At 48.6% G+C, this 53,719-nt stretch carries 52 protein-coding genes and 1 pseudogene; 38 read left to right on the top strand and 15 right to left on the bottom strand.

The window, feature by feature from the left end; genetic code table 11:
- Positions 1-75 precede the first annotated feature (75 nt).
- Positions 76-693, bottom strand: coding sequence for a TetR/AcrR family transcriptional regulator (locus DHL47_RS10010; protein WP_209551765.1), 618 nt, complete (start codon positions 691-693; stop codon positions 76-78).
- A gap of 592 nt (positions 694-1,285) precedes the next feature.
- On the opposite strand from DHL47_RS10010, the gene DHL47_RS10005 reads away from it, so the two are divergent.
- From DHL47_RS10005 to DHL47_RS09955, 11 genes and pseudogenes are all read left to right on the top strand, one after another.
- On the top strand, positions 1,286-1,987 hold the full coding sequence (locus DHL47_RS10005; protein WP_128837007.1) for an ABC transporter ATP-binding protein: 702 nt from the start codon (positions 1,286-1,288) through the stop codon (positions 1,985-1,987).
- A gap of 15 nt (positions 1,988-2,002) precedes the next feature.
- Positions 2,003-5,437: an FtsX-like permease family protein gene (locus DHL47_RS10000; protein ID WP_209551764.1), complete on the top strand. Its 3,435-nt coding sequence runs from the start codon at positions 2,003-2,005 to the stop codon at positions 5,435-5,437.
- Positions 5,438-5,526: 89 nt separating this feature from the next.
- Entirely contained in the window at positions 5,527-6,369 is an 843-nt protein-coding gene (locus DHL47_RS09995) for a metallophosphoesterase family protein (protein ID WP_209551763.1), read from the top strand.
- Positions 6,370-6,432: 63 nt separating this feature from the next.
- Positions 6,433-6,882, top strand: coding sequence for an Rrf2 family transcriptional regulator (locus DHL47_RS09990; RefSeq protein WP_209551762.1), 450 nt, complete (start codon positions 6,433-6,435; stop codon positions 6,880-6,882).
- A 513-nt stretch (positions 6,883-7,395) separates the two neighbouring features.
- Positions 7,396-8,025, top strand: a complete 630-nt coding sequence (locus tag DHL47_RS09985; protein ID WP_209551761.1) for an NAD(P)-dependent oxidoreductase — start codon at positions 7,396-7,398, stop codon at positions 8,023-8,025.
- Positions 8,026-8,265: 240 nt separating this feature from the next.
- The gene (locus tag DHL47_RS09980; protein ID WP_209551760.1) at positions 8,266-9,120 is read left to right on the top strand and encodes a VOC family protein; all 855 of its coding nucleotides are present in this window, start codon (positions 8,266-8,268) and stop codon (positions 9,118-9,120) included.
- A gap of 618 nt (positions 9,121-9,738) precedes the next feature.
- Positions 9,739-9,930, top strand: a complete 192-nt coding sequence (locus DHL47_RS09975; RefSeq protein ID WP_209551759.1) for a DNA glycosylase family protein — start codon at positions 9,739-9,741, stop codon at positions 9,928-9,930.
- Between the two features lie 344 nt (positions 9,931-10,274).
- A complete protein-coding gene (locus DHL47_RS09970) occupies positions 10,275-10,769 on the top strand; it encodes a methylated-DNA--[protein]-cysteine S-methyltransferase (protein WP_209551758.1) in 495 nt (164 codons plus the stop codon).
- On the top strand, positions 10,766-10,924 hold the full coding sequence (locus DHL47_RS13580) for a hypothetical protein (protein WP_209551757.1): 159 nt from the start codon (positions 10,766-10,768) through the stop codon (positions 10,922-10,924). The genes DHL47_RS09970 and DHL47_RS13580 overlap by 4 nt, the downstream gene beginning before the upstream one ends.
- Positions 10,891-11,172 carry an AraC family transcriptional regulator gene (locus DHL47_RS13575; RefSeq protein WP_338060113.1) on the top strand — a complete coding sequence of 94 codons (282 nt, stop codon included), beginning with the start codon at positions 10,891-10,893 and terminating at the stop codon, positions 11,170-11,172. The genes DHL47_RS13580 and DHL47_RS13575 overlap by 34 nt, the downstream gene beginning before the upstream one ends.
- Positions 11,135-11,731: pseudogene (locus tag DHL47_RS09955) on the top strand (oxidoreductase); the annotation flags it as partial. The gene DHL47_RS13575 and the pseudogene DHL47_RS09955, both read left to right, overlap by 38 nt.
- 177 nt (positions 11,732-11,908) lie before the next feature.
- Here DHL47_RS09955 and DHL47_RS09950 read toward each other — a convergent pair.
- The 6 genes from DHL47_RS09950 to DHL47_RS09925 form a co-directional block, all read right to left on the bottom strand.
- Positions 11,909-12,601: an alpha/beta hydrolase-fold protein gene (locus DHL47_RS09950; protein ID WP_209551755.1), complete on the bottom strand. Its 693-nt coding sequence runs from the start codon at positions 12,599-12,601 to the stop codon at positions 11,909-11,911.
- The gene (locus DHL47_RS09945) at positions 12,582-13,604 is read right to left on the bottom strand and encodes an ABC transporter substrate-binding protein (RefSeq protein WP_209551754.1); all 1,023 of its coding nucleotides are present in this window, start codon (positions 13,602-13,604) and stop codon (positions 12,582-12,584) included. Before DHL47_RS09945 ends, DHL47_RS09950 begins: the two co-directional genes overlap by 20 nt.
- A gap of 56 nt (positions 13,605-13,660) precedes the next feature.
- Complete coding sequence (locus DHL47_RS09940) at positions 13,661-14,416, bottom strand: ABC transporter ATP-binding protein (RefSeq protein WP_209551753.1); 756 nt, start codon at positions 14,414-14,416, stop codon at positions 13,661-13,663.
- 1 nt (position 14,417) lies between these two features.
- On the bottom strand, positions 14,418-15,464 hold the full coding sequence (locus DHL47_RS09935) for a FecCD family ABC transporter permease (RefSeq protein WP_209551752.1): 1,047 nt from the start codon (positions 15,462-15,464) through the stop codon (positions 14,418-14,420).
- Positions 15,465-15,639: 175 nt separating this feature from the next.
- A complete protein-coding gene (locus DHL47_RS09930; protein WP_209551751.1) occupies positions 15,640-15,972 on the bottom strand; it encodes a hypothetical protein in 333 nt (110 codons plus the stop codon).
- A gap of 41 nt (positions 15,973-16,013) precedes the next feature.
- Positions 16,014-17,096, bottom strand: coding sequence for a M24 family metallopeptidase (locus DHL47_RS09925; protein WP_209551750.1), 1,083 nt, complete (start codon positions 17,094-17,096; stop codon positions 16,014-16,016).
- Between the two features lie 161 nt (positions 17,097-17,257).
- On the opposite strand from DHL47_RS09925, the gene ccpA reads away from it, so the two are divergent.
- The 5 genes from ccpA to thrS all read left to right on the top strand — a co-directional run bounded on the left by ccpA (position 17,258) and on the right by thrS (position 23,645).
- Positions 17,258-18,262, top strand: coding sequence for a catabolite control protein A (gene ccpA, locus DHL47_RS09920; RefSeq protein WP_128836988.1), 1,005 nt, complete (start codon positions 17,258-17,260; stop codon positions 18,260-18,262).
- A gap of 89 nt (positions 18,263-18,351) precedes the next feature.
- Positions 18,352-19,350 (top strand): LTA glycolipid anchor biosynthesis glycosyltransferase, IagA/BgsA family, encoded by a 999-nt coding sequence (locus DHL47_RS09915; RefSeq protein ID WP_128836987.1) that lies wholly within the window; start codon positions 18,352-18,354, stop codon positions 19,348-19,350.
- A 1-nt stretch (position 19,351) separates the two neighbouring features.
- Positions 19,352-20,674 carry a glycosyltransferase family 4 protein gene (locus tag DHL47_RS09910; protein WP_128836986.1) on the top strand — a complete coding sequence of 441 codons (1,323 nt, stop codon included), beginning with the start codon at positions 19,352-19,354 and terminating at the stop codon, positions 20,672-20,674.
- A gap of 402 nt (positions 20,675-21,076) precedes the next feature.
- Positions 21,077-21,709, top strand: coding sequence for a nucleoside/nucleotide kinase family protein (locus DHL47_RS09905; protein WP_128836985.1), 633 nt, complete (start codon positions 21,077-21,079; stop codon positions 21,707-21,709).
- The gene (thrS, locus tag DHL47_RS09900) at positions 21,702-23,645 is read left to right on the top strand and encodes a threonine--tRNA ligase (RefSeq protein WP_209551749.1); all 1,944 of its coding nucleotides are present in this window, start codon (positions 21,702-21,704) and stop codon (positions 23,643-23,645) included. Before DHL47_RS09905 ends, thrS begins: the two co-directional genes overlap by 8 nt.
- Before the next feature lie 327 nt (positions 23,646-23,972).
- Here the strand turns inward: thrS and DHL47_RS09895 are convergent, their stop codons facing one another.
- The 4 genes from DHL47_RS09895 to DHL47_RS09880 all read right to left on the bottom strand — a co-directional run bounded on the left by DHL47_RS09895 (position 23,973) and on the right by DHL47_RS09880 (position 27,163).
- Positions 23,973-24,632, bottom strand: a complete 660-nt coding sequence (locus DHL47_RS09895; RefSeq protein ID WP_128836983.1) for an amino acid ABC transporter permease — start codon at positions 24,630-24,632, stop codon at positions 23,973-23,975.
- A gap of 10 nt (positions 24,633-24,642) precedes the next feature.
- Positions 24,643-25,323 carry an amino acid ABC transporter permease gene (locus DHL47_RS09890; protein WP_209551748.1) on the bottom strand — a complete coding sequence of 227 codons (681 nt, stop codon included), beginning with the start codon at positions 25,321-25,323 and terminating at the stop codon, positions 24,643-24,645.
- Between the two features lie 14 nt (positions 25,324-25,337).
- Positions 25,338-26,141 carry a transporter substrate-binding domain-containing protein gene (locus DHL47_RS09885; RefSeq protein ID WP_209551747.1) on the bottom strand — a complete coding sequence of 268 codons (804 nt, stop codon included), beginning with the start codon at positions 26,139-26,141 and terminating at the stop codon, positions 25,338-25,340.
- 260 nt (positions 26,142-26,401) lie between these two features.
- Positions 26,402-27,163, bottom strand: coding sequence for an amino acid ABC transporter ATP-binding protein (locus DHL47_RS09880; RefSeq protein ID WP_209551746.1), 762 nt, complete (start codon positions 27,161-27,163; stop codon positions 26,402-26,404).
- Between the two features lie 295 nt (positions 27,164-27,458).
- Here DHL47_RS09880 and yycF point away from each other — a divergent pair, with 295 nt between their 5' ends.
- The 3 genes from yycF to DHL47_RS09865 are packed head-to-tail and all read left to right on the top strand — an operon-like array spanning position 27,459 to position 30,309.
- The gene (yycF, locus tag DHL47_RS09875) at positions 27,459-28,160 is read left to right on the top strand and encodes a response regulator YycF (protein WP_128836981.1); all 702 of its coding nucleotides are present in this window, start codon (positions 27,459-27,461) and stop codon (positions 28,158-28,160) included.
- Positions 28,153-29,499, top strand: a complete 1,347-nt coding sequence (vicK, locus tag DHL47_RS09870; RefSeq protein ID WP_128836980.1) for a cell wall metabolism sensor histidine kinase VicK — start codon at positions 28,153-28,155, stop codon at positions 29,497-29,499. Before yycF ends, vicK begins: the two co-directional genes overlap by 8 nt.
- A 9-nt stretch (positions 29,500-29,508) precedes the next feature.
- Positions 29,509-30,309, top strand: coding sequence for an MBL fold metallo-hydrolase (locus DHL47_RS09865; protein ID WP_128836979.1), 801 nt, complete (start codon positions 29,509-29,511; stop codon positions 30,307-30,309).
- A 580-nt stretch (positions 30,310-30,889) separates the two neighbouring features.
- Here the strand turns inward: DHL47_RS09865 and DHL47_RS09860 are convergent.
- Entirely contained in the window at positions 30,890-31,693 is an 804-nt protein-coding gene (locus DHL47_RS09860; protein ID WP_209551745.1) for a peptidylprolyl isomerase, read from the bottom strand.
- Positions 31,694-31,746: 53 nt separating this feature from the next.
- Entirely contained in the window at positions 31,747-32,166 is a 420-nt protein-coding gene (locus tag DHL47_RS09855; RefSeq protein WP_209551744.1) for an NUDIX domain-containing protein, read from the bottom strand.
- A gap of 330 nt (positions 32,167-32,496) precedes the next feature.
- Here DHL47_RS09855 and DHL47_RS09850 point away from each other — a divergent pair, with 330 nt between their 5' ends.
- From DHL47_RS09850 to DHL47_RS09820, 7 genes are all read left to right on the top strand, one after another.
- On the top strand, positions 32,497-32,886 hold the full coding sequence (locus DHL47_RS09850) for a VOC family protein (RefSeq protein WP_128836976.1): 390 nt from the start codon (positions 32,497-32,499) through the stop codon (positions 32,884-32,886).
- Positions 32,873-33,412: a hypothetical protein gene (locus DHL47_RS09845; RefSeq protein WP_209551743.1), complete on the top strand. Its 540-nt coding sequence runs from the start codon at positions 32,873-32,875 to the stop codon at positions 33,410-33,412. The genes DHL47_RS09850 and DHL47_RS09845 overlap by 14 nt, the downstream gene beginning before the upstream one ends.
- A 99-nt stretch (positions 33,413-33,511) precedes the next feature.
- Complete coding sequence (locus tag DHL47_RS09840; RefSeq protein ID WP_128836974.1) at positions 33,512-33,727, top strand: PspC domain-containing protein; 216 nt, start codon at positions 33,512-33,514, stop codon at positions 33,725-33,727.
- A gap of 458 nt (positions 33,728-34,185) precedes the next feature.
- Positions 34,186-36,498: a DNA translocase FtsK gene (locus tag DHL47_RS09835; RefSeq protein WP_209551742.1), complete on the top strand. Its 2,313-nt coding sequence runs from the start codon at positions 34,186-34,188 to the stop codon at positions 36,496-36,498.
- A gap of 172 nt (positions 36,499-36,670) precedes the next feature.
- Positions 36,671-37,057, top strand: a complete 387-nt coding sequence (gloA2, locus tag DHL47_RS09830; RefSeq protein WP_209551741.1) for an SMU1112c/YaeR family gloxylase I-like metalloprotein — start codon at positions 36,671-36,673, stop codon at positions 37,055-37,057.
- A 169-nt stretch (positions 37,058-37,226) separates the two neighbouring features.
- Entirely contained in the window at positions 37,227-39,572 is a 2,346-nt protein-coding gene (locus DHL47_RS09825) for an HAD-IC family P-type ATPase (protein WP_209551740.1), read from the top strand.
- Positions 39,573-39,684: 112 nt separating this feature from the next.
- The gene (locus DHL47_RS09820) at positions 39,685-40,941 is read left to right on the top strand and encodes an ISL3 family transposase (RefSeq protein ID WP_209551739.1); all 1,257 of its coding nucleotides are present in this window, start codon (positions 39,685-39,687) and stop codon (positions 40,939-40,941) included.
- A 270-nt stretch (positions 40,942-41,211) separates the two neighbouring features.
- Here the strand turns inward: DHL47_RS09820 and DHL47_RS09815 are convergent, their stop codons facing one another.
- The gene (locus DHL47_RS09815; protein ID WP_209551738.1) at positions 41,212-41,568 is read right to left on the bottom strand and encodes a DUF3397 family protein; all 357 of its coding nucleotides are present in this window, start codon (positions 41,566-41,568) and stop codon (positions 41,212-41,214) included.
- A 151-nt stretch (positions 41,569-41,719) separates the two neighbouring features.
- On the opposite strand from DHL47_RS09815, the gene rplK reads away from it, so the two are divergent.
- The 9 genes from rplK to DHL47_RS09770 all read left to right on the top strand — a co-directional run bounded on the left by rplK (position 41,720) and on the right by DHL47_RS09770 (position 50,098).
- Positions 41,720-42,145 carry a 50S ribosomal protein L11 gene (gene rplK, locus DHL47_RS09810; protein WP_128836969.1) on the top strand — a complete coding sequence of 142 codons (426 nt, stop codon included), beginning with the start codon at positions 41,720-41,722 and terminating at the stop codon, positions 42,143-42,145.
- Between the two features lie 194 nt (positions 42,146-42,339).
- Positions 42,340-43,029: a 50S ribosomal protein L1 gene (gene rplA, locus DHL47_RS09805; RefSeq protein ID WP_128836968.1), complete on the top strand. Its 690-nt coding sequence runs from the start codon at positions 42,340-42,342 to the stop codon at positions 43,027-43,029.
- 202 nt (positions 43,030-43,231) lie between these two features.
- Entirely contained in the window at positions 43,232-44,677 is a 1,446-nt protein-coding gene (locus tag DHL47_RS09800; RefSeq protein WP_209551737.1) for an APC family permease, read from the top strand.
- A gap of 156 nt (positions 44,678-44,833) precedes the next feature.
- Positions 44,834-46,048 carry a glycosyltransferase gene (locus DHL47_RS09795; protein WP_209551736.1) on the top strand — a complete coding sequence of 405 codons (1,215 nt, stop codon included), beginning with the start codon at positions 44,834-44,836 and terminating at the stop codon, positions 46,046-46,048.
- Between the two features lie 182 nt (positions 46,049-46,230).
- Positions 46,231-46,956 carry a UMP kinase gene (pyrH, locus tag DHL47_RS09790; RefSeq protein ID WP_209551735.1) on the top strand — a complete coding sequence of 242 codons (726 nt, stop codon included), beginning with the start codon at positions 46,231-46,233 and terminating at the stop codon, positions 46,954-46,956.
- Positions 46,957-46,975: 19 nt separating this feature from the next.
- Positions 46,976-47,533, top strand: a complete 558-nt coding sequence (gene frr / locus DHL47_RS09785; protein WP_128836967.1) for a ribosome recycling factor — start codon at positions 46,976-46,978, stop codon at positions 47,531-47,533.
- 102 nt (positions 47,534-47,635) lie between these two features.
- Positions 47,636-48,490, top strand: coding sequence for an RNA-binding virulence regulatory protein CvfB (gene cvfB, locus DHL47_RS09780; RefSeq protein WP_209551734.1), 855 nt, complete (start codon positions 47,636-47,638; stop codon positions 48,488-48,490).
- A gap of 11 nt (positions 48,491-48,501) precedes the next feature.
- Positions 48,502-48,717: a YozE family protein gene (locus DHL47_RS09775; protein WP_128836965.1), complete on the top strand. Its 216-nt coding sequence runs from the start codon at positions 48,502-48,504 to the stop codon at positions 48,715-48,717.
- Positions 48,718-49,108: 391 nt separating this feature from the next.
- The gene (locus DHL47_RS09770; RefSeq protein ID WP_209551733.1) at positions 49,109-50,098 is read left to right on the top strand and encodes a PhoH family protein; all 990 of its coding nucleotides are present in this window, start codon (positions 49,109-49,111) and stop codon (positions 50,096-50,098) included.
- A 45-nt stretch (positions 50,099-50,143) separates the two neighbouring features.
- Here the strand turns inward: DHL47_RS09770 and ald are convergent, their stop codons facing one another.
- Complete coding sequence (ald, locus tag DHL47_RS09765) at positions 50,144-51,256, bottom strand: alanine dehydrogenase (protein ID WP_209551732.1); 1,113 nt, start codon at positions 51,254-51,256, stop codon at positions 50,144-50,146.
- 129 nt (positions 51,257-51,385) lie between these two features.
- On the opposite strand from ald, the gene DHL47_RS09760 reads away from it, so the two are divergent.
- From DHL47_RS09760 to DHL47_RS09750, 3 genes are all read left to right on the top strand, one after another.
- Positions 51,386-51,955, top strand: a complete 570-nt coding sequence (locus tag DHL47_RS09760; protein WP_128836963.1) for a GNAT family N-acetyltransferase — start codon at positions 51,386-51,388, stop codon at positions 51,953-51,955.
- A 180-nt stretch (positions 51,956-52,135) separates the two neighbouring features.
- On the top strand, positions 52,136-52,669 hold the full coding sequence (locus tag DHL47_RS09755; RefSeq protein WP_128836962.1) for an isoprenylcysteine carboxyl methyltransferase family protein: 534 nt from the start codon (positions 52,136-52,138) through the stop codon (positions 52,667-52,669).
- A gap of 150 nt (positions 52,670-52,819) precedes the next feature.
- The gene (locus DHL47_RS09750; RefSeq protein ID WP_209551731.1) at positions 52,820-53,575 is read left to right on the top strand and encodes a DeoR/GlpR family DNA-binding transcription regulator; all 756 of its coding nucleotides are present in this window, start codon (positions 52,820-52,822) and stop codon (positions 53,573-53,575) included.
- Positions 53,576-53,719 lie beyond the last annotated feature (144 nt).

Genomic DNA, 53,719 nt, shown 5'->3' with positions numbered 1-53,719 from the left:
TTTATACGGTATCTTCCAAAAGATCCATCCCTCTGTGGGTGAGGGCGCAGCCATCATGGGAGTCTGTCTCAGCCTCTATCCACAACCTTTATCAGTCCCCCTTAACTCTTTGCGCTGTGGCAGCAGCGGTCGGCTCTGCGGCATCAGTCGCAGCTGCATGTTTTCTAAGTGGGAAATCGTCAGGAGAATTTCTGTAATGACTTTCGGATTCTCCTTGGCTCCAGTTTGAATCCAATTTGTGATAATGCATTCATTGCTGGCAAGAAAAACTTCCAAAGCATAGTTTTCTGGGATTTGATAGATTTTGCTAATCCATGCATGCGCATTTGGAATGACTTCCAGAAGCTGTTTAATAAATTCTTTAATGCTGAATTGGAAATCCAGAGACTGATTTTTGGCAATCGCCCAGATAAAGTCATAGTTTTCTTTGAGGTAGACAAGGGTCGCTTCGATATTGTCTCGGATAGGCAGTTCGTCATTAAAAATGCTCATCAGCTGGGAAAAAGTATCCTGCTTGAGCTGCTCCATCATATCGAATTTGTCAATATAATGCAGATAAAAAGTCCCGCGGTTAATCCCCGCTTTTCGGGTCAGTTTGCTGATCGAAATATCTTCAAATTTTTCAGTCAGGAGGAGCTGGGTCAAGGCCTCTTTAATATCCTGCTTGGTAGATGTCTGTCTTGTTTGTGTCATGTTTGCACCTCTTTTATGACTCTATTATAGACGATATTCTCAGTATCGTCAACACGATGTTCATTTTATGCTGGTTTGATTTGCTTTTACGCCGCTGGCTCAGCATGCGCTATCAGCCCCTCCGACTGTTAGCGATGGCAGATAAGAGTCTATGGCAGCAGTACCCAACTTCCTATCTTTCTATCGTTTGATTTTCATTGAGTATAAGACTTGCTGACAAGATCGGAGACTCTGTCTGACCGATTGCTGTCCCGCTCTCATCAGCCGTAAAGCCAGTACAGCTGGCACTTTCTGACGGATGAAGCTGCTGAGAGAAAGCAGTCAAGCCCTGCTTTGAGCGTCCGGTTTCCAGTCTGATTTCGATTTTCACAGTGTATTCACTTAAAATTTGAATCGTTTTTTCTTAAATCAACACATTGTTGAAAATTGACTATTGTTTTTTTGTTTTTCTAAGTTTATAATAAAGCATGTAATAAATCAACACGTTGTTTATTTAATGTTTGCTGAAGATCAAAATCAGGCCAGGCAGTGAAAGCAGTATGGCTTTGCTCTTCCAGAAACACCAAAAACAGATCATGAAAGAGGAAATGAGATGGCTTATATCGAAATGAAGCATAGCTACAAACGCTATCAGACAGGAGAAACAGAAATTATCGCTAACAATGACATCAACTTTGAAATTGAAAAAGGGGAGTTGGTCATTATCCTTGGCTCCTCCGGTGCAGGAAAGTCGACCGTGCTCAATATCCTGGGCGGCATGGACACCAATGACGAGGGGGAGGTCATTATTGACGGCGTGAACATTGCTGACTACAATGCTAAGCAGCTGACCAAGTACCGCCGCGAAGATGTGGGATTCGTCTTTCAGTTTTACAATTTGGTCTCCAACCTGACTGCTAAGGAAAATGTTGAGTTGGCTTCAGAAATCGTGGCTGATGCCCTTGATCCCGTCGAAACCCTGCAGAGTGTCGGTCTGGGCAAACGGCTCAATAACTTTCCAGCCCAGCTTTCCGGCGGAGAGCAGCAGCGGGTAGCCATCGCACGGGCAGTAGCTAAGAATCCTAAGATTTTGCTCTGTGATGAGCCGACCGGAGCGCTTGACTACAATACAGGCAAGCAGGTGCTGCAGATCCTGCAGGATATGTCCCGCAAGCAAGGAGCGACGGTTATCATCGTGACCCACAATGGGGCCTTAGCGCCCATTGCTGATCGGGTCATCCGCATGCACGATGCCCGGGTCAAAAGCATGGACATCAATGAGCAGCCGCAAGACATCGCAGCATTAGAATATTAGAGAGAAGGAAAGAGTATGTCCTATAAAACCTACTGGAAAGATATTCGCCAATCCTTTCGTCAGTCAAAAGGCCGGGTCATTTCGATTGCTTCCCTCATGGCTCTAGGCTCTTTTGCTCTGGTGGGGCTAAAGGTGACCGGTCCCAATATTCGGACGACCGGTGAGCATTATTTCAGGGACTATCAGGCAGCTGATCTGGCCGTTATCAGTGATTATGGCCTCAGTTCGTCAGACCAGCAGCTGCTGGACAGTCTTGACGGCAAGGCTCAGGTCGAGTACAGCTATATGAAAGACGCAGTTATTAAGGATACAAGCAGATCTGTGCGCATCCTGTCTGCCAGTCAGCAGGTCTCCAAGCCTGATCTGGTGGAGGGAAAGCTGCCCAGCAAGGACAATGAAATCGCCCTGACGGCTGCTTATCGCAAAGACTATCAGCTTGGTCAGGAGATTTCATTTACCGAAAAGGCCGGTCTTAATGGAAAGACTGTCCTCCGCAGCCCTACCTTTAAAATTGTGGGTTTTGTCAACTCGGTCGACATGATTTCCAATGTCAATCTAGGCAAATCAACTGCCGGTACTGGAGAATTGGACGGTTACGGTGTCGTTGCTCCGTCAGCTTTTGACTCCGATGTTTATATGGTCGCCCGCATCCGCTACAAGGATCTGAGCACACTCAGCCCTTACAGCCAGACTTACATTGATAAGGTCTATGAAGATAAGAAAGCGGTCGAAGCATTGCTGGCCGGTCAGCCGCAGCTTCGTCTGAACAGCCTGAAAACGGATGCCAACAGCCAAATCCAAGAAGGCGAAAACAAGATTGCCGATGTTAAAAGGCAGCTGAGCGATGCCAGTCAGCAGCTGCAGGACGGGCAGGGGCAAATCAGTCAGGGCGAAAGTCAGCTGGCTCAAGGGCAGGAGCAAATCGCCTCTGCTGAAAATCAGCTGGCTTCTGGTGCCAGTCAGCTGGCTGATGGTCAGAATCAGCTGGCCAGCAGCTGGAGCCAGCTGCAGAGCGGCCGTGCACAGTTAGACAGCGGCTGGGCTGAATTAAACACTAAAAAAGCGGAACTGGACAGCGCCCGCACCGAGCTTGATGCTGCTTGGACGGCCCTGTCCGGCAAGAAGGCAGAGCTCGACAGTGCGGCTGCTCAGTTGGAAGCCGGCCGCAGCCAACTGACTCAGGCTCAGGCGGATATTGATGCCAACACAGCCAAGCTAACAGCTCTCCAAGCTCAGCTGGAAGCTGCAGCCAGCGAAGAGGAAAAAGCGCAGATCAGCCAGCTAATTGCCCAGCTGGAGGCCGGTCTTGCCGCAGCCCGCAGCAGCTACGAAGCAGGAGCCGCCGCTTTGGCCGCTCAAACAGCTAACTATGAGGCAGGCCTCGCAGCCTACCAGCAAGCTTTTGACACGCTCAATGGCAAGGAGGCCGCCTATCAATCCGGCCTTGATCAGTATCAGGCTGCTCTGGCTGCCTTGAACAGCAGGGAAGCCCAATACCAAGCGGGCTTGGCTCAGTATCAGGCCGGCCGCAGCACTCTGGCCCAAAAAGCAGCCGAGTACCAGTCCGGCCAGAGCCAGCTGGCCCAAGCTCAGGCAACTTTGGCTCAAAAGACACAAGAGCTGGCCGATGCCAAGAAGGCCTTGGCAGAAAAGACCGGCGAATACGATGAGAAAAAAGCAGAAGCTGACAAGGGCCTGGCAGAAAAAGAGAAAGAACTGGCCGATGCCAAAGAAAAGGTCAGACAGCTGGGTCTTCCTACCTACAATGTCTATAGCCGCCGTGAAGTGCCGGGGTCAGAAGGCTATGTTTCCTATGAAAATAACAGCAATATCATTGACGCTGTCGGCAATATCTTCCCAGTGGTCCTGTATTTTGTGGCGGCGCTTGTGACCTTTACGACCATGGCCCGCTTCGTTGATGAAGAGCGGATCAAAGCCGGAACATTCAAAGCACTCGGCTATGACAATCAGCACATTATCCGCAAGTTTGTCATCTATGGCTTGGTCACTTCTATGACTGGTACTGTCCTCGGCATCACAGCGGGGCATTTGCTCCTGCCGACAATTATCTACAATACCTACGGCCCAAATATGTCGGTACCGAAAATGGAGCTTCATTTCTATCCCTGGATAACGCTTCTATCAATCCTGCTTGCCCTAATCAGTGCGGTTCTGCCGGCCTATCTGGTAGCCCGCAAGGAATTGACCGAAAAACCGGCTCAGCTCTTGCTGCCAAAACCGCCGGCAAGCGGCTCTAAAATTTTGCTGGAGCGGATCAGACCGATTTGGTCACGCCTCAGCTTTACCCAAAAGGTAACGGCCCGCAATATTTTTCGCTACAAACAGCGCATGCTGATGACCATCTTTGGTGTCTGCGGCTCCATTGCCCTGCTCTTTGGCGGTCTGGGGATCCGTTCCTCTATCGCCGACCTCAATACTAGACAGTTTGGCGAGATTATCAAGTATGATATGATTGTTGCCAAAACAGACTATGTGACAGACCGTCAGGCACAGGAGATAGACAGTCTGCTGGACAGCGCCAGTGTCAGGAGCGACTTAGCCGTCCACTATGAAGAAGTTTCAAAAATTGCGGGAAAGAAGAATGACCAGCAAAAGATCACTCTTCTAACTGCCAGCGACAGAAATGCGAAAGACTTTTCAGATTACATCGCCCTTGAAAATCGGGAAAACCGCCAAAAACTGAGCTTGGATCAGGAAGGGGCGATTATCTCTGAGAAATTAGCCAGCCTGACCAAGACCAAGATTGGTGACGAGCTGACTGTTCAGGACGCCAATGGCCGGGATATAACGGTTAAGGTAAGCGGCATTACTGAAATGTACATGGGGCATTTCATCTTTATGAACAACAGCTATTACAAAAAGGTTTTCCGTCAGACTGCCAGCGACAATGCCTATATGGTCAAGCTCAAGGACGGCTCCAGCAAGAATACAGACAAGGTCGCAGCTGACTTTATGGAACTCTCCGGTGTCAAAGGGATTGTGCAGAATACCATCCTGAAAGAACAGGTCAATACCATCGTCAACTCCCTTAACAAGGTGATGTATGTGCTGATTATTTCCTCCGTTCTCCTAGCGATTGTCATTCTTTACAATCTGACCAATATCAATGTAGCCGAACGCCTGCGCGAACTGTCTACCATTAAGGTGCTGGGTTTCTTTGACAAAGAAGTGACCCTCTACATCTATCGGGAAACCATTTATCTTTCCTTGATTGGTATTTTGGCAGGATTTGCTTCGGGGCTGGCCCTGCATGCTTATATGACAGCGATTATCCCGCCGGATGCCGTTATGTTCAATCCTGCTGTAGGCGGGCCGGTCTATCTGTTTCCGACCCTTGTGGTGGTTGCGATTCTCACCGTTTTAGGCTTTGTTGTCAATCACTGGCTCAAACGCGTGGATATGCTGGAAGCCCTCAAGTCGGTCGAATAAATCAGATCAGAAACTTTCACTCGGGTTTAGGAGTGGAAGTTTTTTTGTGGTTTGTTATAATGTTTTCTAAAGGAAGAAAAAGAGAGACAATGAAACATAAAATCGCCTTATTATCCGATATACATGGCAACAGCACTGCCTTGGAAGCCGTGCTGGCTGATGCAGAAAAGCAAAGAGTGACCGATTATTGGTTTCTGGGTGATCTGCTCATGCCCGGGACCGGCCGCCGGGCCATGCTGGATCGGATGCAGCAACTGCCTATCAGCCTGCAGGTGCGGGGCAACTGGGAGGACAGCCTCTGGCATGCCCTGCATGGCAAGCTGGATCTGGACAAGCCCAGCCACCTCTATCTGACCCGGCTTTGTCATTTTATTTTAGAAGAAGTCCGTCCAGCTGAGATTGACCGGCTGCAGGATTTGCCTCTGCAGGTGCAGGCAGAAGTGGCCGGCCTGAAAATTGCTGTCAGCCACCACCTGCCGGATAAGAACTGGGGCCGGGAGCTGATCCATATCGGGAATCAGGCGGACTTTGACCGGCTCTTTGAGGGCAATGACTGCGCCATTGCTGTTTATGGCCATATTCACCAGCAGTTTCTCCGCTATGGCACAGGCGGCCAGCTCATCATCAATCCTGGCTCTATCGGCCAGCCTTTCTTTCTGGATGCCGCTCTGCGGCAGGATTTGCGGGCCCAATATGCCATCTTGGAGATTGACGAGGCGGGACTGACAGAAGTGGACTTTCGCCGGGTGGCTTATGATGTGCAGGAAGAGCTTCGCCTGGCCCGAGAGCTCAGCCTGCCTTACTTTGACATCTATGAAGAGAGTCTGGTCAAGGGCATCCATCATACCCACAACCACGATCTGCTGCGGGAAATCAGTCGCCGGGAGGGCTATGACCGTGATATTAATCAATTTTTAAATGAAAAGACGTAACCCTTGAAGTTACAACTGATTTGATATATAATAGAAAAAGATTAGAAGGAAGGAGTGCAGCAGATGCAAATTTCCAGTCGTTTTACGATTGCCACCCATATGCTAATTGTCATGGCGCTGGAGGGGCCCAGCCGAAAGATTACCAGTGATTTTATCGCTGACAGCGTAGGAGTTAATCCGGTCATCATCCGCAAGACCCTGTCCCAGCTGAAAAAGGCCGGTCTGATTACTGTAGCCCGGGGAACCGGCGGCGCTGAGATCAGCTGTGATCTGAAAGACATCCGCCTTTTAGATGTCTATCAGGCAGTGGAGAGTCTGGGCAAGTCCGGCCGGCTTTTCAGCTTCCATGAAAATCCCAATCCATCCTGCCCAATCGGCAGCAACATCCACAATGTTCTGGATGACAAGCTGGACGAAATTCAGGCGGCCATGGAAAAAGAACTGACCAAAACCAGTCTGGCGGATGTCGTTGCCTCAGCCCAGAAGAAAATTGCCAAGCAATCTGTTTCCTAGGAAGCAGATTGTTTTTCGATAGGCCTTAACGAACTAAGCACATAACGTATAGTGGAGGCCGGGGAGGGATAAGAAAAGGGCAGTTTTTATCGCCTTTTCCTTTGCTTTTAGTAGTGAAACTGTCCGAGGGACAGTTTCAGCCTATCGCTTAACGTACAGGGCTATTTGAGCGGCAGATAAAGCTTCCGTGAGGAAGTCTCAACAGTAGGGCTGATGGCGGTGGGACAGCCATCATGGGAGTCTGTCTCAGCCTCTTTATCTCCAGCCTCCAACAGTCCTTCTGGACTGTTGGAGTAAAGTGAGCTAACAAAGTAATAAAAGACAAACTAAATGATCATATCAGCAAGCAACTCTGCCTTCTCTCAGTCTTAGGGAAATTCCTACCAGATGTAAAAAAATTAAATTTTCGAGTTGTAACTATTGACATTACATTAAAATCTGCTATACTGGGTATTGTAATAAAAAAAGTTACAACAACTGTTTAAAAATTTTAACCATTTGGAGGAAAATCAGATGAAAATAGCAGTAGTAGCAGCTAACGGAAAAGCAGGACAGCTTATTGTTCAGGAAGCCATCGCGCGCGGCCATGAAGTGACGGCTGTGGTCCGCTCAGCAAACAAGACCGAGGCCGGCAATGTGCTGCAGAAAGATTTGTTTGACCTGACTAAAGAAGACCTGGCTGGCTTTGATGCAGTGGTGTCAGCTTTCGGAGTTTGGTCGCTGGATACTTTCCCGCAGTTTACGACTTCAATGGAGCATTTGGCAGGTCTTCTTGCTGGCAGCGATACACGCTTCTTGGTCGTTGGAGGAGCGGGAAGCCTCTATGTCGATCCAAAAATGACGACACAGCTGGCGGATACACCGGACTTTCCAGAAGAATACAAACCGCTGGCACAAGCTATGGCTAAAGGCTTAGCACGCTTACGCAGCTTCTCAGATACTAAATGGACCTTTATCAGCCCGGCAGCAGACTTTGTGGCTGACGGAGCCCGTACAGGTGCCTATATCCTGGCTGGCGAAGTCTTTACCACAAATGAAGCAGGCCAAAGCAGCATCAGCTATGCCGATTATGCCATTGCTATGCTGGATGAGATTGAAAAAGGCAGCCATATCAAAGAGCGCATCTCTGTTTTGGGGAGATAATGCTCCATGAAAATCCAAATCAGACAGGGCAGGAGCAGACAGGTTGGCAGTCCCTGCTTATCCTGTCACGAGGCCGGAACAACAGTGTTTCAGCCTCCTCTAACCTTCAACTGGAATTAGACAAGTCCAAACAAAGGACGCTTGATTGTGATTTTCGAAGAGCAGAAACAAGATAAGGGCAGATTCAGCTTAGCCTAGTCTGGATTTGCTTCTTTATTTTAAGGAAAGAAGGAATTTCAGATGACTTACGCATACAATAGCAAGATTTTTTTAGGTGAGGCGGCCCTCAATGTTGCGGATTTGGGCCGGCAAAAGCTCTTTTATCAGCAGGTTTTGGGGCTGGAGCTTCTGGAGGAAAAGGAAGGACAGGTATTGCTCGGCAGCGGTCAGCAGCCGCTGGTCCGCCTAATCCAGAGCAGCGACCGCCAGCCGGTTCAGCACAGCTACGGTCTTTATCATGTGGCCATTCTGCTGCCCAGCCGGCAGGACTTGGCGGATGTCTTTAAGCACATCGCTGAGCTTAAGATTCCGCTGGTCGGCGGCGCAGACCATGGCTACAGCGAGGCCCTTTATCTGGAAGATCCAGAGGGCAATGGCATTGAGCTTTATCGGGACAAGCCTCAGACTGACTGGGATATCCGGGAGGACGGCCGTATTATCGGCGTGACCGAGGAGCTGCCGGCTCAGGAAATCTATGAACTGGGGCAGGAAGTTCAGCCTTTCATCATTGCGGCTGGCACCCGTATGGGGCATGTCCACCTGTCTGTGAAAAACAGCAGAGCTGCCAGCAAGTTTTACCAGAAACTGCTGGGCCTGGAGGATAAATTTTCTGTCCCTTCGGCCAGCTGGCTGGCTTCGGGAGGCTATCACCATCACTTAGCCGTCAATGAATGGGGCGGCTCCAGCCTCCAGCAGCGCCGGCCCCAGCAGCTGGGACTGGCCTACTACCAAGTTCAGGTGGCAGATAAGGAAGACTTGCTGGATATTTACGAGAGAGCGCAAGACTTGGCTGCCAGCAGCCGCTGGCTCAGCTCACAGGAGCTGGAAGTCACAGATCCAGACGGAATTGTCAGCAGAATGACCACAGCCCCTTAGACGGTGAATTTCAAAGGATCTACAGAATAAGCTTCCCTTTCATCAACTAGATGAAAGGGATTTCTGCTGCTCCTGACCAAACAAGTCCAAAGGGGGCAGTTGAGAGCGGCAGCTGACAAGCTATGGTTGAGTGGGCCGGCATCGCTCCTCTGCTTTTTCTGATGAGAAAGCCAGATTGTTTTATTTTCAGCCGCCAAATGATGGTATAATAACAAAAGGAAGGAGGAGGTATGCCAGCTAAAAATAGGATTCATTTAGAAACACCAGCTATCTTTGACTGGAGACAAATCATTTCTTACCTATCAAGAGAGGAAAAGGAAGTGATGTATTGAGTTGCAAACGATTGAATCAAGCGCTTGTTTAAAGTCAATGTTATCTTTGTACGATTTTCTACGATGCATCGCTTCAGAAAGTATGTATCCAGACAGAAAATCAAACTGTTTTTTCTGCTGAAGCTCAAAAAGTTATTGGCAGTTTTGTCAGAGAGTAGTTGGATTTAGATCGGCCATTGGCAGATTTTTATCAGTTTGCGCGAGAGGATGACATCTTATGCTCCTTAGTTCAGGAGTTTTACGGACTGCGCTTGGTGGGTGTGCCAGATTTTTATGAAGCAATGACTTGGGGATTTTAGGACAGCAGATTAATCTTGCTTATGCTTATACCCTAAAAGAACGCTTTGTCAAGAAGTATGGCGAAGCCTTTCACTGGCATCATGAAACTTACTGGGTTTATCCTAAGCCAGAGACGATTGCCGACAGCAAGCTCGAGGAACTGCTGGAGCTGCAAATGACGCGCAAAAAAGCGGAGTAGTTACAAACCATCTCCAAGCTCTTGTACCAAGGACATATTTACAAAAGTTATTATCAAGAGTTAGGTACAGCTGGGCAAATCGAAAAAGAGTTATTGAAACTTTATGGTGTCGGTCCGTGGACGGCACATGATATGATGATGCGCTGTTTTCGTATACAAGAGGCATTTCCGATGGCGGATGTCGGCCTGCAGAATGGCATTCCCTATATACTTGCTTTAGAGGAGAAGCCGTCTAAGGAATTGCTGTCCAGGCTAAAAGACAAGTGGGGAAGCTGGTGTTCCTATGCAGTATTTTATATTTGGTGTTTGCTTTATTAGCAGCTAATCAGAGAAAAGGAGAAGAAATGTATAAAACCTATTACACATCCCCAATCGGCCAAATTCTCATCTTGACGGATGCGAATGCTCTGCTGGGCCTGTGGTTTCAAGGGCAGAAATATTTTGGGGCGGGCTATGATTTGGCGCAGGCAGAGGTGAAGGATACGGAGCTCAGCCGGCGTGTTGCTGCTTGGCTGGATGCCTATTTTAAAGGGGAAAATCCTGCCATAGATGTTATTCCGCTGGCTCCTCAAGTGACCGAGTTTAGGAGCAAGGTTCTGGCCGTGCTGCAGAAGATTCCTTATGGTCAGACGGCTGCCTATGCAGATGTTCTGCAGGAGCTGCAGGCAGACTATGGCAAGATTGGCTCAGCCAGAGCAGTCGGCGGTGCGATTGGGCACAATCCTATTTCTATTTTAATTCCCTGCCATCGGATTGTCGGAAGCGATGGCAAGCTGACGGGCTATGCCGGCGGACTTGACAAAAAAGCCTACCTGCTGAAGCTGGAGGCAGGACGATGACTGCCTTAGGACATTCGGCCGAAGATTGGGAGTGGGAAGCTATTAAGAGTAATGATAGCGATTATGACACGATTTTTGGTATGCTGTTAGGAGCACCGGAGTTTTCTGCCGTCCCTCCTGTATCTCTCGCCTTCCCAAAAAAGAAAATGGCATGATTTTTCAGGAAGCAAGGCAAGCAGTTGGAGCAGAATCTAGACCACGTAAACGATGCCGTCCCTTAGGCAAGCCGGTCAGCAAAGAGGAGTGGGCAGAAGAGATTGACCATATTTTAAAAGAGCATTTCCAGCACGGTTTAACCTTGAAAGATTTAGCTTTTATGGCAAAAGGCTCTGAGTCTTACCTGCGGCATGTCTATAAGAGTGTGACTGGAAAAACGCATGGCCTTTCCTTTGGCAGTAGTTGAGGAAGTCAAGCGTGCTGCAGCGGAGTATGCCCCTGAAGATTTTATTGTCGGCTATCGGATTAGCCCAGATGAAATCCATGAAGATCAAGTGGGCTATACTTATGAAGAGGCTAAGCTGCTGGTCAAGGAATTGGTCAAGCACGAACTAGACTACGTTCATTTGTCGCTTTTTGGCGTCTATGCTTCGAAGCCAGAAGGTTCTGATAAGACCTCTGCCCAGCATTTCCATGATGTTTTAGACGATGACACCAAGCTGATTGTTGTCGACGGTGTCTTTAGCCAGGATGATGCTGAAGATGCTATCGAGCATACAGCTGCAGATTTGATTGCAGTCGGTCGCGGGACCTTGATTGCCCCACTCTTTGGATACAAGATGCAGACAGGAAGAGGAGAAGACATTGTCCATGAGATCAGCCCCGAGCAGTTGGAACACTCTCGCTTAACAGCGGGTTTGCTTGAAGTATTCAGCCGCAAGGATTCGGGCGGTCTGCCGCCCCTGCCGGGCCAGGAAAGCATCGTTCATCTCCATACTGGCCAATTTGGAGATGCAGGGCAGTGACGATATCCACCCTTTTATCGTCATTTAGTTTATTTTTTATTACTTTGTTAGCTCGCTCGCCTTGCCGTACCCCAGTACTGTCTGCGGCTCGCTGCCTCGTACTAAAAGCAAACTAAAAAGCTATAACTAAAAACTCCCCTTTGTCAGTTCATTCAGTGAGTGACAAAGGGGAATTTTTCAGTTGATATGCCATTGCTCAGCCAGCCAGTCGGCAAAGGCAGCGTACCGTTCTTTGAGGGCATCGTGATGGCCGTAGGGATCAAAAACGGAGCAGGCTGCAGGAAGCTCCTTCTGGATGAGACTGTGAATCTCTGCCGCATACAAAGGGGCTTTAAAGAGGCGGTTGGTATGATTGGCGCCTTCTGTTTTTCCATTTCGCAGGTAGATCAGGCAATCCCTGTTTTTCAGCTCCTGTGTCCGGCAGTAGTCAGTAAATTCCGGATACCAGAATGAACCGCAGATGGAAAAAACACAGGGCATTTTCCAGCCGCTGTAAAGACTGTAAACAGCTGCCAGTCCGCCTAAGGAATAGCCGCCGTAAGCTATTCTGCTCTCGTCCAGCCGGTATTCCTTTTTCAGCTCTGCCATGATGCTGCCAAAGACCTCTTGGTGATAGCTGTCAGCCCTGCCGCCAAAGTCGGGTCTGCCCGCCCTCAGGGCGCTGGCTTTCCAGGGCGTATAATCATCCAGCCTGTTTTTTGACCTCAGACCGACCAGAATCACGGACTCCGAAAGGCTGCTCAGGTAGCTCAGCTGGCCGTCATTCAGAAAGACGGCTGGATAAGGCCGCTGCCCATCATAATGAGAGGGCAGGGACACCGTAACGGTCACATCCTCTCGGACAAAGCGTTTATTTATTGATAAAGTCATTGATTTTCTCAAGAGAGTCGATCACAGCAGGACCGTAATCCATCAGCTCATCATAGGAAATAGTCATGATCTGCTCATTTTTAACAGCCGGAACATCTGCCAGAACTGCATTGGCTTTCATCAGGTCTACCGCCTGGCCGTCCATTTCTTTGTTGCGGTCGCTGGTCACATAAATGATGAGCTCCGGATCCATAGACACGAGATTTTCCAAGGTCAAATCAGAAGTTCCGGTTGCCACGTTGGTATAGCCCAGCTGATTGAGCAGGCTCTCCTGCAGGGCGGATTTATAGGTGCCAAAGGTCTCATCATTGTAAGCAACCATGATCAGAGCTTTTTTCTTTTCCCCCTGAGAAGCTTTATTTGCCTTTTTCACTGCGTCGATTTTGCCCTGCAGCTGCTCGGCATATTGATTGGCCTTTTCCTGAACATTAAAGATTGTCCCCAGATTTTTGACATCTTCGACAATGTTGGACAAATCCTGCTTGATATTAGACACAGAGGCTTTCTGCGTATAGACAGGAATCTTGTTTTCGTTCCAGGAGTTCACGGTACCCAGAGACTTTTCAGAAAACATCATATTCCGGCCGAGAATAGCGTCTGGCTCATAGGACAGCACGGTTTCCTGCGATACCGTTTTTTTGTCGCCGACCTGCGGAATCGTGGCAATATCAGCCTCGTATTTGCCTGTGACAGCATTGTCTGGATTCAGCATGCCGGCAATCTTATCTTTCAGTCCCAGTTCGATCAGGATTTCGGTCGTTGAAAGGTTATTGGTAATGACCTTTTCCGGTGCTTTTTCAAAAGTCTGCTCAATCTCCTGGCCTTCGGCGTCATAGGTCTTGACCGTCACAGGGTATTTGGTCTCTGCGCTGTCCTTTTTGGCCGTTTTTTCCGAAGAAGCTTGCGATGAGGAAGACGAGCTGCTGGTTTTGGATGAAGAACTGCAGGCAGCTACTGTCAGTGCAGCAGCTGCAAGAAGCAAGATACTGAGTGTTTTTTTCATATTTTTTCCTTTCCTTTCTTGTGGGCTAGTGGGCTAGGAATCCAGCCTCTAAAAGACTACAGGTACTGAATCATTGCCTGCCGGTCCTCTGTCCAGACTACCTTGCTCTGAACGCCGTAGACAGCCTGCAATGAATCTTGGGTGATGGCTTCCGTTGGGTTGCCTTGGTATGCGATCTCACCCCCTTTCATGAGGTACAAATAGTCCGAATAGCGGCAGGCCAGCTGGATGTCGTGCAGAACGGCCAGAACATTGATGTTCAGGTCCTTTACGATGCGCAGCATGTCCAGCTGGTATTTGATATCCAGATGGTTGGTCGGCTCATCTAGGAGCAGCAGGGTCGGCTGCTGGGCCAAAGCCCGTGCCAGCAGGACCCGCTGTTTTTCGCCGCCGGACAGGGACAGATAGGCCCGGCTTGCCTTGTCCAGCATGCCCACCTGCTGCAGGGCTTCTTGGACGAGCGCGTAGTCTAGCTCGGTCTCCCTTTGCAGAAAGGAGAGATGCGGCGTCCTGCCCAGCAGGACAATCTCCTCAACGGTGCAGTCAAACTGAAGATGGTTAAACTGCGTGACAACTGCCAGATGCTTAGCAGCTTTTTTGATGCTGATGCTTTCAAGAGGGTCTCCATTGAGGTAAATGCTGCCGCTGTCCGGCTTGAGCTGGCGGTAGATGGTTTTGAGCAGGGTGGTTTTACCGCTTCCGTTGGGTCCCAGAATGGTGTGAAACTGCTGGCCCTCAACTCTGAGCGAAATCCCGTTTAAAATCTTTTTGGGGCCGACAGCATAGTGAATATCTTTGCAAATCAGGTCCATATCAGCTGTTCACCTCCCTTCGGCTTTTGGCTACAGTGTAGATAAAGAAAGGTGCACCGACCAAGGCAGTGAAAATCCCAATCGGCAGCTCTGCATTTTTGATCAGAGTCCGAGCCAAAACATCTGCCCAGACAAGAAAGAGGGCTCCCAGAAGAGTCGCGATGGGAAAGAGCCTTCTGTAGTTGGTACCGACCAACCTTCGGGCAATGTGCGGCGTGATCAGACCGACAAAGCCGATGATGCCGCAGCTGGCCACCAGCACTGCTGTGATGATGGCGACGACAGTAATATAGAGGTACCAGTAAACATGCAGTGGCACACCCAGTGTCAGAGCAGCCTCTTCCCCCATCATCATGGCATTGAAAATACGGTACTGGGAGCAGAAAAACAAAAAGGCAAGACCGACAGCGAGAGCCGGCAAGGTCAGATCTGACCAGGAAGTTCCGGCCAGTGAGCCCATGGTCCAGAATTTCACAGTCATGATACTGTCAGCATTGGCACCGACGGAGATGATAAAGTTGGCAAAGGCGATAAAGAGAGCATTGACCACCGTTCCGGATAAAATCAGACTGCCCGTCGTCATTTTGCCCTGCATGGATGCGATAAGGACGACGACTGCCGTTGCCAGAATGGCTCCGATAAAAGCGCCTGTGCCAGTAAGGGTCTTGAGTCCTAAGATGATGCTCAAGGTTGCCCCAAAGGTCGCTCCCGCTGAAATTCCCAGAATATAAGGCTCTGCGATGGGGTTGTTGACTGTAGACTGCATGACGCTGCCGCATATGGACAGACCGGCTCCAGCTAGGATGCCCAAGAGCACTCTTGGGAGCCGCATATTCCAGACGATTGCAAACGTTGACGAAGGCAGACTGTCCTTGCCAAAGGGAAGCCCCAGTTTGCTGAAAATAATGCCGTAAGTGTCCTGCAGATAGATCGAAACAGACCCCAAGGAGACGGCTAAAAACAGGGAGAAGACCAGAAAAATGATAAGAAGCAGCAGCAGGCAGACATAACGGGAAAATCCGTCCCTTCCTGACTTTTTAAACAGCATCCGGCCTCCTTTGCAGTGAAAAACAGCATCCATAAATACATTAGAATTTTTTGACAATTTCATAAAAATTATAACATTTTTAAAACGGAAGGGCAAGAATAGATGGAAAACTTGAACATCATAGAGGCGAAAAAAGAACAAAAACGACAGAGAAGGCTCTGTCGCTAGTTTGGTATTATATACGAGTCAGGAAGATGATGGCTAAAACGACAGCAATTATCCAGGTCCAATATCGATTGGGAATAAAGAAGAGTGAAGAGCGGTCGCGGTATTCAATTCTCTCTCCCGTTTTCTCATCTATCAAGATACGAACTTCCTTTGAAATGAACCATTTTGTCAATAGAAAATTCAAACCAGAAGTCGTCAGAATCAGTATGATGCAACGGAGGATCATTGAAAAAGCGGTCGTGCTGCCTTGTAAGATGAAATCAGACAGCGTAATGCCTGCAAAACCACCGCCAATTATCGCTAAAATAACAAGAAGGCCTTTGCCGCGCCATATAATCATACAAGTTCTCCTTTGATTTTATAATACAAAATTATAGCACATTATTCAAAATACAGCAAGTCCTTGCTGCTCTCAGTAAAGAGTTCAAAGCCATTCTTAGTGACATGGCCGCAGTCTTCGATGCGGACGCCGACCTTGCCGGGGATGTAGATGCCGGGCTCAACAGAGAAGCACATACCTTCCTCAATGACCAGGTCATTGCCCTCCATGATAGACGGAAATTCGTGGACATCCATGCCGATGCCGTGGCCCAGGCGGTGGTTGAAATATTCCCCATAGCCAGCTTTTTCGATGACTTGACGGGCAGCACGGTCCACCTCGTGGGCCGTCACGCCCGGTTTGATAAAGTCCAGCGCTGCTTGCTGGGCTTCCAAAGTGAGCTGGTAAATCTCCTTTTTAAACTGATCTGGCTGGCCGACAGCGACTGTCCGGGTCATATCGCTGGCGTAGCCATTGACCATACAGCCCAGGTCAAAGAGCAGAAGGGCGTTGTTTTCGATTGTATGGGCGCCAGGGATGCCGTGCGGGTTGGCTGCATTGTCACCAGTCAGGACCATGGTTTCAAAGCTCATTTCATAGCCTTCGCGCTTAATTGCAAAGTCAATCTGAGCGATAATATCGGTTTCCGTTTTGTCCAGCGAGATGCTGTCAAAGCCGATGTTGACAGCCTTGTCAGCATATTGGCCGGCAATCAGCATTTTCTGGATTTCATCAGCAGACTTGATTAGGCGCAGGCGGTTGATGAGCGGGGTCAGATTGGTAAATTCTGCTCCTTCAAAGACAGTGCGCAGGCCGTGGTACTTGGTCAAAATCAGATTGTCAAATTCGACAGCAATCTTTCTGAAAGGAGCAGCCGGCAGGGTGTTTTTAATCTTTTGCCAAGGATTTTCAGAGTCCACATAGCCGACTACCTGAAAATTAAGGATGGAAGCGGCACGGTCCGCTTCCAGAGCCGGAACAAAGAGCAGCGGCTCCTGATGAGGATAGACAAAAAGGAACATCTGGCGCTCGTGGGGATCGCTGTAAAAACCAGTCAGATAGTTGATACTGACGGGATCGGAGAAGACCGCAGCATCTGTTTTTTCATGTTCAAGATAAGCAGTGATTTGATTGATTTTTGTCATAGTTACAACCTTCTTTCTACCCTTTATTTTGGCAAAAAATGTCAAAAAAAGCAAGACTTTTCAAAAACTTATCAAAATACTTGAAAGTGTTTACAATAAGTGATAAAATGGTGAATGTAGGACAGTGAAAACGAAATTTTCAATCAAAGAAAGGAAACTATATGAACACAGACGACACAGTAACCATTTATGATGTCGCCCGTGAAGCGGGAGTTTCGATGGCGACAGTCAGTCGGGTGGTGAACGGAAATAAAAATGTAAAGGAAAACACACGCAAGAAAGTCTTAGAAGTCATTGATCGGCTGGATTACCGGCCAAATGCGGTGGCCCGGGGCCTTGCCAGCAAGAAGACGACCACTGTCGGCGTTGTGATTCCCAATATTACCAATAGTTACTTCTCTACCTTGGCCAAGGGGATTGATGATATTGCTGAAATGTACAAATACAATATTGTCCTGGCCAACAGCGATGAAGATGATGACAAGGAAGTGTCCGTTGTCAACACTCTCTTTTCCAAGCAGGTGGACGGCATCATTTTTATGGGCTATCACTTGACAGAAAAGATTCGCTCCGAGTTTTCCCGCTCCCGTACACCGGTTGTCCTGGCTGGTACAGTGGATGTAGAGCATCAGCTGCCCAGTGTCAATATTGACTACAAGCAGGCGACAGTGGATGCGGTAGAGCTGCTGGCTCAGCGCAATAAGAAGGTTGCCTTTGTCAGCGGGCCGCTGGTAGACGATATTAACGGCAAAATCCGCCTGTCAGGCTATAAAGAAGCTCTGAAAAGCAAGAAACTGTCTTACAGTGAAGGATTGGTTTTTGAATCCAAGTATTCCTATGACGATGGCTATCACTTGGCGGAACGGGTGATTGCTTCCAAAGCAACTGCCGCTTTTGTCACCGGCGATGAATTGGCAGCGGGTCTCTTAAACGGCCTTTCTGATCAGGGCATCAAGGTTCCGGAAGACTTTGAAATCATTACCAGTGATGATTCTCAGGTCGCTCGTTTCACCCGTCCTAACCTTTCGACTATCGGCCAGCCTCTCTATGACATCGGGGCTATCAGTATGCGCATGCTGACCAAGATTATGCACAAAGAGGAGCTGGAAGAGCGCGAGGTGCTGCTGGCTCACAGTATCAGCGAGCGCAATTCTACCCGTAAATAAAGAAACAAAAACCGCCAGTTTTGGTGGTTTTTTCATTTCGTCTGCCTTGTGATTTTCTTTTTCCTTTGATTTTCGATATAATAGGAACTATGAAAGTATTACTGTATCTTGAAGGAAAGTCTGTTTTGGAAAAATCAGGCATCGGCCGGGCTCTGCAGCACCAGATGCATGCTTTGGATTTGGCTGGAATTCCTTATACGACGGACGTTTTAGGGGACTATGATGTAGTGCACATCAATACCTATGGGCCGCGCAGTCTGCTCCTCCTGCATGCCGCCAAGAGAGGGGGCAAGAAAGTGATTATGCACGGTCATTCTACTAAGGAAGATTTTGAAAACTCCTTTATTGGCTCGAATCTGTTTGCTCCCTTATTTGGCAAATACCTGACCCACATGTACAAGAAGGCTGATTTTATCATTACCCCTTCGGACTATTCCAAGCAGCTGATTGAGGCTTACGGTGTCACGACTCCGATGGTGGCTGTTTCAAATGGGATTGATCTCCCTAAGTACAAAAAGGATGCCCGCAAGGAAGCTGTCTTTAAAGAGTATTTTCACATCAAGGAAGGGCAGAAAGTAGTGGTCTGTGCCGGTCTCTATTTCCGCCGCAAGGGCATCGAGGACTTTGTAGAGGTGGCCCGCAGGATGCCGGATGTTCGCTTTATCTGGCTGGGGTCCATCAATCTCTGGCTGATTCCGCGCAAGATCCGCAAGCTGGTCCTTTACGATCATCCTGACAATGTCGAATTTCCCGGCTACTTCAAGGGAGCCGTTTTTCAGGGGGCCATGTCAGGCAGTGATGCATTCTTTTTCCCTTCCTATGAGGAGACAGAGGGAATTGTTGTCTTAGAAGCCCTTGCCAGCCAGCAAAATGTAGTTCTGCGCGATATTCCGGTTTATCAGGGCTGGGTGGATGAAAACTCAGCCGAGCTCTGCCACAATGTGGACGAATTTGTCGACTCCCTTCGCAAGGTTCTTGACGGCCGGATTGATAAGCGCCAGGCAGGCTATCAGGTTGCCAGAAGCCGGTCCATTGACGATGTTTCCGACCAGCTGGTCAAGGCCTACCAAACAGTTTTGGAGATGTAAGATGCGTATTGGTCTTTTTACAGATACCTATTTTCCTCAGGTTTCCGGGGTTGCGACCAGCATTCGGACCCTGAAAACGGAGCTGGAGAAACTAGGTCATACCGTATTTATTTTTACCACGACGGATAAGGATGTCAACCGCTATGAGGACTGGCAGATTATCCGCATTCCCAGTGTTCCTTTCTTTGCCTTTAAGGATCGAAGAGTAGCCTACCGCGGCTTTTCCAATGCTCTGGAAATCGCCCGCCAGTATCAGCTGGATATCATCCATACTCAGACGGAGTTTTCCTTGGGCCTGCTGGGGATTTGGATTGCCAAAGAACTGCGGATCCCAGTGGTGCACACCTACCACACCCAGTATGAGGACTATGTCCACTATATCGCCAAGGGCATGGTCATCCGTCCCAGCATGGTCAAGTACATTGTCCGCGGCTTTATGAGCGATTTGGATGGGGTCATCTGCCCCAGCGAGATTGTCTATGACCTCTTGGTGGATTATAAGATTGAGGCAGAAAAAAGGGTTATTCCGACAGGGATTGAGCTGGCTAAGTTTGATCGGCCGGAGATTTCCCGGGAGGATATCAAAAAGCTGCGCTTTAAGCTAGGTCTGGCTGAGGGCGAGGTGATGCTGCTCAGCCTGTCGCGGATTTCTTATGAAAAGAATATTCAGGCGGTGGTCAAAGCTCTGCCGGCTGTTCTGGAAGAAAATGATCAAATCAAGCTGGTCATTGTCGGTGACGGACCATATGCGGATGATCTGAAAGAACTGGTGGCTCAGCTAGGGATTGAAGACTCGGTTATCTTTACAGGCATGATTGCCCCCAGTGATACCGCGCTTTATTATAAAGCAGCAGACTTCTTTATCTCAGCCTCCACCAGTGAGACGCAGGGTCTGACCTATCTGGAGAGTCTGGCCAGCGGCACGCCTATTATCGCCCATGGCAATCCTTATCTGGACAATGTCATCAGCGACAAGATTTTTGGGACCCTTTATTATGAGGAACGCGATCTATCCGGTGCTATCTTAGAGGCTGTGATTGCAACGCCTGACATGGATGAGAAGAAACTGGCAGACAAGCTCTATGAGATTTCGGCCGAAAACTTCGGCCGCAGGGTTTATGAGTTTTATCTGGATTTGACCATTTCCAAGGACTTCCATAATGACCTGAAGCCGGAGGAAAATGTAGCCAAGCGTTTGGCCAAGTCCGTGGCTTATCTGCCCGGCAAGGTCATCTCTCTGCCAGTCAACGGTTCCGTTCGGATTTTCAAGGCTTCCAGCAAGCAGGTCAAAAAGATAAAAGGCCTGACCAAATTTTTGGAATAGCAGGGGAGTGTCTGCCTGCCCAGCCTGCTGTGCGCCGGCAGTTCTCTCTGTCGGAGCGGTTTGCAGCAGTTCTGATTTGCTGACCTGTCATCTTGGCCGGCTCTAGCGGCGGCTGTCCAGCTGGAAATTGCCGTTTTTTCCTCTTGCAAAATTTCACAATCGTGCTATAATAATTTTTAGAGACAAGTCAGTCAGATTCTTTCTGCCAGAGAGTGCGTGGTTGCTGTAAACGCACAGAAAGCCTGAGCTGATACTCCTCGCTTGCTTTTTATGCAAACATAAAACGGTGGCTACGTTAGAGCCGATTCGAGGTGTAGGTTTTTTGACATACACGAATGAAGGTGGAACCACGTTGCGACGTCCTTTTTAGGGGCGTTTTTTATTTTGTCAAAGGAGGGTGGTATGCTTTACTTAATTGGTGGGTCGCCATGCAGTGGCAAGTCAACCATTAGTTCATTTCTTGCCCGCCAATATGACCTAGTTCATATCAAGATAGACGACTTGACAGATCAGCTGACTGAACAGGCAATTCTAGACCGAGCTCCTATCAGCTTTCTCAGACGGGACAGAAGTCCAGATCAGATATGGCTGCGACGTCCAGAAGCTATGGCAGATGAAGAGTGGTATTTTTATGAGGAAATTTTTCCTTATTTGAAATCCTACCTGATAAAAAATCAAGAGCAGTCGCTGTTGGTGGAGGGAGCAGGGCTATTGCCACACCTAGTTAACAGTCTTACACTGCCTAATGCTTATCTTTGCCTGACGCCAACGGCTGATTTCCAACTGACACATTATGCTAAGCGAGAGTGGGTTCCCTATATCTTAAAAGGGTGCTCAAATCCTGAAGAAGCATTTAAAAATTGGATGCAACGAGATATTCTTTTTGCCCAAAGAGTCCGAGAGGAAGCAGCGAAATTAGGTTATCCTAGCCTCGTGACAGATGGCAGTCAAACGGAAGTTCAGCTTGCTGAAGAGATTGCCCGTCTCTTAAAATTAACAAAAATAGACATTAAAAAAGGAGAAAACCATGATTAACATTACATTTCCAGATGGTGCGGTTCGTGAGTACGAATCCGGCAGCACCACTTTTGACATTGCCCAATCCATCAGCAATTCCTTAGCTAAAAAAGCCTTGGCCGGTAAGCTCAATGGCAAGCTGATTGACACCACCCGGGCCATCACAGAAGACGGCGCGCTGGAAATTGTGACCCCTGACCACGAGGATGCCCTGTCTGTCCTGCGCCATTCGGCTGCCCATCTCTTTGCCCAGGCAGCCAAGCGTCTTTTCCCTGACATTCATCTGGGTGTTGGACCGGCCATTCAGGATGGTTTTTACTATGATACGGATAATGCTGCCGGTCAGATTTCCAATGAAGACCTGCCTCGTATTGAGGAAGAAATGAAGAAAATCGTCAAAGAAAACTTCCCCTCTATCCGGGAGGAAGTGACCAAGGACCAAGCCCGCGAAATCTTCAAAGACGATCCCTACAAGCTGGAGCTGATTGAGGAGCATTCGGAGGACGAGGGTGGTCTGACCATCTACCGTCAGGGCGAATATGTCGATCTCTGCCGCGGTCCGCATGTGCCCTCAACCGGCCGCATCCAAATCTTCCACCTGCTTAATGTCGCAGGTGCTTACTGGCGCGGCAACAGCGACAATGCCATGATGCAGCGGATTTATGGAACAGCTTGGTTTGACAAGAAAGATTTGAAGAACTACCTGCAGATGCGGGAGGAGGCCAAGGAGCGCGACCACCGCAAGCTGGGAAGAGAGCTGGATCTCTTTATGATTTCCCAAGAAGTAGGGCAAGGCCTGCCTTTCTGGCTGCCAAATGGAGCGACGGTCCGCCGGGAGTTGGAGCGTTACATTGTAGATAAGGAGTTGGCTTCTGGCTACCAGCATGTCTATACGCCGCCGTTGGCTTCTGTGGAACTTTATAAGACTTCTGGCCACTGGGAGCATTACCAAGAAGACATGTTTCCAACCATGGATATGGGCGATGGGGAAGAGTTTGTCCTGCGGCCGATGAACTGCCCGCACCACATCCAGGTCTACAAGCACCATGTGCATTCCTACCGTGAGCTGCCGATTCGGATTGCGGAGATTGGCATGATGCATCGTTATGAGAAGTCCGGAGCTCTGACCGGCCTGCAGCGCGTGCGGGAAATGTCCCTTAATGACGGTCACATTTTTGTCACTCCTGAGCAGATTCAGGAAGAGTTCCAGCGGGCTCTGCAGCTGATTATCGATGTTTATGAAGATTTCAATCTGACAGACTACCGTTTCCGCCTGTCCCTGCGTGATCCAGAGGATACACACAAGTATTACGATGATGATGCCATGTGGGAAAATGCTCAGTCCATGCTTAAAGCAGCCTTGGATGAGATGGACGTGCATTATTTTGAAGCAGAGGGTGAGGCAGCTTTCTACGGGCCTAAGCTGGATATTCAAGTCAAGACAGCTCTGGGAAATGAAGAAACCCTTTCGACCATTCAGCTGGACTTCCTGCTGCCAGAGCGTTTCGACCTCAAGTACATCGGCGCTGACGGAGAAGAACACCGTCCGGTTATGATTCACCGCGGGGTCATCTCGACCATGGAGCGCTTCACGGCTATCCTGATTGAGAACTACAAGGGAGCCTTCCCAACCTGGCTGGCACCGCATCAGGTGACCCTGATTCCGGTTTCCAATGAGGCTCATATCGACTATGCCTGGCAGGTGGCCAAGAAGCTGCGTGACAAGGGGGTCCGTGCAGATGTGGATGAGCGCAATGAGAAGATGCAGTACAAGATCCGCGCCTCACAGACCAGCAAGATTCCTTACCAGCTCATTGTCGGCGACAAGGAAGTCGAAGATGGCACCGTCAACGTCCGCCGCTACGGCCAAAAAGAAACCCATACCATCCCAGTTGATGACTTCATTCAGCAAATCCTAGCGGATATTGCCAATAAGTCGAGAGCAGCAAAATAGCAGCATCAAACCCGAGCTATCCGCCCGAGTTTTGTTCTTGATAAATTATGAAAGTTAGCTGATTTCTTTTTGCTACCATTCGATCTTATCGTCTAACTTCTCCAGTGAGCCTTGCCAGTTTTGGATTTGCTCTTGGACGAAGCTGCGGTGCTGCTCCAGCAGTGCTTTGAGCAGCTGACACTTCCTAGCGGAAGCTCCATCCACCTCCTCAAATAGTTCGTTGTACGGTTTGAGCGGCTCACAGCCTATCATTTTCTTATTTCAAAATGATAGGCTGAAACTGTCCTCCGGACAGTTTCACTGCTAAAAGCAAAGGAAAAGTCTATATCACTCTGCCGCCTGTGCCCAGCGGCGGGACAGCCTGCGGGAGAAGGTCGAAATAGCAAAGTTAATGACAAAGTAAATGGCTGCCACCAGCAGGTAGAGAGTAAAGACCTGTTCGGCTTCAAAGTAGCGTCCCATCAGGATTTGGGCGGATCCGAACAGCTCCTGCAGGGCAATGACGGAGTAGAGCAGACTGGTGTCTTTGATGACTGTTACAAACTGGGAAATGATGGACGGCAGCATTTTGCGAACGGCCTGAGGCAGGATGATGTACCAGAGGATCTGGACCTGCGTAAAGCCCTGAGACAGGCCGGCTTCGGTCTGTCCGTCATCAATGGCGTTGAGTCCGCCGCGGATGATTTCAGCCAGAGCAGCAGAGGTAAAGACTGTGAAGCTGATAATGCCGGCCGGTGTGGACTTGACTTGGAAGACCAAGAAAATCGTGAAAATCCAGAGCAGATTGGGGACATTGCGGACAAACTCAATGTAAACGCTAGCCAGCAGCTGGAAAAATTTATTTTTGCCATTGCGCATAACAGCCAAGATGGTCCCCAGAATCGTGGACAAAATAATCGAAATAAAGGATATTTCCAACGTCAGCCAAAGTCCCTTTAAGATAAAAAGGAGGTTGGTCGGTGTTAAGACATTTAAGATATTTTCCATGAGAACCTCCTTACAGACTGTAGGCCTGCTTGTTGGCTTCCTCTACCCTGCGTCCCCAGCGTGCGATAGGGAAGCAAAGGAGGAAGTAGAGCAGGGCAGCTCCGGTAAAGGCCGGAATGTAGTTGGAATTGAGAGCAGCCCAAGATTTGGTCACAAACATAAGGTCAACTCCGGAGATAATAGCGACGGTCGAGGTGTTCTTAATCAGATTGACCACCTGATTGATCAGAGGCGGCAGGATAATCCGAAAAGCCTGAGGCAGGATAATGTAACGCATGGTTTCGATATAGGTAAAACCTTGTGACAGAGCTGCTTCAGTCTGCCCGCGCGGGATGGACTGGATCCCTGAGCGGATGACCTCAGCGATATAGGCGCCGTGATAGAGTCCGACACAGAGCACAGCCGTCCAGTAGATGGAGGGCATGATGGCATAGCCGCTGATAAGCGGCAGACCGTAAAAGACGATGACAAACTGTACCAGTAGGGGTGTGTTTTGATAAAATTCAACGAAAACCCGAGCCAGTCCGCGGAGAAAAGCGTTCTTGCCGGTGCTGATAGCACCGAAGACAATTCCCAGTATCAGGGCCAGGATTAAGGCACCGACTGAGATGGCCAGCGTAAAGAGGAAGCCTTGGATAAACTGTCCAAAGTCTGCAAAATAAGCCTGCCAGGAAGATAAATTAAAAGTCATACATGCTCCCCTTTCTAATCATCGGCTGAAGTCGATGGCTTCAGCTGGTACTTGTCATACAGCTTTTGCAGACTGCCGTCCTTCTTCCATGCTGTGATCAAGCCGTTTAGGTAATCGTTTAAGCCGGTGTTGGATTTTTTGCTGACGACACCATAATCAGCTGTTTTAAAGCTGTAGTCCAGAATGGTGGATTTGGAGCTGACATAGCCAGTCAGGATGGACTGGTCGACCGAAAAGGCATCAATGCGATGAGCCCTTAGGGAGACAGCCAGCTCAGGATAGGACCCCAGTTCCACATACTTAAAATGGAGTTTTTTCTCTTTGGCAATTTCTTCCAGCAGGGTCTGGGTGATCGATCCCTGAACCACACCGATGGTCTTGCCGTCTAAGTCTTCCAGATTCTTGATTTTGCTGGATTTATTGACCAGAAAGCCCGAAGCATCCGTATAGTAAGGAGTGGTGAAATTGTAGAGGAGTTTGCGCTCATCTGTAATGGTGAAGGTAGCGATGACGATATCCACCTGACCGTTGTCCAGCAGAGGCCCACGGGTTTGGGCCGTTACCGGCACATAGTTGATCTTGACGCCCAGCTCCTTGGCAATCTTTTTGGCAAGGTCAATTTCCAGTCCGCTGTAAGTGTTATTTTCGGGATTGAGATAGCCGAAGTTGGGAACGTCCTGCTTGACGCCGACATTGAGCACGCCCCTTTTCTGAATAGCTTTGACCTGCTCGCTGTCGGCATCAGCCTTGACTGTTTGGATCATCCCAAAAGCCAGCAATACCAGAGCCAGGCCCAGTAGAATATTTTTTATTTTCATGTTTTCCTCCTTGAAATAAATCAGAGTAGATGCTCAATGAACAGCATCGGCAAATGAGCCAGGAGCGGTCATGCTGGCAGCAAACCGGCTCATCATATCCTGCCGCCCTTTAACTTGACTTAGGCAAGTCGAAATGAAGGAAGGTTGGTGTGGATGTTCGAAGAGTATAAAATAGAAAGAGCGGGAGAGTCTGTGTCCGCAGATGATGTTGCTTTCTTCCTAAAAGCCTCTTTTTCGATGATTTCTAAGCGGCATCTCTGTTAAGATGTGACCGTATCACTCTCGTGATTGATAATTTTGCTGAGGAATTGCTTGGCACGCGGTTCAGTCGGATTGTCAAAGAAGGCATCAACATCGGTTGTGTCTACTAAAACCTCTCCTTCGGCCATAAAGATGATGCGGTCGGCTACCTCGCGGGCAAAGCCCATTTCGTGGGTTACGACAATCATGTTCATGCCGTCGTGGGCCAGTTTTTGCATGACAGCGAGAACATCGCCGATGGTTTCGGGGTCCAGAGCCGAAGTCGGCTCATCAAAGAGCAGCAGCTCTGGGTGCATGGCCAGACCGCGGGCGATTGCAATCCGCTGTTTCTGGCCGCCGGACAGCATGCCGGGGTAGGAGTCCTTCTTGTCCCACATGCTGACAAATTCTAGGTATTTTTTAGCCGTTTTTTCTGCTTCTTTTTTATCAATTCCCAAGACTTTGATAGGAGCTAGGGTTACATTTTCTAACACCGTTTTGTGGGGGTAGAGATTGAAGTGCTGAAAGACCATGCCGACTTCCTTGCGCAGGCTGACCAAGTCTTTAGCGGAAGCATTGGCCACTTCGTGTCCGTTGACAGTCAGGCTGCCCTGATCGATTCCCTCCAAGGCATTGATTGTTCTGATGAGAGTTGATTTTCCCGAACCAGATGGCCCAAGCAGCACAACGACCTGTCCTTTTTCGAAACTGAGATTGATCGTGCGCAGGGCGTGAAAATCTCCGTAATATTTTTCGACATTTTTAAATTCAACTAGAGCCATAGGATTCTCCTTTGTGTTAGATAATATGACATAGATTTTACCATAGAATAAAAAAACTGTCAAATTGAATAAAAATTATTTCTACATTTGTCAAATAATGGTAGCTTGAATTAGTATTTTTTAAGAAAAGTTTGGTATAATAAGACTATAGAAATAATTACAGTTGGACGGGGAGTCTAGCAGAAATACTAGATGGCCTTTTGTGTGTTCAGAGGCGGAGTCTGTTTATTGGACTGCTGCAGCTTTTCCTGCAGGACCTGACGGTGCCCTTCCAATCTGATATTAAGGTGAATATATGAAGAAAATATTAGTTGTAGATGATGAGAAGCCAATCTCAGATATTATCAAGTTTAATATGGCCAAAGAAGGCTATGAGGTGCTGACGGCCTTTGACGGCAAGGAAGCGCTGGAGATGTTTGAAGCCGAGCAGCCGGATATCTTGATTCTGGATTTGATGCTGCCGGAAGTAGACGGACTGGAAGTGGCCCGTACTATTCGCAAGACCAGCAATGTACCGATTATCGTGCTTTCTGCCAAAGACAGTGAGTTTGATAAGGTTATCGGTCTGGAAATCGGTGCGGATGACTATGTGACCAAGCCTTTCTCCAACCGCGAGCTTCAGGCACGGGTGAAGGCTCTTCTCCGCCGGGCAGACTTAATTGTGGAAAGTCAGGGCGATGATAACGGTCCGAATGAGCTGACGATTGGGGAGCTGCAGATTCTGCCGGATGCCTTTGTGGCTAAAAAACACGGCAAGGAGCTGGAGCTGACCCACCGGGAATTTGAGCTGCTGCATCATTTGGCCACCCATATCGGGCAGGTCATGACGCGGGAGCACTTGCTGGAGACTGTATGGGGCTATGATTATTTCGGTGATGTCCGTACAGTGGATGTGACCATCCGCCGCCTGCGTGAAAAGATCGAAGATACGCCCAGCCGTCCTGAGTACATTCTGACCCGCCGCGGTGTTGGCTACTATATGAGAAATAATGATTGAAGCAATTAAACAGTTTGTGATTTCTGCGGATTTCGTCTTTTTTCTCATTATCATCGGCTTTATTATCGTTGTGGCTTTGCTTTTTTTGGAAAACCGCCGTGATAACTACAAGCTGCTGCAGCTGAATCAGAAGATTAAAGATCTGATTGCTGGTGATTATTCTGAAGTGCTGGATATGCAGGGCAGTCCGGAAATCACAGACATGACAAACAGTATCAATGACCTTTCAGAGGTCATTCGCCTGACGCATGAAAATCTGGAGCAGGAAACCAAGCGCCTATCCAGTATCCTGTCCTATATGACAGACGGGGTGCTGGCTACCAACCGCCGCGGTCAGATTATCACTATCAATGATATGGCGACCAAGCAGCTGGGGGTTAAAAGAGATGAGGTCCAAAATATGAGTATTTTGGATCTGCTTTCGATTTCAGAAGATTATGATTTGCGGGACTTGATTACCAAAGTGCCCGAGCTGACCATTTATTCTCAGGATGAGAATGGAGAGTATCTGAGCCTGCGCGTGCGTTTTGCTCTGGTCAGACGGGAGTCGGGCTTTATTTCCGGTCTGGTTGCTGTTTTGCATGATACGACCGAGCAGGACAAGGAAGAGCGGGAACGCCGGCTCTTTGTTTCCAATGTCAGCCATGAGCTGCGGACGCCTTTGACCAGTGTTAAGTCCTACTTGGAAGCTCTGGACGACGGGGCTCTGTCAGAGCCGGTAGCTCCGGATTTTGTCAAGGTTTCGCTCAATGAAACTAACCGCATGATGCGCATGGTGACAGACCTGCTCAGTCTCTCGCGCATTGATAATGAAACCAGTCATCTGGAAGTAGAGCTGACGAATTTTACAGCTTTTATCACTTTTATTCTCAACCGTTTTGATAAGATCAAAAGTCAGGACGAGACCAAGAAATACGAGATTATCCGCGACTATCCCATAACCCCGATTTGGGTAGAGATTGATACGGACAAGATGACCCAGGTGATTGACAATATTATGAACAATGCCATTAAGTATTCGCCTGACGGCGGGACCATTACAGTCTCTATCAAGACGACCGATGTCCAGCTGATTCTGTCCATTGCGGATGAAGGGCTGGGGATTCCTAAGCAGGATCTGCCTAAGATTTTTGACCGTTTCTACCGGGTGGACAAGGCCCGCAGCCGGGCCCAGGGCGGTACCGGTCTGGGACTGGCGATTGCCAAAGAAATTGTCAAGCAGCATCAGGGCTTTATCTGGGCCAAGAGCGAATACGGTCAGGGTTCGACTTTTACAATCGTTCTGCCTTATGATAATGATGCCGTGCGCGATGACGATTGGGACAATGAAGATATTTAGAAAGTAAACATGAGCAAAGGATTTCAATACAGTATTTTGGCATCAGGCTCCAGCGGCAACTGTTTTTACTTAGAAACAGACCAAAAGCGAATCTTAATTGATGCCGGCTTATCAGGGAAAAAAATCAGCAGTCTGTTAGGCGAGATTAACCGCAAACCGGAGGACTTGGACGCCATTCTGGTGACGCATGAGCATAAGGACCACATCCACGGAGTAGGAGTGCTGGCCCGTAAGTATCATCTGGATATTTATGCTAATGAAGCGACCTGGAAGGCCATGGAGAAGGACTTGGGCAAGCTGGATATCAGCCAGAAGCATGTCTTTGAAATGGGGAAAACCAAGACTTTCGGCGATGTGGATATTGAGAGCTTTGGGGTCAGTCATGATGCAGTCTGCCCGCAATTTTACCGCTTTATGAAGGATGGCAAGAGCTTTGTCATGCTGACGGATACGGGCTATGTCAGCGACCGCATGGCAGGGGTGATTGAGAATGCTGATGCCTATCTGATTGAGAGCAATCATGATATCGAAATTCTCCGCAGCGGAGCCTATCCTTGGAGTCTCAAACAGCGCATCCTGTCTGACATGGGCCACCTGTCCAATGAGGACGGAGCCGAAACTATGATTCGGACTTTGGGCAACCGCACCAAGCGAATCTATCTGGGGCATCTGAGCAAGGAAAATAACATCAAGGAGCTGGCCCACATGACCATGGTCAATCAGCTGGCTCAGGCAGACATGGCTGTCGGCCATGATTTTCAGGTCTATGATACCTCGCCCGACACTGCCACCCCTCTGACCAGAATTTGAGACCGCGAAAAGAAGAAGCGGACCAGAACGGTTTGATACTCAATGAATTGACTTTCAAAGGGTATTTGTATAGAAAAATCAGGAGGAGCTGTATAGGGCCTCCTGATTTATAGTCTTTTCGTTTGCTTTTAGCAGTGAAACTGTCCGGGGGACAGTTTCAGCCTATCATTTTGACATAAGAAAATGATAGGCAGCGAGTTGGAGGCTGAGATAAAAGTCCTTCAGTCTTGCTTTGTTTTGGAAAAAAACTCTTGACGCGGTAGCTGATTGCTCAAAGCACTGTTTTGAGGTTATGGATGAAACATCCGTTAGGATGTGCCAAGACTGTTCGTCTTTTAGACTCCAAAAAGCTCCAGCGGATGAGAAGCCGCTCAGCAGTGGTTGATGGCATTAAAGCCCTTCATGAACTGTGCAGGGGGAGATTCTAGCTGACCAATGGCGACAGAACTTCCCCAGCCACCATGTCCTGCAAATCAAACGATAGAAAAATACGAAGCTGGGTACGGTTGTCCCAGCCTCGTATAAAAAGTGCGTCAGCCTCGCTTTGCTCTGGCAAAGTCCTTTGGATGGCTGCGGGTTCTTACTTGCTAAAGTCGTAGTCTTTGACAATCTCGATTTTTTCAATCTTGACATCTGTTTTTGGTTTGTCATTGCTGTCGGTTTCGGCAGCAGCGATTTTATCGACCACATCCATGCCTTCCAGCACTTGGCCAAAGACGGTATAACCACCGTCTAAGCTCGGATTTCCTCCGTTTTTGTAGGCTTCAATTATTTTGGCAGGAATGGAGGATGTTGACAGTTTGGAAGAAAGATCTGTCTTATTTTGATTGATGAAGAACTGGCTGCCGTTGGTATCCTGTCCGGCATTAGCCATGGAGAGAGAGCCGCGGATATTGTACAGGTAAGGAGAGTATTCATTTTTAAAGCCGCTGCCGCTGTCTTTTGTAGCATCCTTGCCTTTCCAGATAGACTCACCGCCTGTGCCGTTTCCTTTAGGATCGCCGCTTTGAATCATAAAGTTATTGATTACGCGGTGGAAGAGCACGCCGTCGTAGTAGCCTTCTTTGGCATGGGTCAGGAAGTTTTCAACAGCCAGCGGAGCGTATTTTGGAAAGAGCTTGACCCGAATGCTGCCTTCCGTAGTGAGGATCGTGACCTCGGCTTCATCCTCAGCAACTTCTGTAGACAGCTGCGGGAAGTTGGCATTTTGGTTTGTCATGGCATCTTGATACTGCTCGCGGAGTTTGCGGGTTTCTGCATCATCGGAGCTGGTGACGGATGACTGGCTGGAAGCGCTGGAGGAGCTGGAACTGATTTCCTCCTTGGCAGAGCAGCCTGCCAGGACAAGGCCTGATAAGAGACCGAAAAGAATCATTTTTTTCATAAGAGACCTTTCTCAATTAGTTTCTAAACTACTGGTATTTTACTATAAAAAACCTAGTTTTTCAAATCTATCTGTTCCAGAAAGTTCAAAAGCTGCTGTTTCAAGGCTTGCGGCTGCAGGGCTTGGCGGGCCAGATCCTGCAGGTCGACCCATTCAGGCTGGTAGATATTGTGAGCATGGCTGCGCTGGGCTTCTTCGCCGTGTATGCGGGGGCTGTCGTTTCTGGTAAGGACTGTATAGAAATACTGCTCTGTCTCTCCTTGGTTGTCAAAGGAAAAAGCTGGCTGCAGCTGCTTGCTGGACAGGGTCCAGTTCAGTTCTTCCTGAATTTCCCGCTGAGCGGCTTCAAGAGCTGATTCTCCCGATTCGATCCTGCCGCCGGGGATGACAAAATATTCCCGATTATTTTTCCAGCGGTGGATCAGCAGGATTTGTCTGGACTGGGGATTGTAAAGAATGACTCCGGCACGCATGGTGCACCTCCTTGCTGTCTGTTCATATTCTTTGAAAATCAAGACCAAGCATCATTATACTCGGTTGAAAATCGAAGCGGCCGCTCCCTAACGGAAGATTTATTCGCTGCCTTAAAGCAGTGCTTTTGTTGATTCCTGACGGCCGCTTCCTCCGCAGTTTCAATAGCTTTCCCAAATCTTTTGAACTCCCGCCTGGTCTGCTGACGGTGTTCATTGACTATACTGATGGGGTGACGCTTCTTTCTTCCTTATTTTATCATAAGCACAAAAGTTTTGCCTGTCTGATCCTTGTGATATAATAAATCCAATATTTAAAAGGTAAGGTGACATATGATTGATTCAATCGGGCAGGTCATGCTCTATGTCGGCGATATAGAGAGCGCTGCTGTTTTTTGGAAGGAGAAGATGGGCTTTGAGCGGGTGGAAAAGCAGGTTCAGGGAACGCAGGTATCCTATATTGTCGCACCCAAGGCCCAAAGCGATGTACAGTTTGTCCTGCATGACAAGGCTCAGGTGGCGGAGATGAATCCGGATATGAACTTAGAAACCCCTTCTATCCTCATGGCGGCAGTCAATCTTGAGGAAACCTACCAGAAGCTGGCAGCTAAGGGTGTGGCCGTTCATCCTATTTTGGATCTGGGCTTTATGAAGGTTTTTAACTTTGCCGATAATGAAGGGCATTATTTTGCTGTAAGGGAGCTGAAACATGACGGATTCTGAACGCTTGCAGGAGCTGTATAAAGACCATGCTCAGCTGCCCTATATAGGACCGGACCGCGATCTAGCAGTCTGGCTTTTGGAGGGAAAGCCGGTGCCTAAGCGCAATATGGAAAGACTGGACAATGGCTTGCTGGCTGGAGATATCATCCTGCTTTGGCGGATTGGTTTCGGGACTTTCACGACGGATTCCTTTTTTCCTAAATATTTTGAGTTTACTTACGGCATCAATGCTTCGGCGCATTTGGCAGCCTTAGTGGATCAAGGGTACGCTTATAAGGAAAAAGCTTTTGCTTCGCTGGATCATATAAATGCGGCGGCCAAGAAGGCTATTCTGAAAAGCAAGAAGGTAAACGGCCTGTCTAAAATGAAAGCTGCTGATTTAGACCGGGCTTTGGCTGAGAATTTTACTGAAGAAGAGCTGGCTCAGTCTTTTTCCGTGCGTGGCTATGAGCTGACTGAAAAGGGCCGTCAGGCACTGGCTGCTCATCAGGAAGTAGTGGACCGCCATCCGCAAAAGAAGTTCTGATGGGACAGAACATTTCCAAATTGACGGTTGTTTTGTGCATATTTATAACTTTTTTGTTAAAATAAAATCAGCTAATAAAATGAAGGAGGATGTTTCTCGATGAAAAAGAGACTGACAAGAGATGTTAAACATCAAAAAATTGCTGGAGTCTGTGCAGGTATCGCTAACTATTTTGACCTAGATCCAACCTTGGTGCGGGTTATCTGGATAGTGCTGGCCTGTATGGCTGGAGGAGGCATTTTGGCCTATCTGATTGCCTGGCTGGTGATGCCGGAAGACAGCGGTCAAAATGATGAGCCGACAATTATCAACTAATCCTCTTTGAAAATCGAAGCTGACATTTCTTAGGGAAGTTGTATTGGCAGCTGCAGTAGTCCAACGGATTCTTGGTGAGAACAGAGCAAGACTGAGGCGCCTTTGTCTCAGTCGCCAATCTGCGTCGGCCAATTTTGCCGTTTTCGGTTTTTTGAGCAGACTTGTTGGGGAAGGTCATCTGGAGTCAGTCTGCCTTAGGTGGCCGGCCCGTAAGCAGCTGACCTCGTTGCTTCATTGCTGCATGAAAAGAGCCTTTCTAAACAAGGACTCTAAACTGGCAAGACAAGACAGGGAGAATGAGGCTGAGCCTGATTCTTTTTTTGCGCACAGCGGATAGACGGAAGACAGGAGCTGCAGATTTTCACCGGCTATCAGCTGCATTTTCTCTTACATTTTCAGTCAGTTTCAGCTGATAAATCGTTTCACATTCGAGCTTTAAATGTGTTATAATAAAAGTTATGGCAAATAAGAAATCTAGTAAAAAAGGCCGGACCACACGTCGGCCGACAAAAGCAGAATTAGAAAGACAAAAAGCGATAAAAAGGATGATTGTCACCTTTGTGATGGCCTTGATTCTTTTGTTTGCAGCAATCAAGCTGGGGGCTTTTGGTGTGACCATTTACAATGCGCTGCGGCTCTTAGTCGGAAGTCTGGCCTATTTGGCGATTTTTGCCAGTTTGGTTTATCTCTTCTTCTTTAAGTGGCTGCACAGACATGAAGGCATGGTTTCAGGCTTTATCAGCCTCTTCTTTGGTCTCAGCCTGATTTTTCAAGCCTATTTTGTCAGTGTTCTGAAATTGGAGGGGGCAACTGTCTTATCAACGACCCTGGGCAGGGTTTTGACAGATCTGACTGCCTTTAAGGTCAGCTCCTTTGCGGGAGGCGGCCTGCTGGGCGCCCTTCTCTACGCGCCCATCTCTTTTCTTTTCTCGAATATTGGTTCCTATTTCTTCGGTCTGCTCCTCATTCTTTTGGGAGGCCTGCTCATGAGTCCCTGGTCTATCTATGATATTTCAGAAAAGGCCATGGCAGCTTTCCAGAGCTGGAGGGAAAAGCAGGAAGAAAAGCGGCAGCAGCGTTTTATGGAAAAAGAGGCAAAAGCAGCTCAGGCAGCTATGCAGGCTATTGAGGTGGAGGAAGAGGCAGCTGCAGTTGACCCTGAGACAGGCGAAATCTTAGATGAGGATCTGCTGGCGCATACGCCGGTAGACTTTGATCAAGAAGACTATGATGAGGCTGAAACGGGAGATGTTGACACCAATGAGCCGCTGGACTTCGGCCGGGATGCAGAAGCAGCAGAAGAGGACGACAGCGGCGATGTTGAAGTTGACTTCACGGCCAAGGAAAGTCTGGATTACAAGCTGCCGACACTCAGTCTTTTTGCGCCGGACAAGCCCAAGAACCAGTCCAAGGAAAAGCGGCTGGTGCGTGAAAATATCAAAATCTTGGAAGAAACCTTTGCCAGCTTTGGTATCAAGGCAACGGTGGAGCGGGCCGAAATCGGACCGTCTGTCACCAAGTACGAGGTTAAGCCGGCAGTCGGAGTCCGGGTCAATCGGATTTCCAATCTGGCCGATGATTTGGCTCTGGCGCTGGCAGCCAAGGATGTGCGGATAGAGGCGCCGATTCCCGGCAAGTCTCTGGTCGGGATTGAAGTGCCCAACTCGGAAATCGCCACGGTGTCCTTCAGAGAACTCTGGGAGCAGTCCAAGACAGATGCCAAGAAGCTCTTGGAAATTCCGCTGGGCAAGGCCGTGAATGGCTCGGTGCGTTCCTTTGATTTGGCGAGAATGCCCCATCTGCTGGTGGCTGGTTCGACCGGCTCCGGTAAATCTGTAGCTGTCAACGGCATCATTGCCAGCATTCTGATGAAAGCCCGGCCGGATGAAGTCAAGTTTATGATGGTGGATCCCAAGATGGTGGAACTGTCTGTCTACAATGACATTCCCCACCTGCTGATTCCGGTCGTGACCAATCCGCGCAAGGCCAGCCGAGCCCTGCAGAAGGTCGTAGACGAGATGGAAAACCGCTATGAACTCTTCTCCAAAGTCGGTGCCCGCAACATTGCTGGATACAATGCCAAGGTGGCTGAGTACAATGCCCAGTCCGAATACAAGCAGATACCCCTGCCTTTGATTGTCGTCATCGTAGACGAGCTGGCTGACCTCATGATGGTGGCCAGCAAAGAAGTGGAAGATGCCATTATCCGTCTGGGACAAAAGGCGCGGGCGGCCGGGATTCATATGATCCTAGCTACCCAGCGGCCGTCAGTGGATGTCATCTCTGGACTGATTAAGGCCAATGTGCCGTCACGGATTGCCTTTGCGGTCTCCAGCGGGACAGACAGCCGGACCATTCTGGATGAGAATGGGGCAGAAAAGCTGCTGGGACGCGGGGATATGCTCTTTAAGCCCATTGATGAAAACCATCCGGTCCGTCTCCAAGGTTCCTTTATCTCGGATGAAGATGTGGAGCGGATTGTGGCCTTTGTCAAAAATCAAGCCGAAGCTGACTATGATGACAGCTTTGATCCGGGTGAAGTTTCTGAAAGCGATCTGGACGGCGGCGGAAGCGATGGAGATGAAGGCGACCCGCTCTTTGAGGAAGCCAAGGCCCTGGTCATCGAAACCCAGAAAGCCAGCGCCTCGATGATCCAGCGGCGTCTCTCTGTCGGCTTTAACCGGGCCACCCGTCTCATGGAAGAGCTGGAAGCGGCCGGTGTTATCGGACCGGCTGAAGGCACCAAGCCCCGCAAGGTTTTGCAAACTTAAGGAATAAGGAAGATGGCTCAGGTAAAAGAGTGCTGATGAGATTGTGGCTGATTATGACCAGAATGGCTGTGCTCAGGCTATCTACCAGTATTTGCTGTGAAATAAGGCATTAAACTAGGAGCTGTGATTCTTATTTTCCAGCTCCTTATTTTTTATAGAAAAGAGGTTTTTAATGAAATTAGACTCTGTCCATCATATAGCCATCATCGGCCATGACTATGCCCGGACCAAGGAGTTTTATGTAGACAAACTGGGCTTCCAGCTGCTGGATGAACACTATCGGCCGGAGAAAAAGGACATCCTTTTGAATGTCCGTCAGGGCAGTCTGACGCTGGAAATCTTTATCAAATCAGACGCACCAAAAAGGCCGGCCCTGCCCCATCCGGAGCATACCGGCCTGCGGCATCTGGCCTTTCGGGTGGAGGATGTCGAAAGCTGCCTGGCAGAATTGGACCGTCTGGACATTCCTCATACAGAACTGCGCTATGATGACTTTGACGGCCGCAAGATGGCCTTCTTCTTTGATCCAGACGGCCTGCCTTTAGAGCTCCACGAATAAGCCGCTTCTGCTGAGCTGGATTGCCATCAGGCTAGTCCTTTTTTGGAGACATTTTTCGGGCAGCATTGGTTTTTCAAAGAAGATGAACAGTTTCCTACTCAGGTCGGATGAAAAGTTTGGAGATTTTGCTACAATGAGGAAAGGAAATTCGAAATGAACTGGAGAATGTATGCAAACAAATCGGCCGCAGGGACTCACGCAGAGAGAAGTAGAGGAGCGCATTCAAAAAGGCTTAACCAATAAAGTGACGGTTTCGACAGAAAAGACCACTTGGCAGATTGTCAGCGGCAATCTCTTTACTTACTTTAATTTTATTTTTTTGGTGCTGGCTCTTTTGCTGGTCTTGGTTCAGTCTTGGAATAATCTGCTCTTTGTTCCCATTGTCATCACCAATGCTTTGATTGGGATTGTTCAAGAACTGCGGGCCAGAAAGGTTCTGAATCAGATGCATCTCCTGCATACTCTTTCAGCCAAGGTCCTTCGTGATGGCAGAGAACAGGTGCTTCCTGTGGAAGAGCTGGTTCAGGATGATGTGGTTGTATTTGCAGCTGGAGACCAGATTTATGCGGATGGTTTCCTGCTGTCAGGGTCGATAAGGGTCAATGAAGCTCAGCTGACAGGGGAAGCGGACGAAATCGAAAAAAACAGGGGCGATGCCGTTTTGTCCGGCAGCTTTGTAGCAGCAGGCCAAGGCTATGCCCGGCTGGATAAGGTCGGCGATCATTCTTATATCAATCAGCTGGCAAAAAAAGCCAAAGAGGTCAGCGGTATGGAAGAGTCCAAAATGGTTCATGCCGTTAATCGTTTGGTGCAGGCCATCGGCATAGTCATTATCCCTATGGGGCTGCTGCTTTTCTTTCGAAGCTATATCAGCAATCAGGAAACACTGCAGCTCAGTGTGACATCTACGGTCGGTGCAATCGTTGGGATGATTCCGGAGGGGCTCTATCTCTTGATGACACTGGCGCTGGTTTTGGGAGCGGTGCGTCTTGCCAAGCAGCAGGTTCTGTTAAATAGCATGAAAGGGATTGAAACCCTATCGCGGGTGGATGTGCTCTGTGTGGACAAGACGGGAACGATTACGGAAAACGACATGGCGGTCAGCCGGCTGGTCTTTGTGGACGGGCAGGAACTGGAGGCAAAGAGCGCTTTGAGTCAGTATCTGGCTGCCAGTCAAGATAAAAATGACACCATTGAGACCATTCGCGCTTATCCAGACTTGGAGCAGATTGCTGCTCCGTGGACCGTCATCCAGCAGCATCCATTTAGCTCTCAGAAAAAGTACGGCGCTGTAGCCTTTGAAAATGGCGTCTTTGTCCTAGGCGCACCGGAATATGTGCTCAGAGAGGACTTGGCCAAGTATCAGCATTCTTTCAAAGAGGAAGCGGAGCAGGGCGCGCGCGTCCTAGTATTCGGCCGCTATCAGGCTGCTTCTTTGGGGGAGGAGCTAAGTGCTGCTGTCTCTCCGCTGGTCTTTCTTCTGCTGGAAAATCCTGTTCGGGCAAATGCTGCGGAAACCTTTGCTTATTTTCAAAAACAGGGAGTTGCAGTCAAGGTCATTTCCGGAGACAATCCTGTGACGGTGTCTGCCGTTGCCAGAAAAGCCGCTATTCCGCATGCTGCATCTTATATTGATGCCAGAGAGCTGGATACGGAGAAAAAAATAGCCCAGGCAGCAGGCAGCTACACTGTATTTGGCCGTGTCAGTCCAGAGCAGAAGCAGCAGCTGGTGCAGGCTTTGCAGGCCGAGGGGCATAATGTTGCCATGACAGGCGACGGTGTCAATGATATTTTAGCCATGAAAAAAGCGGACTGCAGCATTGCCATGGAGTCTGGAAATGATGCGACCAAGCAAATCGCGCAGGTCGTACTGCTGGACTCGGACTTCTCGCACATGCCCCATATTGTGGCAGAGGGCCGGCGGGTTGTCAATAATATCCAGCGTTCCGCCAGTCTCTTTCTGGTAAAGAATCTTTTTTCGATGCTGCTGGCTCTGGCATCCACTCTCTTTGCCTTTACCTATCCTTTGCAGGCTTCGCAGATGTCTCTGATCAGCGCTTTTACCATTGGGATTCCGGGATTTCTGCTGGCATTAGAGCCCAATAACACGCGGATTCGGGGGCGTTTCTTAGAGACTGTTTTAAAGAATGCTCTCCCGGCAGCTTTGGTTGATTTTATCGCAGTTTTGCTGGCTGTTTTCAGCGGTTATGGGCTAGGCCTGTCCTCCAGAGAAATCAGCACATCGGCCATCATCCTGCTGGCAGTTGTCGGCTTTACCCTGATCTATAAGCTGGTTCAGCCGCTAAACAAGGTCAAATGGGGCATTCTGCTGGTCAATATTTTGGGAATGACAGGAGCTGCCTTGTTGCTGTCTGGCGTATTTGGTGTGACGGCTCTCTCCCTGAAAGCCCTCACGATGACCTTGCTCTTGTCGCTCACCTTGGAAATCCTGCTGCGATTCTTCCAGTGGCTGACAGATTTTCTTATCTTGAAGATTCAAAAAAGGGCTCTATAATTTCTGTAGTGGGTAAATCCACTGCAGGGATTATAGAGCTTTTTGATTGTATACAAAAAGTCCCATATGACTTATAATGAAAAGCGACCAAACCATCATTAGAAAGGTTCATATGGAACAACTTCATTTTATCACAAACTTGCTCAATCTTAAAGACCTTAACATCACTTTGATTGATTGTCTGGACCAAGGAACTCACAAAGAACTGCTGGCCAAATTGGATTACCAGCCTCCTCAATGTCCCGCTTGTGCTGGCAAAATGGCTAAATACGACTTCCAAAAAGCCTCTAAAATCCCTTATCTGGAAGTGGCCGGCTTCAAAACGTTAATCAAGCTGAAGAAGCGCCGCTTTAAATGCAAGGACTGCGGAAAGATGAGGGTTGCTGAGACAGACCTGGTCAAGAAAAATCATCAGATTCCGGTCATTCTCAATCAAAAAATCGCTCAGAAACTGATTGAGAAACTGTCCATGACAGCTATTGCAGAGCAGCTCTCTGTCTCCACTTCTACCGTTATCCGAAAACTCAAAGAGTTTCAGTTCAAGACCGATTTAAACTTCCTGCCTGCCCTTATGAGCTGGGATGAATTCAGCTTTAAGAAAGGAAAAATGAGCTTTGTCGCTCAGGATTTTGAGTCTGGCAATCTCCTGGCTATCTTGGACGGCCGAACTCAGGCCACTATCCGAAATCACTTTCTTTGCTATCACAGAAAGATCAGGGAAAGAGTTCAAATCATCACTATGGACATGTTCAGCCCTTATTACGACATTGCCAAGAAACTCTTTCCTAATGCCCGAATCGTCCTGGACCGTTTCCATATCGTGCAGCACCTCAGCCGGGCTATGAACCGGCTGCGCATTCAAATCATGAATCAATTCGAGCGGAAATCTCTTGAATATCGGACTGTTAAGCGCTATTGGCAGCTCATTCTGCAGGACAGCCGCAAACTCAGTGACAAACGCTTTTATCGGCCAACTTTTCGCATGCATCTGACCAATCGGGAAATTGTCCAAAAGCTGCTCAGCTACTCGGAAGAACTCAAGCACCACTATGAGCTCTATCAGCTCCTGCTTTTTCACTTCCAGGAGAAACAGCCCGATGAATTCTTTGGCTTGATACAAGAGGCGCTCCCTTCTGCTCTTCCTCTTTTTCAGACGGTCTTTCGGACCTTTATCAAGGACAGGGATAAGATTGTCAACGCCCTAGAGCTGCCTTACTCCAACGCCAAACTCGAAGCCACCAACAACCTCATCAAAGTCATCAAGCGCAATGCTTTTGGCTTTCGAAACTTTGACAACTTCAGAACCCGCATTTTCATTGCCCTCAACATCAAAAAAGAGAAGACAAATCTTGTCCTCTCTCGATGTTAGATTTAGTCAACCCACTACAGTTGACAAAGAGCCCAAAAAAGGAGGGCAGCATAAGCGCCCTCAAGCAAGTTTATTTGTTTTTTTTTCAGAGAGTGAGACAGCCTCCCATGATGGCTGTCTCTGCCCCTGCTTTTTGATAAGATTCTTGGTAAAGTTTTGAAGAACCCTGCTTTTTCGGCCGTCTCCTGCCACGCTTTCGAATGTCTGGGACTGGGCTGAAAAAGCACCCGCTGTCAGAAATGACGCACTTGAAGAGAGCTTTGCTGAGGATTAATTTGCAATAAAGAGTCCAATCACCATAGCTACATAGAGAAAAAAGGTCAAGATGAAGCCGGCCCTCCAGAAGAATTTGAAAAATTTTGGATAGTAAAAGGTTCTTTTCTTTCTGAGGAAATAAATGGCAATCGCAATGGCCAGAGCTGACAGGGCTAAGCCCAGCTGGGGCAGAAGGCTGTGGTAATAGGCCTGGTCGGAAATGATATAAAATTCCACGACAAAAAGCGGAAAAGCCAAGTCCGCAAAATTCAAGCCATATTTCCGTAATTTAAAAACCCTCACAGTAATAGTCGTTAAAATCAGAGTCAAAAAGATAAACAAAACAGCCGCAATCTTGATTAATAGTGTCATAAGATTATTTTACCACAAAAAAAGCAAAAAAGAAGCTAAAATTCCTTGCATTTGGCAAAGTTTAGTGTATAATAGAAAGGTATGCGGTAAGCATACTTGTGGGAGGTAAAAATCTTTATTTACCGCCAAAACCACAAAGGAGGATTTAAAAATGGCTAAAAAAGTCGAAAAACTTGTAAAACTGCAAATCCCTGCTGGTAAAGCGACTCCAGCTCCGCCAGTTGGTCCTGCGCTTGGTCAAGCCGGTATCAACATCATGGGATTCACAAAAGAGTTCAACGCTCGTACTGCCGATCAGGCTGGTATGATTATTCCGGTTGTTATCTCAGTATACGAAGACAAATCATTTACTTTCGTGACCAAAACGCCGCCGGCTGCTGTTCTGCTTAAGAAAGCTGCAGGTGTTGAAAAAGGTTCTGGTGAGCCAAACAAAACGAAAGTAGCAAGCGTTACCCGTGCTCAGGTACAGGAAATTGCTGAAACCAAGATGCCAGATTTGAACGCTGCAAACATCGAGTCTGCAATGCGTATGATTGAAGGTACTGCTCGTTCTATGGGATTCACTGTTACTGACTAATCAATAACACCCTTAATAAGGGCGAAGATTTTTTGATTGAAATGGGGCAGCTCTTGACAGATACATAGTGCTGTTTATGGAGCCGGGGCCTGTCAGTCAAAAGGAAGTCGCCGGAGACCCGCAAGACTTCATCATTTCGAGAAGTGACGTGGGAGATGAAAATCGATTGAACCACTTACAAGGAGAAGAAAAAAATGGCTAAAAAAAGCAAACAACTTCGTGCTGCACTTGAAAAAATCGACAGCACAAAAGCTTACAGCGTAGAAGAAGCTGTAGCACTTGCAAAAGAAACCAACTTTGCAAAATTTGACGCGACTGTAGAAGTTGCATACAACCTGAATATTGATGTTAAAAAAGCTGACCAGCAAATCCGCGGTGCGATGGTGCTGCCAAACGGAACTGGTAAAACCCAGCGTGTCTTGGTCTTTGCCCGTGGTGCAAAGGCTGAAGAGGCAAAAGCTGCCGGTGCAGACTTCGTGGGCGAAGATGATCTGGTTGCTAAAATCAACGACGGCTGGCTGGACTTTGACGTCGTAATCGCTACACCTGATATGATGGCACTTGTAGGACGTCTGGGACGTGTCCTTGGACCTCGTAACCTCATGCCAAACCCTAAGACTGGTACTGTAACCATGGACGTTGCAAAAGCAGTGGAAGAGTCTAAAGGCGGTAAAATCACTTACCGTGCAGACCGTGCAGGGAACGTACAGGCCATCATCGGTAAAGTATCCTTTGACGCTGACAAGTTGGTTGAAAACTTCAAGGCTTTCAACGATACGATTCAAAAAGCTAAACCAGCTACTGCTAAGGGTACTTACGTAACCAACCTGACCATCACGACTACCCAAGGTGTGGGAATCAAGGTTGATGTTAACTCACTTTAAAGATGACAAGAGAACTGCTTCGGCGGTTCTTTTTTTGCTGTCCAGCCGCTCCTGCCTCAGCTGCTGCTGATTTTGCAAGAGCAGGAGTGTTAAAATATTTTCTCATAATTTATAGGGAAAAGGCTTCCAAATCAAGAAAAACATGTTATAATAATATTGAAATCAATTATTTCCATATTAGTGAAAAGGAGAAAGGAAACTTATGAAAAAAGAGCAGAACCAGCTGACCTGGTTAATGGTGTCTTTGATTGCCTTCAACATGGTTTGGGGCTTGGGCAATGTCGTCAACAATTACGCCCAGCAGGGGATTTCGGTCATTGTATCCTGGATTCTCATTCTGGCTATTTATTTTATTCCTTACGCTTTGATTGTAGGACAGCTTGGTTCGACTTTTAAGGAGAGCGGAAGCGGTGTGAGCGACTGGGTCGAAAAAACTTCGACCAAGCGGCTGGCTTATTTTGCCGCCTGGACCTACTGGGTTGTGCATATTCCCTACTTGGCCCAGAAGCCGCAGGGGATTTTGATTCCTCTGGGCTGGGCGCTGCATGGTAATGGTGACTTTTTGAGCAGCTTGGATATTCATTGGATTGTCATTCTCAGTCTGCTTATTTTTGGGGCCTTTCTCTATCTTTCGACCAAGGGCTTGGCTGCGCTGAAGCTAATCGGCGGTTTGGCCGGCAGTGCCATGCTGGTCATGTCTCTGCTGTTTGTTCTCTTGGCGGTTGGGGCGCCTTTTATCAAAACCGACATGCAGTTTGCGACGGCCAATATGGATAAGATCAGTACCTACATTCCCAATTTTGATTTTTCCTATTTCACGACCATTTCCCTCTTGGTCTTTGCGGTCGGAGGGGCTGAAAAAATCTCACCTTATGTCAATCAGACCCGCAATCCAGCCAAGGAGTTTCCAAAAGGAATGATTGCGATGGCTGTCATGGTCGGGGCTTCTGCTATTCTCGGCTCTCTGGCCATGGGCATGCTCTTTGACGGCAGCAATATCCCCGAGGATTTGATGCGCAACGGTGCCTATCAGGCCTTTCAGAAGCTGGGCAGCTACTGGGGAATTGGCAATACGCTGGTCGTTGTCTATGCTCTGACCAATATGGTTGGGCAGATTGCGGCGCTGGCCTTCTCTATTGATGCGCCTCTGCAGATTCTGCTCAATAATGCTGATGAGCAGTTTGTGCCAAGCTGGCTGCGCAAGCGGACCAAGAAAGGTGTGCTGATTAACGGTTACCTGCTGACTGGGATATTGGTCAGTATCTTGATTGTTCTGCCTATTTTCGGTATTCAGGAGATTGACGGCCTGGTCAAATGGATGACCAATCTCAACTCTATCGTCATGCCCATGCGCTATCTCTGGGTTTTTCTGGCCTACATGCTGCTCAATAAAGCTTGGAAAAAGTACAAGGATGCCGAATATAAATTTACCAAAAACCCGAAGCTTGGCTTTATAATCGGGGCTTGGTGCTTCCTCTTCACAGCCTTTGCCTGCATTCTGGGTATGGTACCTAAAGTGGACTATGCAGTGGATCCAGCTGGCTGGCAATTCTCGCTGCTGACCAATATTCTGACCCCAATCGTCCTCATCAGTCTGGGGGTTATTCTGCCGATCTTGGCCAAAAGAGAAAGAAAAAAAGCCGAATGACTGCGGCTTTCACAGCCAGTTTTGCCAATGGCAAAGCTGGTTTTTTAATGGAAATTGCGCCGATTGAAGCTTGAAAGAGACATTGAATAACTCCACAGAATCCGCTATAATAAGAAGAGTGATTTGCTTGTGAAAGAAAGAGGGGATTCGGAATTGATGAATGAGACGAAAGCGGTGGTATTGGCAGGGGATTATGGTTATATTCGGCAGATTGAGACGACGCTGAAATCGATTTGCTGTTATCATGAAAGCATATATATATATGTTTTTAATCAAGATATTCCTCAGGAGTGGTTTATCCATACCCGCAAAAGGGTGAGGGAGACAGGCAATGAACTGCTGGATGTCAAGCTTTTTCGTGAGGATTTGAGGCAAAAGTGGCAGGATTCCACCTTTGGCCATATCAATTATATGACCTATGCCCGCTATTTTATTCCTGAGTATGTGCCGGCAGATCGTGTCCTGTATCTGGACTGCGACCTGATTGTGACGCAAAATCTGGATCATTTGTTTGAGCTGGAACTGGATGCTTACTATATTGCAGCAGTACGGGCGACATTTGGGCTGGGCATTGGCTTTAATGCAGGGGTCATGCTCATTAACAATCAGCGCTGGCGGCAGGAGAACATTTCCCAGCAGTTGGTCGAGCTGACTGATAGAGAGATTGAGACGGCCTTGGAGGGCGACCAAAGTATTTTAAATATGCTGTTTGCTGATCAATATTGGCCATTAGACGACAGCTACAATTTTCAAATCGGCTTTGATATGGGGGCGGCTCAGTACGGGCATGATTTTGTCTTTGATCTTCCGCTGTCTCCTCTGCCTGCGATTATTCACTATATTTCAGGGCAAAAACCTTGGGACCTTCTGTCAAATATGCGGCTGCGTGAGGTCTGGTGGTTCTACAATCATCTGGAATGGTCTTCTATCATTGCCAGTAAGTCCCTGCAGCAGCCAAGCAAGTCCACTCAGCCCTGCACGGGGAACTATAGGCTGGAGTGCTTAACTCTGACTGACTGCGATGTATTGGAAAAGCTGGAAGAGCTGGCTGAAGCCCTGCCTGACTGTCTCTTTCATGTGGCAGCCTATACAGCTGTGTCTGATCGGTTGGTTGCCATGATGGCTCATGATAATATCCGCCTGCATCGCTCAATCCTGCCGGTCCGTCTCAAGCAGCTGATGGCGTCCTGTGATATTTATCTAGATATCAACTATGCCTTTAAGTTTCGCGATGTTTTGCAGAGCTTTGAAAATCAGGGGCGGCCTATTTTCACCTTTGACTCTACACAAACCGAAGGAATTACAGAAAGAGTCTTTGCTGCTGACCGCTGCCAAGAAATGGTGGAGGCGATCCGATCCTACTCTGGCTGATGCGGCTGCCAGTCCTGCTATGCTGACCTGTATTCGGTCCCGGCCGGCTTGATCTGATGATCAGGCTGGTTTTGCTGTGAAATGGGCGGGTCTGTTCCTTTTATTTTTAAATTTAAGAAATAAAACTATATAAAAACTCCAATTTGTGGTAAAATAGTACAGATAAAATAAGGAGTGGAAAAATGGTAGAACCTAAATATAAACGTATTTTAATTAAGTTATCAGGTGAAGCTCTTGCTGGTGAAAAAGGCGTCGGCATCAACATTCAGACCGTCCAGAAAATGGCGGAAGAAATCAAAGAAGTTCATGAATTAGGCATTGAAATTGCTCTGGTGATTGGCGGAGGCAATCTCTGGCGGGGTGAGCCGGCGGCAGAGGCCGGCATGGACCGGGTGCAGGCGGATTATACCGGTATGCTGGGAACGGTCATGAATGCCTTGGTCATGGCAGACTCGCTGCAGCAAGTCGGCGTGGACACCCGCGTCCAGACAGCTATTGCCATGCAGCAGGTGGCTGAGCCTTACATTCGCGGGCGTGCGCTCCGTCATCTGGAAAAAGGCCGTATCGTGATTTTCGGTGCCGGTATCGGTTCTCCTTATTTCTCAACAGACACGACGGCAGCTCTCCGGGCTGCGGAAATCGAAGCAGACGCCATTCTCATGGCCAAAAATGGCGTGGACGGCGTTTACAATGCTGATCCGAAGAAGGACAAAACAGCAGTTAAGTTTGATGAGCTGACCCACCGTGATGTGATCAGCAAGGGCCTGCGCATCATGGACTCCACGGCTTCAACCCTTTCCATGGACAATGACATCGATCTGGTCGTTTTTAATATGAACGAAGAAGGCAATATCAAACGCGTTGTCATCGGTGAGCAAATCGGAACAACGGTATCAAATAATTTATAAGAATGGAGATTAAAAACTCATGGCAAATGAAATTGTAGAAAAAGCAAAAGAAAGAATGTCCCACTCGCACCAAAGTCTGGCCCGGGAATTCGGCAGCATCCGTGCTGGACGTGCCAATGCCAGTCTTTTGGACCGCATCCATGTCGAGTATTACGGCGTAGAAACGCCGCTCAACCAAATCGCTTCTATTACCATTCCGGAAGCGCGCGTGCTCTTGGTAACGCCTTTTGACAAGTCTTCTATCAAGGACATCGAGCGTGCGCTCAATGCTTCTGATCTGGGCATTACCCCAGCCAGCGACGGCTCTGTCATCCGTCTGGTCATTCCGGCTCTGACCGAGGAAACCCGCCGGGATTTGGCCAAGGAAGTGAAGAAGGTCGGTGAAAATGCCAAGGTGGCGGTTCGCAACATCCGCCGCGATGCTATGGACGAGGCCAAGAAGCAGGAAAAAGCCAAGGAAATCACCGAAGATGAGCTCAAAGGTCTGGAAAAAGAGATTCAAAAAGTGACAGATGATGCGGTGAAGCATATTGATGACATGACAGCGCACAAGGAAAAAGAACTCTTGGAAGTTTAATGAAATATAGAGCGGGGATTCCCGCCTCGTCAAACTCAGTTGGCTTTGCTGGCTGGGTTTTCTTAGAAATTTCTTGCATCATGCAGGAAGAAAGAAGGAAACATGAATACAAATCTTGCCAATTTCATTGTCGGAATCATCACCGATGAAAATGAGCGCTTTTACTTTGTGCAAAAGGACGGTCAGACTTATGCCTTGGCCAAGGAAGAAGGCCCGCATCAGCTGGGGGAATCCGTCAAGGGCTTTGCCTACAGCGATATGAAGCAGAAGCTGCGCCTGACAACAGGTGACGTGACAGCCAGTCAGGAGCATTTCGGCTGGGGAACGGTGACCGAGGTCCGCAAGGATTTGGGAGTCTTTGTCGATACGGGTCTGCCTGATAAGCAGATTGTCGTGTCCCTGGATATTCTGCCGGAGATCAAGGAACTCTGGCCGAAAAAGGGCGATCAGCTCTATATCCGCCTGACTGTGGACAAGAAAGACCGGATTTGGGGGCAGCTGGCCTATCAGGAGGACTTTCAGCGCCTGGCCCGTCCGGCCTACAATAATATGCAGAATCAAAACTGGCCGGCCATTGTCTACCGGCTCAAGCTGTCGGGGACCTTTGTCTACCTGCCGGAAAATAATATGCTGGGCTTTATCCATCCCAGCGAGCGCTATGCCGAGCCGCGGCTGGGGCAGGTGCTGGATGCGCGGGTCATCGGCTTTCGCGAGGTGGACCGTACCCTCAATCTCTCCCTCAAACCGCGCTCCTTTGAGATGCTGGAAAATGATGCCCAGATGATTCTGACCTATCTGGAGACCAACGGAGGCTTTATGACTCTCAATGACAAGTCTTCGCCAGAAGACATCAAGGCTACCTTCGGTATTTCCAAAGGACAGTTCAAAAAAGCTCTGGGCGGCCTCATGAAGGCTGGTAAAATCAAGCAGGACCCGACTGGGACGGAGTTGCTATAAGAAAGGACACCATGAGAAAATCTTTTTACACTTGGCTGATGACAGAGCGCAATCCCAAGAGCAAGGAGCCCAAAGCTATTCTGGCGGACTTGGCTTTTCATGAGCCGGCCTTTCCCAAACACACAGACGACTTTGACGAGGTCAGCCGTTTTTTGGAGGAGCACGCTGGTTTCTCTTTTAATCTGGGGGATTTTGACCGGATCTGGGAAGAGTATCAGGCCCACTGACGGTCTCCGGACTTGTTTGCTGCTGATTTTCAGCGGGGATTATGACACCGGACTGGCTGAGAATAGTTTTTTCTCAGCTGCTTTGTTATAATAGACTTGTTGGGAAACGGCTGATTCTTCTTTCTTTTGCTTTGCTTGAATAGTGAGAGACTGAGGACGAATAGTCTGTTGACGGCGATCAGACATGGTCAGCTGCCGCTGTGGTCAAGCCAAGTTTCGCTTGGCTAAACTGAGGAGGCAAAGGAAAAGATCCCAGGCTTTTCCATTAGCAATGAAAGGACGGGGGTCGTTTGCCTGTGTGCCGACCGCTTAAGGCCAACTGACTCAGCACAGGGTTTCCGAACAAGTTTAATATCTAATATAGGAAAACAAACTAAGAGAGGTTCATTGTTTGCAGGAACATTCAGTAGACATTACGCTGAGCCATCCAGATGATTCCTTTCATCTTTTTGGCTCTAACGAACGCCACCTGCGGCTGATGGAGCAGGAACTGGGCGTGACGATTCATGCTCGGACCGAGGTTGTCCAGATTCTGGGGAGCGCGCTGCACTGTGAGCAGGCCCGTCAGGTCATTCAGGCTCTGCTGGTCTTGGTCAATCGCGGGATGACCGTGGGAACGCCTGATGTGGTGACGGCTATTACCATGGCAAAAAATCAGGAGATGGACAAATTTGTCGCTCTCTATGAGGAAGAGATTATCAAGGACAGCTACGGCAAGCCCATTCGGGTCAAGACCCTGGGCCAGAAAATCTATGTGGACAGTGTCAAAAACCATGATATTGTCTTTGGAATCGGCCCGGCAGGGACCGGGAAGACCTTTCTGGCGGTGACCCTGGCTGTGACGGCTCTTAAGCGCGGTCAGGTCAAGCGGATTATCCTGACCCGTCCGGCGGTGGAAGCAGGGGAAAGTCTGGGTTTTCTGCCGGGCGACCTCAAGGAAAAGGTAGACCCTTACCTGCGGCCGGTCTATGATGCTCTTTATCAGATTTTGGGCAAAGACCAGACCAGCCGGCTGATGGAGCGGGAAATTATCGAGATTGCACCCTTGGCCTACATGCGGGGACGGACACTGGATGATGCCTTTGTCATCTTGGATGAAGCGCAGAATACGACCATTATGCAGATGAAAATGTTTCTGACGCGGCTGGGTTTCCAGTCCAAGATGATTGTCAATGGAGATAGCAGCCAGATTGATTTGCCTCGAAATGTTAAGTCCGGCCTCATCGATGCGCAGGAGAAATTGGGAAATATTTCCCAGATTGACTTTGTGCATTTTTCAGCCAAGGATGTGGTCCGCCATCCGGTCGTAGCCGAGATTATCCGGGCCTATGAGCCGGCTCCTCTTAATGCTGGTAAATCTGATGCAGAAGAAACAGAATAGCATACGAAAAGAGCAGACATGGAAATCTGCTCTTTTGGTTTGTGATTAAACGAGTTCATCAATAGAGGTGCAGTCCCGTCCCAGACCTTCCGCCACGGGCTGGCTGGTAATCCGGCCCTGATAGGTGGTCACCCCCTCGCGCAGGCCGGCATCTTCTGCAATAGCTTCTTTGAAGCCCTTGTCAGCCAGTGCTTCAATATAAGGCAGGGTGACATTGGTCAGGGCAATGGTGGAGGTACGAGCTACGGCCCCGGGGATATTGGCAACGGCATAGTGCAGCACGCCGTGCTTTTCGTAAACAGGCTCATCGTGAGTCGTCACACGGTCAGCTGTCTCAATGACTCCGCCTTGGTCAACGGCTACATCCACGATGACAGAGCCCGGCTGCATTTGCTTGACCATATTATCTGTGACCAGTTTCGGTGCCTTGGCGCCTGGGATAAGGACCGCTCCGATGACCACATCGGCCTCCTTGACACTTTCTTCGATATTGAAAGGATTGGACATGAGGGTCTGGATTTGATGGCCAAAGACATCCTCTAAGACGGCTAAACGTTTGGCGCTGATATCCAGAATAGTGACCTGAGCTCCCAGTCCCAGAGCGATCCGGGCTGCATGGGTTCCTACAATTCCGCCGCCGATAATAGTGACCTTGCCTTTGGGCACACCGGGAACCCCGCCCAGAAGCACGCCGGATCCGCCTGCCTGCTTGGTCAGGAAATGGGCACCGATTTGCACGGCCATGCGTCCGGCAACCTCGCTCATAGGCACCAGAAGCGGCAGATGGCCGTCCTCATCTCGGACGGTTTCGTAAGCTATGCCTGTCGTTTTGCCGGCAATCATGGCATCGGCCAGCTCAGGAGCAGCTGCCATATGCAGGTAGGTGAAGAGCAGCAGGTCTTCCCGCAGATAGGTGTATTCAGCAGCTAGAGGTTCTTTCACTTTAACGACCAGCTCAGCTGCCCAAGCTTCAGCAGCGGTAGGGACAATCTCTGCTCCCTGCTGTTGATAGTCCGCATCGGTAAAGCCTGAACCCAGCCCGGCCTTGGTCTCAATCAGCACTTTGTGGCCGCGGCCAACCAGACTGTGAACACCAGCCGGAGTAAGGGCGACACGGTTTTCGTTGTTTTTTATTTCTTTTGGAATACCAATTAACATAAGTGTTAGCTCCTTTTTTAAGTTGTTTTAATTGTATATGAAAGCGGTTTAAAAATCAAGAAAAAAGCGGAAAGCATTGCTTTCATGAGTGAATTATGCTAATCTTTTAAGAAAAAATAGGAGGCACGGATGGAAAATCTCTATATCAAACTATCCCAAAACCGCAGACTGGAAACGGAGCGTCTGCTCTTGCGCCCGGTAACGCTGGATGATGCAGAAAGCATGTTTGCCTATGCTTCGGATGAAGAAAATACGCGCTATGTCTTTCTGACCAATCAGAGCCTGCAAGAAACGAGAAATAATATCGCTGCTATTTACCTGGCCAGTCCTTTGGGGCGCTGGGGCATCGAGCTGAAAGGAAACGGCAAGTTCATCGGCACCATTGACCTGCACAAGGTAGATGCTGAGCTGAAAAAGGCAGCCATCGGCTATGTGATAAACAAAACATACTGGAATCAGGGACTGGCAACAGAGGCTAATCGGGCGGTCATCCGGCTGGCTTTTGAAAAACTCGGCATGAATAAGCTAGTAGCTGTGCATGACCGTGACAATCCAGCTTCAGGCCGGGTCATGGAGAAATCTGGAATGCGCTTTTCCCATGAAGAGCCCTATGCCAAGCTGGACAAACATCGGGAGGGACGGATAGTGACCAGATGCCATTATGTGCTGACCAAAGAGGAGTATGAGCGGCCAGAGTGATGCTGCTCAGTTTTTTTGCCAAATAACTTGACTTGGCAGGCTGCCTCCTTATATAATAGACTGTAACGTAAATTTTATAGTTCTTTAGTTTGGCTTTTGTTAGCTCCTTAGCACAGTTTGCTTTGGTTGTCCTAGCAGCAAACGAAAGGACTGTCTGCTCAAAGAGTATCAGGAGGTTTTATGACAGTATCTTTAGTGATATATGCACTTGTTTTTGTTTTGCGTCTGGTGTTTCTGAGGACATCTTCCCGCAATGAGCAGGCCATTTTGGCTGCTGGCGGCAGAGAGTATGGGGTGAAAAATTCGACCATCATGAAATACTTGCACATTCTTTTTTATCTGCTTTGCCTGGGGGAGCTGGTACTGCGCAGACCGGATTTTGATGGAATCAGCTTGCTGGGAGCGGTGCTGCTGGCTTTCTCTATGCTGATGCTCTATCTGGTGGCCAAGCTCTTGGGGCCGGTTTGGACCATCAAGCTGATGCTGGTCAAGGATCACAAGTTTGTGGACCACTGGCTTTTCCGCAATGTCAAGCATCCCAATTATTTCTTTAATGTAGTGCCTGAGCTGCTAGGTCTGGCTCTGCTCTGTCATGCTTATCTTGCGCTCTTTCTCCTTTTCCCGATCTACTGCATCACCTTGTATGTCCGTATCAAGGAAGAAGAGCAGCTGCTCAGGGAGGTCATTATCCCGAACGGAACTGCTGGCGAGTAAGTGTCGTCTGGATGTGAGAAGGCGGTGGGAATCTGTCCCATCGTTTTTTTTGACTTTTTCATCAAAGAAATGTTTGAAAAACGATTAAAATCCCTGCAAAAAAGGGAAAAATAGTTTATAATGAACAAAAAGTGATGAAATGGTGATAAGATGAAAAAAATCAAACGGTTGGAAGAAATTGCTAAGCTGGTAGACAGGGCCGGAACGGTCACAGTCGCAGAAATCATGGACAGCATGAAGGTGTCGGATATGACGGTTCGGCGCGATCTGATAGAGCTGGAGGGACAGGGAATACTGACGCGTATCCATGGCGGCGCCAAGAGCAATCGGCAGATGAGCTATCGGGAGCTCCCTCACGAGGAAAAACTCTTTAAAAACATTGAAGCCAAGCGGCAGGTGGCCAAGAAAGCAGTAGGACTGATTGAGGAGGGAGATACGATTTTTCTGGGGCCGGGAACGTCGGTGGAGGTGCTGGCAGAGGAAATCCACAGGGAGAAGCTGCGGGTCATTACCAACTGCATGCCTATTTTCAACGAGCTTTTTAAAAAGAAGAGCGATACCTTTCAGGTCTTTCTGCTGGGCGGGGAGATGCGGGAGACTACTCAGGCCTTTGTGGGCGAGATGACCAATGCCATGATGGATAAGATGTATTACAGCAAGATGTTTTTCAGTGGCAACGGGATTAAAAACGGCATGATTCTGACTTCCTCTTTTGAGGAAGCCTACACGCAGAAACTGGCTTTGGAACGTTCGGGAGAGAGCTATCTATTGATTGATTCTTCTAAAATCGGCAAAGAAGATTTCACCCCTATTGCTCCCCTGTCAGAGGTGACAGCTGTCATCACGGACCTTTCTTCTGACAATGTCCATGAGGAATTGGAAGAATATACCCAAGTGTTCTTATAAAAGCAGCAGGCTGCCATGTTAAGCGAGAGGCTGGGAGGTGGGACAGAACTAAATTTTGAAAAATTTGGTTCCCTTCACTCTTTTGTTTCTAAGCTCAGGCTGAAAAGGTTCCCCAAACCTTTTCACTCCCAGCCCGCGAGGCTC

It is taken from the genome of Streptococcus panodentis, assembly GCF_017884005.1.
GTDB lineage: Bacteria > Bacillota > Bacilli > Lactobacillales > Streptococcaceae > Streptococcus > Streptococcus panodentis.
This window is presented reverse-complemented; position numbering and strand designations above follow the sequence as displayed.

Bases quoted from the DNA above. Each gene is read 5' to 3' on its own strand.
- DHL47_RS10010 (WP_209551765.1), bottom strand. From the start codon at position 693: ATGACACAAACAAGACAGACATCTACCAAGCAGGATATTAAAGAGGCC.
- DHL47_RS10005 (WP_128837007.1), top strand. From the start codon at position 1,286: ATGGCTTATATCGAAATGAAGCATAGCTACAAACGCTATCAGACAGGA.
- DHL47_RS10000 (WP_209551764.1), top strand. From the start codon at position 2,003: ATGTCCTATAAAACCTACTGGAAAGATATTCGCCAATCCTTTCGTCAG.
- DHL47_RS09995 (WP_209551763.1), top strand. From the start codon at position 5,527: ATGAAACATAAAATCGCCTTATTATCCGATATACATGGCAACAGCACT.
- DHL47_RS09990 (WP_209551762.1), top strand. From the start codon at position 6,433: ATGCAAATTTCCAGTCGTTTTACGATTGCCACCCATATGCTAATTGTC.
- DHL47_RS09985 (WP_209551761.1), top strand. From the start codon at position 7,396: ATGAAAATAGCAGTAGTAGCAGCTAACGGAAAAGCAGGACAGCTTATT.
- DHL47_RS09980 (WP_209551760.1), top strand. From the start codon at position 8,266: ATGACTTACGCATACAATAGCAAGATTTTTTTAGGTGAGGCGGCCCTC.
- DHL47_RS09970 (WP_209551758.1), top strand. From the start codon at position 10,275: ATGTATAAAACCTATTACACATCCCCAATCGGCCAAATTCTCATCTTG.
- DHL47_RS13580 (WP_209551757.1), top strand. From the start codon at position 10,766: ATGACTGCCTTAGGACATTCGGCCGAAGATTGGGAGTGGGAAGCTATT.
- DHL47_RS09950 (WP_209551755.1), bottom strand. From the start codon at position 12,601: ATGACTTTATCAATAAATAAACGCTTTGTCCGAGAGGATGTGACCGTT.
- DHL47_RS09945 (WP_209551754.1), bottom strand. From the start codon at position 13,604: ATGAAAAAAACACTCAGTATCTTGCTTCTTGCAGCTGCTGCACTGACA.
- DHL47_RS09940 (WP_209551753.1), bottom strand. From the start codon at position 14,416: ATGGACCTGATTTGCAAAGATATTCACTATGCTGTCGGCCCCAAAAAG.
- DHL47_RS09935 (WP_209551752.1), bottom strand. From the start codon at position 15,464: ATGCTGTTTAAAAAGTCAGGAAGGGACGGATTTTCCCGTTATGTCTGC.
- DHL47_RS09930 (WP_209551751.1), bottom strand. From the start codon at position 15,972: ATGATTATATGGCGCGGCAAAGGCCTTCTTGTTATTTTAGCGATAATT.
- DHL47_RS09925 (WP_209551750.1), bottom strand. From the start codon at position 17,096: ATGACAAAAATCAATCAAATCACTGCTTATCTTGAACATGAAAAAACA.
- ccpA (WP_128836988.1), top strand. From the start codon at position 17,258: ATGAACACAGACGACACAGTAACCATTTATGATGTCGCCCGTGAAGCG.
- DHL47_RS09915 (WP_128836987.1), top strand. From the start codon at position 18,352: ATGAAAGTATTACTGTATCTTGAAGGAAAGTCTGTTTTGGAAAAATCA.
- DHL47_RS09910 (WP_128836986.1), top strand. From the start codon at position 19,352: ATGCGTATTGGTCTTTTTACAGATACCTATTTTCCTCAGGTTTCCGGG.
- DHL47_RS09905 (WP_128836985.1), top strand. From the start codon at position 21,077: ATGCTTTACTTAATTGGTGGGTCGCCATGCAGTGGCAAGTCAACCATT.
- thrS (WP_209551749.1), top strand. From the start codon at position 21,702: ATGATTAACATTACATTTCCAGATGGTGCGGTTCGTGAGTACGAATCC.
- DHL47_RS09895 (WP_128836983.1), bottom strand. From the start codon at position 24,632: ATGGAAAATATCTTAAATGTCTTAACACCGACCAACCTCCTTTTTATC.
- DHL47_RS09890 (WP_209551748.1), bottom strand. From the start codon at position 25,323: ATGACTTTTAATTTATCTTCCTGGCAGGCTTATTTTGCAGACTTTGGA.
- DHL47_RS09885 (WP_209551747.1), bottom strand. From the start codon at position 26,141: ATGAAAATAAAAAATATTCTACTGGGCCTGGCTCTGGTATTGCTGGCT.
- DHL47_RS09880 (WP_209551746.1), bottom strand. From the start codon at position 27,163: ATGGCTCTAGTTGAATTTAAAAATGTCGAAAAATATTACGGAGATTTT.
- yycF (WP_128836981.1), top strand. From the start codon at position 27,459: ATGAAGAAAATATTAGTTGTAGATGATGAGAAGCCAATCTCAGATATT.
- vicK (WP_128836980.1), top strand. From the start codon at position 28,153: ATGATTGAAGCAATTAAACAGTTTGTGATTTCTGCGGATTTCGTCTTT.
- DHL47_RS09865 (WP_128836979.1), top strand. From the start codon at position 29,509: ATGAGCAAAGGATTTCAATACAGTATTTTGGCATCAGGCTCCAGCGGC.
- DHL47_RS09860 (WP_209551745.1), bottom strand. From the start codon at position 31,693: ATGAAAAAAATGATTCTTTTCGGTCTCTTATCAGGCCTTGTCCTGGCA.
- DHL47_RS09855 (WP_209551744.1), bottom strand. From the start codon at position 32,166: ATGCGTGCCGGAGTCATTCTTTACAATCCCCAGTCCAGACAAATCCTG.
- DHL47_RS09850 (WP_128836976.1), top strand. From the start codon at position 32,497: ATGATTGATTCAATCGGGCAGGTCATGCTCTATGTCGGCGATATAGAG.
- DHL47_RS09845 (WP_209551743.1), top strand. From the start codon at position 32,873: ATGACGGATTCTGAACGCTTGCAGGAGCTGTATAAAGACCATGCTCAG.
- DHL47_RS09840 (WP_128836974.1), top strand. From the start codon at position 33,512: ATGAAAAAGAGACTGACAAGAGATGTTAAACATCAAAAAATTGCTGGA.
- DHL47_RS09835 (WP_209551742.1), top strand. From the start codon at position 34,186: ATGGCAAATAAGAAATCTAGTAAAAAAGGCCGGACCACACGTCGGCCG.
- gloA2 (WP_209551741.1), top strand. From the start codon at position 36,671: ATGAAATTAGACTCTGTCCATCATATAGCCATCATCGGCCATGACTAT.
- DHL47_RS09825 (WP_209551740.1), top strand. From the start codon at position 37,227: ATGCAAACAAATCGGCCGCAGGGACTCACGCAGAGAGAAGTAGAGGAG.
- DHL47_RS09820 (WP_209551739.1), top strand. From the start codon at position 39,685: ATGGAACAACTTCATTTTATCACAAACTTGCTCAATCTTAAAGACCTT.
- DHL47_RS09815 (WP_209551738.1), bottom strand. From the start codon at position 41,568: ATGACACTATTAATCAAGATTGCGGCTGTTTTGTTTATCTTTTTGACT.
- rplK (WP_128836969.1), top strand. From the start codon at position 41,720: ATGGCTAAAAAAGTCGAAAAACTTGTAAAACTGCAAATCCCTGCTGGT.
- rplA (WP_128836968.1), top strand. From the start codon at position 42,340: ATGGCTAAAAAAAGCAAACAACTTCGTGCTGCACTTGAAAAAATCGAC.
- DHL47_RS09800 (WP_209551737.1), top strand. From the start codon at position 43,232: ATGAAAAAAGAGCAGAACCAGCTGACCTGGTTAATGGTGTCTTTGATT.
- DHL47_RS09795 (WP_209551736.1), top strand. From the start codon at position 44,834: ATGAATGAGACGAAAGCGGTGGTATTGGCAGGGGATTATGGTTATATT.
- pyrH (WP_209551735.1), top strand. From the start codon at position 46,231: ATGGTAGAACCTAAATATAAACGTATTTTAATTAAGTTATCAGGTGAA.
- frr (WP_128836967.1), top strand. From the start codon at position 46,976: ATGGCAAATGAAATTGTAGAAAAAGCAAAAGAAAGAATGTCCCACTCG.
- cvfB (WP_209551734.1), top strand. From the start codon at position 47,636: ATGAATACAAATCTTGCCAATTTCATTGTCGGAATCATCACCGATGAA.
- DHL47_RS09775 (WP_128836965.1), top strand. From the start codon at position 48,502: ATGAGAAAATCTTTTTACACTTGGCTGATGACAGAGCGCAATCCCAAG.
- ald (WP_209551732.1), bottom strand. From the start codon at position 51,256: ATGTTAATTGGTATTCCAAAAGAAATAAAAAACAACGAAAACCGTGTC.
- DHL47_RS09760 (WP_128836963.1), top strand. From the start codon at position 51,386: ATGGAAAATCTCTATATCAAACTATCCCAAAACCGCAGACTGGAAACG.
- DHL47_RS09755 (WP_128836962.1), top strand. From the start codon at position 52,136: ATGACAGTATCTTTAGTGATATATGCACTTGTTTTTGTTTTGCGTCTG.
- DHL47_RS09750 (WP_209551731.1), top strand. From the start codon at position 52,820: ATGAAAAAAATCAAACGGTTGGAAGAAATTGCTAAGCTGGTAGACAGG.